Source organism: Amycolatopsis panacis, from assembly GCF_003600245.1.
Classification (GTDB): domain Bacteria; phylum Actinomycetota; class Actinomycetes; order Mycobacteriales; family Pseudonocardiaceae; genus Amycolatopsis; species Amycolatopsis sulphurea.
Genome location: NZ_QZFV01000082.1, coordinates 1 through 57,671, shown reverse-complemented (window position 1 = coordinate 57,671; position 57,671 = coordinate 1). Strand labels below are relative to the sequence as shown.

Here is a 57,671-nt window from a genome sequence, read left to right as displayed (position 1 = left end):
GCTACTTCTTCGCGGAGGGCTACGTCGGCTCCGACCCGGAGGAGCTGCGCAAGCGCAGCCCCCTCACGTATGCCGCGGAGGTGCGGATCCCGTTCGCCGTCGTGCATTCCGAACACGACTGGCGCTGCCCGCTGGAACAGGCGCAGCGGCAGTTCGTCGCGCTGCGGCAGGCGGGAGTCGACACGGAGTTCCTGCTCTTCCCCGGCGAGAGTCACGAACTGAGCCGCTCCGGCCGCCCGCGCCACCGGGTCCAGCGGTTCGCGGCCGTGCTGGACTGGTGGTCCCGGCGGCTCAGCTGAGCAGCGTGTAGTTCAGCTCCTCGCACACCCGGCCGAGCGGTACGTCGAGCCCCGGATGGTCCAGCGGCAGCAGGACGTCCGGGGCGGTCGGCAGCGCCGCGCCGGCCGGCGGGTCCCACAGGCACAGCGAGGGGCCGCCGGAGTCCATCGAGGAGCGGTACCAGAGCCCGTCCAGCTCGGGCATCGCGGTGCGGATCGCGCGCGCCCAGGCCTGGGTGAGTCTCTTCGGGCCGCTGGAGATCTCCTGCGAGGCGCCGACCCGGGTCGGCCACAGGCCGCTCAGGTCGAGCAGCCGCAGCGTCCGGGTCGGGCGCACCACGACCAGCCGCGGCCCGCGGGTCGTGCGGTCCACGGTGGAGGTGGTCTGGAAGACCTCGGCGATGCTGGTGCGCACGGTCAGCGCGAAGTACAGCACGCCGTTGGCCGGGTCGGTGACCGGACGGCCGCCTCGTCCGGTCGGCTGCTGGTCGAACCGCCCGTGCGGGAGCGGGCCGGTGTAGCGGAACGAATTCCACTGTTGCGGGTGGTTGCCGTGGGCGGTGAAGATGCGGACCAGTCTGGTCTCGGGCTGGACGGCCACCACATCGTGGGCGCGATCCAGTTCCTTGACCAGTACGGACCGCGCCGGGGGCAGGGGGAGCCGGGCCATGCGTCGGGGGTCGTCCGTCCTGTGTCGGTGATCTTGCCGGCTCAGCCTAGAACGGCGAGCCGAGCATGGCGACCAGGCGCGCGACCTGGCCGGGCTCGCCGCCCGCGAGCAGCCACTGCCGCGGGGTGGCCGGCCGGTCGCTGATCACCAAGTCGGCCTGCGGCGTGTTCATGAACGCGGCCACCACGAGCGCGGGCTGGTCCGCGGGCACCGAGCGCAGCACGACCTCCAGGCCGGGCAGCACCCCGGAGCCGCTGAACTGCCAGGCGGGCAGCCGCCACACCTGGTCCTTCCAGCCGGTCAGCCTGCCCTCGTTGAGCCGGTGCCGGATGCGGCTGTCGTCGACGTTGAGCAGCTCGGCGGCCTGCCCGACCGACAGCGCGGAATCGGCCAGCACCGCGTGCACGGCGACGGTGCGCGCGCGGAAGTCGGGCTCGTCCTCGGCCCGCGGGCTCAGATCGAGCCCCGCCTCGGTCAGCGCGGCCACCTGGTCGGGGGAGAAGTAGTGCGCGGGATCGGGGTTCGGCGGCGACAACCGCCGCGCCGCGTCCTCGACAAGCGTGAGGAAGGCGTTCGCATCGGCCTTGAGGCCGGCTCTGGCGAGGACGTTCTCCAGCGCGACTGACATGCGCTCAGCCTAGCGCGCATGTGCGGGTTCGTGCGGTTTCTCACCGAACTGTGCGGCAATTCACCAAAGATCGACACTTATCGCACATGAAACAACACGATGAGTAGGCGATTTCCGGCCAGTTTGCCCTCGGCGAACGGCCTTGTCCAGGCTTTCGTGTCCTTGACACTGTCTGGTGGCGCCCTTACGTTCGATGTGGTAATCGATTTCCCCGCCTGGGCGCATGAGGGCTTCCGGCGACAGCCGGACCCGAGTCCTGGGGGGACAGGGGGTGGGACGTGCCTGGGGGCCGGTCGGGGTGCCGGCCCCCAGGCACGTCGTCCGGACGGCGGTGGGGCTGTCCGGAGGTGGGTGGCGGCGTGGGGGCTGTGGCGGGTGCGGTGCGGCGGTGAGCTTGGGGTGAGGCGGGTGTCGCGGTGCGTATCGCCGGGTTCGGCAAGGCCGGGTGTGGTTGGAGCCGGGTGCGTCAGGTATCGGCATCGCCGCCGGCGCGGCCGAGGCCGGGTCCGGCAGAGGTAGGGCACGGTTCTGCTCGGCCGGGTTGCCTGGCCTCCGTCTCGCGGACCGGCATGGCCGATGGCGCCTGCCTCCGCGCCCGGTTCGAGTGGGCCGTGCCGCGGCCCAGTAGGCCTGGCACCGGCGCGCCCGATGCGGCGCGGCAACCAATGCGTGCACGACCCGGCCGCCTGCGCACTGGGCCATCTCAGCCGTCGTGTCCGGGCATGAACGCGCATGCCTCCCGGCGAGAGACCCGGAGACGCCGCCCGCAGGGACGCTCCGGCGTGCGATCCCTTGACCAGCGGCCGCACCGGTCCTCAGCGGTGGGAACTCTCCCGGACGATCAGCCGGGCGTCCATGGTCGTGGTGACGACGGGGCGGGTGTGGTCGGCGATGCGGGCGAGCAGCAGCTGCGCGGCGGCCCGGCCGAGTTCGTAGGCGGGCTGGGCCACCACGGTCAGCGGCGGGTCGATCAGCGTGGCCCACGGGGCGTCGTCGAAGGAGACCAGGCCGACGTCGCGGCCCGGGCGCAGGGCGCGGGTGGCCAGCGCCTCCAGGACGCCGATGGCCATCGTGCTGTTCGCGATGAGCAGGGCGTCCGGCGGGGTGGCAAGGTCCAGCAGTTCGCCCGCGGCCAGCCGGGCGCCTTCAGCCCGGTACGACGCGCGCCGGTAGAGCGCGTTCTCCTCGCCGACCGCGTCCAGGTAGCCGGTGAGCCGGTCGTCCGCGGTGCGCACGCCCGCGGGGCCGCTGAGGCAGCCGATCCGGCGGTAGCCGCCGGCCATCAGGTGCCGGGTCGCGTCCCGGGCCGCGCGGTGGGTGTTCACCAGCACCTGGTCACCGTCGGTGCCCGCGAGTGGTCGGTCCACTGCCACCACCGGGGTGCCCAGCCGGCGCAGCAGGGCCACGTTCGTGGCCGGGCCGGTGGGGGACAGCACCACGCCGGCGACCCGCTCCTGCAGGGCGACGTCGAGGTACCGGCGCTCCTTGTCCACGTTCTCGTCCGCATTGCACAGCACCACCGAATACCCGGAGGTCTGCGCCAGATCCTCCACTCCGCGGGCGAGTGCGGTGAAGAACGGGTTCTCCACGTCCGAGATGATCAGCGCGAGCACCGCGGTCTCCTGGCGGCGCAGGTTCCGGGCCAGCCCGTTGGGCTGGTAGCCGAGCTCCTCGGCGGCGGTGACCACCCGGGCGGCCAGCTCCGGGTCCACAGTGGACTTCCCGTTCAGGGTGCGGGACACCGTCGCCGTGGACACCCCCGCACGGGCGGCGACATCGCTGATGGTGGCCACCGTGCCCTCCTCGTCCTGTCGTGCTTGACACCCCGGTGACCGAAAGAATAGCGTCCTCGGTAATCGTTTACCTTCCGCTCACCGGAGGTGCCGCGTGCAACCGGGCCCGCTGCTCGGCATCGACATCGGCACGGCCAGCGCCAAGGGCGTCCTGGTGGGCGTGGACGGCACTGTACTGGCGCGCGCGAGCCGCCCGCACCCGACCTCCCGTCCCCGTCCCGGCTGGTTCGAGCACGACGCCGAGACGGTCTGGTGGGCCGGGTTCACCACGCTGGTGCGCGAGCTGCTGAAGGCCGCCGGGGACCGCCGCCCGGCCGGGCTCGCGGTGAGCGGGATCGGCCCGGTGCTGCTGCCCGCGGACGAGGACGGCCGGCCGCTGCGCCCGGCGATCCTCTACGGCGTGGACACCCGGGCGGGTGCGGAAATCGCCGAGCTGACCGCGGAGCTGGGCGAGCAGTCCATTGTGGAGCGTTGTGGCAGTGCGCTGTCGAGCCAGGCGGTCGGCCCGAAGTGGCGGTGGCTGCACCGGCACGAGCCGGCCGTGGCCGCGCGTGCCCGCCGGTTCCTGATGGCGAGTTCCTACCTGGTGCGGCGGCTCACCGGCGAGTACGTGCTGGACCACCATTCGGCCAGCCAGTGCGATCCGATGTACGACCTGCGGGCCGGTGACTGGGCGGCGGACTGGGCCGCGCTGGTCGCGCCGGGGGTCACGTTGCCCCGGCTGGCCTGGCCGAGCGAGGTGGCCGGCACTGTCACCGCGGAGGCCGCCGCGCAGACCGGCCTTCCCGTGGGACTCCCGGTCACCTGCGGCACGGTGGACGCCTGGGCCGAGGCCGCCAGCGCCGGCGTGCGCGAGCCGGGCGACACGATGCTCATGTACGGCAGCACCATGTTCCTCATCCGGCAGACCGCGGGGCCGCGCCCGGTGCCCGGGCTGTGGGCGACGCGCGGGGTGTTCCCCGGCAGTCATTCCCTCGCCGCCGGGATGGCCACGTCGGGCGCGATCACGGACTGGTTGCGGGATCTGTTCGGCGGCGACTTCGCCCAGCTGGTCGCTGAGGCGGGCAAGGTGCCGGCCGGTAGCCGGGGGCTGCTGATGCTGCCTTACTTCGCAGGCGAGCGAACACCTGTGCCGGATCCCGCCGCGCGGGGGGTGCTCGCCGGGCTGACCATCGGGCACGGCCGCGCCGAGCTGTACCGCGCGGCCCTGGAGGGGACCGCGTACGGCGTGCGGCACAATCTCGCGGCCATGGGCGGCCCGGCCGGGCGGCTGGTCGCGGTCGGCGGCGGCACCCAGGGCAGGGTGTGGACGGGCATCGTGAGCGACGTGACCCGCACCGACCAGCAGGTGCCTACCGAAACGATCGGCGCGGCCTTCGGCGACGCGCTGCTGGCGGCCTTCGCGATCGGCCTGGATCCGGACATCGAGGCGTGGAACCCGGTCGCCGAGGTGGTACGTCCGGATCCGGCTCGCGCGGACACCTACGACGAGTTCTATACGCGGTACCGCGCGCTCTACCCGGCTACTGTGGATATCGCGCATTTCCTTGCCGCGCAACAGGAATTGGCGGCGGATCAGGAGAAGTAGGCGCGCGGCGGCAGCCCGGTGAGCGCCCGGCATTCCCGCGAAAAGTGCTGCTGGTCGGCGTACCCCGCGGCGACGGCGAGCGTGGCGAGATCCGCGACGCCTGGGGCCAGCGCGATCGCCCGCTGGAGCCGGAGCACCCGCAGGTGAGTGGCCGGGCCGTAGCCAACCGCGAGGGTGAATCTGCGGCGCAGCTGCCGTTCCCCGAGCCCGGACGCCGGCACACCGACCCGTGACGGCGCGCGGGACAGCCGGGACAGCAGCTCGTCGACGGCCGGGTCGGTCGCCGTGGCAGCTGCGCAAACCGCGTCGGCCTGCTCCCGACCGTCGAGGATTTCCTCGGCGCGCGAAGCGTTCCACAGCCGTGCCAACGGCACCCGCTGATCGCGCAGCTCGTCCGCTGCGACGCCGTGAAGGGTCCCTTCACGGACCAAGAGTCCGTAAAGGGACCCTTCACTACCGTGGTTGGTGGACTGCGCACGGTCCCGGGTCCGGCATGTGCGCGTGTATCAGCGGTGGACAACCGGACCTGAAGCTACCCATTAGGGTGAATTACCGTCTGATTCGGCGATCTGGCTAACGCCGAGTGACGGTTCGGCGAGATACCGGATGTCCTGCTCAGTCGTGCTCACCGAGTGCGCTCGAGGAAGCGAAGCCTCGCCATGGGTGTTCTTCGCACGGCCCGGCCCACGGCGGTCCGGGGGAGGTCCTGGCCGCTCGGCGGCCTCGCCGTCGTGCTCGCCGCGGCGGTGGCCGCTGCGGCCGTGGCCTGGTACACGATCCCGTCGACCGGTCGGGCCGCGCCCGCGATTTCCGGGGTGGCGGCCCAGTCCGAACCCGGCGCCACCGCGTACACCGGCCACCAGGACGATCGGACCACCCCGGACGGCCGGAACGCGCAGCAGGCGGTCTCGCAGAGCGCCTTGGTCGTCGTGTACGAGCTGACCGGCGCGGGTGGCGCGCGCAATCTCACCTACGTCGGCGAAGGCGGCAGTCTCCAGCAGCAGGACCAGATCGCCACGCCGTGGGCCGTGTCCGTGCAGCACACCGCCGCCGCGAACGCCCCTTCGTTCTCCGGCCTGGTCGCACAGAACGCCGGCGACGGGGAGCTGGGTTGCCGCATCCGGGTGAACGGAGCGGTCGTGGCACAGCAGTCCGTGACCGGCGCGGGGGCTCGGCTCAGCTGCGTGTCCTGACGGCGGGTGGGGCAGGATCCCGTTCGTGAACGCAGCGATCGGGTTCGGGCCCGTCCTGATAGCGGTGCTGGTCGTGCTCGCGCTCGCCGGGTCCCTGGTGGTCCGCTACGGCGAACTCGGGCAGGGCCGCGCGGTGCTGGTGGCCGCCGTGCGGGCGGTCGCGCAACTGGCGCTGGTCTCCCTGGTGATCACCGTGATCCTGCGTTCGGACTGGCTGACCGCGCTGTTCGTGCTCGTCATGTTCTCGATCGCGACCGGCACCTCCGCGGCGCGGATCGGGGTGCCGCGCCAGGCGGGCTGGATCGCGCTCGCCCTGGCCGCGGGCGTGCTCCCGGTGCTGGGGCTGGTCCTCGGCTCGGGGGTGGTGCCCCTGCGGCCGATCGCGCTCGTGCCGGTCGCCGGGATCGTCATCGGCGGCACGATGACCGCCACTTCGCAGGCCGCCCGCCGGGCACTCGACGAGCTGAAGACCCGGTACGGCGAGTACGAGGCGGCGCTTGCCCTGGGTTTCCTGCCCCGGCACGCGGCGCTGGAGATCTGCCGTCCCTCGGCCGGCCAGGCGCTGATCCCCGCACTCGACCAGACCCGCACGGTCGGGCTGGTCACACTGCCCGGCGCGTACGTCGGGATGCTGCTCGGCGGGGCGAGCCCGCTGCAGGCCGGGACCACGCAGGTGCTGGTGCTGCTCGGCCTGCTGGCCGCCGAATCGATCGCGGTGCTGGTGACCGTGCAGCTCGTCGCGGACGGCCGGATCCGCCGCCCGGCGGCTCAGCCCAGCGGCGCGGCGAGGTGAGCGGTGTCGTTGAACCGGCGCACCAGCCAGTTTTCCCCGTGCAGCACCAGATGTGACACCGAGCCGTTGTCCGCGCCGAGGAAGGCGAACCGGTCGAGCGCGCGGGTGGCCTGGGCGAACGCCTCGCCGATCACGCCGCCGTGGGTGAACACCGCGACCCGCCGGTCCGGGTTGGCCGCGGCGATCCGGGTCAGCGCGGCCCGGATCCGGCAGCCGAACGCCTCGTCCGACTCCGCGCCGGGGATCACGTCCCAGCGTTGCTCGGTCCACAGCCGTTGCACGATCGGGTGCCCTTCGGTGGTGTGCTTGCGGAAGAGCCCGTTCTTCTCCCAGTCGCCGAGGTAGATCTCCCTCAGGTCAGGCTCGACGGCCGGGGTGAGGCCCAGCTTCTCCGCCAGCGGCGCTGCGGTCTGCACGGTGCGCCGCAACGTGGTCACGTACAGCGCGTCGAGCCGTTCGCCGGCCAGGCGCCGCGCCACGCGTGCGGCGTGTTCGCGGCCCTCGGGGGCGAGATCGGGATCGGCCTGCCCGTCGAGCAGCTCGAACGGCGCACTCGCCTTCGCGGGCATCGATTCCCCGTGGCGCACCAGGAAGATCTCCGTCGAACCGGGCGGTGGCGTGAAGCGGTGCTGGCGGTATTCGATCTCCTGCTCCGGGGTGGTCATGCCTCCGACCCTAGCCACGCGCGGCGATTCAGCCCAGCTGCTTGTCCACGAAACACCACCGCCAGGACTCGCCCGGTTCGAAGCTGCGCATCACCGGGTGCCGTGACTCGTGGAAGTGCTGCGACGCGTGTCTGGCCGGCGACGAATCGCAGCAGGCGACGTTGCCGCACTTCAGGCAGATCCGCAGGTGCACCCAGGTGGTGCCCTCCGCGATGCAGGCCGCGCAGCTGTCCGGCGAGCTGGGTGGCTTGTCGGCCCACTCGTGCGCGAGGTGCTTGCACGAACCGGCGGTCGCCGCGGGAGTGCTGAGTTCTCGGCCTTCCTGCGGGGGTTCTTCGTCGTCGCGGTCGAGCATCGACTCCTCGATGTCGAGGCGGGCCAGGATGCGGCGCAGCACGGTGTCGTCGGCGGTGCCCTGGTCGCGGGCTTCCAGGAACTGCTCGCGTTCGGCCTCCAGCAGCTGCACGCGCAGGCGACGGTACGCGTCGCTCGGCGTCTCCGCCAGGGCGCTCTGCCTGCCGAGCTGCTCCCACGCGGAGTCCGAACGGGACTGGAGCCGTTCGCGCAGCCGCTGAATCACCTCGGGCGGGTCTTCAGGCCGTTGTAGCTCGTCCAGCTTGCGCAGCGCGACGCGGGTCATGTCGTGCAGTACGGCCGCTTCCTGCAGCGCATCCTCCGCCGGGTCGGGCCGGGGCAGCCGCAGCCGCCGGATCAGCGGGGGCAACGTCATGCCCTGCACCACGAGCGTCCCGGCCACCACGACGAAGGCGGCCAGCACGAGCACCGCGCGCTGTGGGGTGTCCGCGGGCAGTACGAACGCGGCGGCGAGGGTGACCACGCCACGCATCCCGGCCCACGAGATCACCGCCGAGTACCGCCACGGCCAGATCTTGCCGCGGTTGACGCCCAGCCTGTGCAGCAGCCGTGTCACCGTGCCGATCCCGATCATCCACAGCACCCGCGTGAGGATTGTCGCGGCGAGCACGGCCGCGCAGATGCCGATCAGCGCCCACAGCGACAGCCCGCTCTTGCCGACCTCGGTGAGGATCCGCCGCAACTGCAGGCCGATCAGCAGGAAGACCATGTTCTCCAACAGGAACTGCACGGTCTGCCAGTTGAGCCTGGTGGCCAGCCGGGACGGGCCGGACTGGATCTGCGGGGCCTTGTGCCCCTGGATGAGCCCGGCGACGACCACGGCCAGCACGCCGGACCCGTGCGCCACTTCGGCAACCAGGTACGCGGCGAACGGCAGCGCGAAGGACAGCGCAGTGTCCGTGATCGGTTCTTCCAGCCGGGCACGCAGGAACGCCACTGCGATGCCGACGACGAAGCCGATCACCAGCCCGCCGACCGCCGCGAGCACGAAATCGAGGCCGACCTGCCACAGGCTGACCGCTCCGGCGATCGCCGCGATCGCGGTGCGCAGCGCGACCAGCGCGGCCGCGTCGTTGAACAGGCTCTCGCCCTCCAGCAGCCGGACGAGCTTGCGCGGCATCCCGGCCCGGCGCGCGACCACGCTCGCGGCCACCGCGTCCGGCGGGGCGACCACCGCGCCCAGGGCGATCCCGGCGGCGAGCGGCAGGCCGGGCACCACCGCCCAGGCGACCAGGCCGACGCCGAAGGCGGTGAACACCACCAGCCCGACGGACAGCAGCGCGATCGGCCCGCGCAGGCGGCGGAACGCGACCAGCGAGGTCTGGATCGACGCCGAGTACAGCAACGGGGGCAGCAGTCCGATCAGGACGACCTCGGGATCGAGGTCGTACTCCGGCACCCCTGGCACGAACGAGGCCGCGACGCCCACCGTCACCAGGCACAACGGTGCCGACCAGTCCCATCGACGCGCCCCGACCGTGACGATGAGGACCGTGAGGACCAAGCCGACCAATTCCGCCGCTACGTGCACGCGACAATCATCACCCGGGGAACCCGGATCGCGCGCGTGGGCCGCACTACGCTTGCGTCGTGACGACTGTGGACACGCTGGCCGGGGCCGTGCGGGGTGTGGCGCAGGACGGCGTACGAGTGTTCCTCGGCGTGCCGTTCGCGGAGCCGCCCGTGGGGGAGTTGCGGTTTCGCCCACCGGTGTCGGTCTCGCCGTGGGCTGGGGTGCGCGACGCGACTGGCTTCGCTGAGAAGGCTCCGCAGCCCGCTCTCACCGGTAAGGGGTTTGTCGGTGACGAGGACTGTCTGTACGTGAACGTCTACGCCCCTGAGGAGCCCGGCCCGCACCCTGTGTTCGTGTGGATCCACGGCGGTGGTGGAGTGCTGGGGTCACCGCATCAATTCGACGGCTCCGCGTACGCGCGTCGTGGGGTGGTCGTGGTGACTGTCGCGTATCGACTCGGCGTGCTCGGGCTGCTTCGCGTCCCTGGCGTCTCCGAGGGGAACCTCTCGCTGCAGGACCAAGTACTCGCGCTGGAATGGGTACGCGACAACGTGGCTGCGTTCGGCGGTGACCCGCGCCGGGTCACGCTCGCCGGGCAGTCGAACGGTGGACGCACCGTGGGCACGTTGCTCGCGGTCCCCGCGGCGCGTGGGCTGTTTCAGCAAGCCATCGTGCAGAGCGGGACCGGCGTCGGGTCCGTGGTGTACACCGCGGCCGAGGCCGAGACGGTGGGCAAGGCCGTGCTGGAAGACCTCGCTGTGCCCGCCGAAGCGCTCATGACGATGCCTGCGACGCACATCCTCGCCGCGCAGCAACGCGTCACAGCCGCGCTCGACACGCTTGTGCCGTACAGGGTCGTCGTCGGCAGTGAACAGTTGCCGCGCAATCCGGGCGACGCGGTCGCAGACGGCGCGGCACGCGATGTACGGCTGCTCATCGGAACCACCGCCGACGAACAGGACCTGTTCTCCTGGCTGCAGAGCGGCGGCGCGAAGCTGCTCGGCACCGGCTCGACCATGCTGGACTCCGGCGCCATCGAGCGTGCCACCGTCGCGTACCGAAAGCTGTTCCCGGACTGGCCCGAAGACCAGTTGGCGAACCGCGTACGCACGGCGGGCGACTGGTGGCTGCCCGCGATCCGCTGTGCCGAAGCCCAGTACGCGGCGGGCGGCGCGACCTGGATGTACCGGCTGGACTGGCGGATCGCCCCACGCGGCCGTGGTCTGGGCGCGGCGCATGGCGTGGACCTGCTGTTCATGTTCGACGACATCGGCAACCCGAATTGGCGCTTCATGCTCGCCGCCACCCGCCCCGATCCCGCGCGGCTCCGGGCGATGGCGAGCGAGATGTTCGGCGCGTGGCACCGCTTCGTCGTCACAGGCGAACCGGGATGGCCGCAGTACTCGCCGGAGGATCGGGTGACCCGGCTGTTCGACGATGTGAGCCGTACGGTGTCGGACCCGGACGCCGCGGAGCGTCACGTGTGGGATCAGAGCGCGGCGACGTAGTACCAGCGGCCCGCTTCGCGGACGAAGCGGCTGTTCTCGTGCAGCACATCGTCCTGTCCACGGTGGCGGTAGTACGCGCGGAACTCGACGGTGCCCTCGTTCGCGAGCAGTGAGCCGCCGGTGTGTCCCACTACCTCCAGCCGGAGCCACTCCTGTCCCGGATCGAGCCGCAGCCGTCGCGGCCGGGTGTCCGGATGCCAGGTGGCCAGAAGGTAATCCCGGTCGCCGACATCGAACGCGCTGTAGCGCGAGCGCATCAGGCGCTCGGCCGTCGGCGCGTGCTGTTCGCCACGGTGGAACGGGCCGCAGCACGCGCCGTACGCCTCGGGCAGACCGCAGGGACAGCTAGCCACGGGCGCGCTTCACCCCGGCTTCGGCCGCTTCCTTCGCACCCTTCACCGCGAGACGGTCCGCGCGCTCGTTCTCCGGCAGCCCCGCGTGCCCCTTGACCCAGAGCCACTCGACTTCGTGCCGCTCTCCCGCGGTGTCCAGGCGCTGCCAGAGGTCGGCGTTCTTGACCGGCTGCTTCGCCTGCGTCTGCCAGCCGTTCTTCTTCCAGCGCGGCATCCACTGCGTGACCCCGTTGCGGACGTACGTGCTGTCGGTGTAGATCTTCACCACCGACGCCCGGGTGAGGCTCTCCAGCGCGCGGATCGGCGCCATCAGCTCCATCCGGTTGTTGGTCGTGACGGTGTCCTCGCCGCCGTACAGCTCGCGCTCGTGCCGCCCGTACCGCAGCAGCGCGCCCCACCCGCCGGGACCGGGATTGCCACTGCATGCGCCGTCGGTGTAGATCTCCACCACCTGGTCCGTCTCCGCCACGCGGGGGACCCTACCGTTCCCGTATCCTGGAACCGGGAATGCCGCCGCGGTCGCCGCGTTCCCCTTGGTGACTTCGAGCGGAAGGAACCGGGATGAATTTCACTCAGGCCTGGCAGGAATGGAAAGCCGGACGCGAGAAGACACTCGCGGACCCGTACGGCTGGCTTGCGCTGGTGTCGCTGGATTGGCTGGAGACCCACCCGCGCAGCTACCCAGGGCTGCCCGGCCTCTGGTGGCAGGACGACGACGCTGCCTACGTCGACCCGGACGGCGCCGACCTGCGTTACGAGGGCACCCCGCTGTCCGGCGTACGCCGCTTCGAGCTGGTCAACAGCGGCCCCGGCACCCGCGTGACCGCCGGCGACCGGGAGATCGAGATCGCCCGCCGTTCCGGCTACCTGATCCGCGTACACGACCCGAAGTCGTTGGTACTGCGCAACTTCCACGGCGTCCCCACGTACGACCCCGACGCGGCGTGGGTGTTCGAAGGCACGTACGAGCCCTTCGCCGAGCCTCGCCCCACCACCGTGGGTGCCGTCGTCGAAGGCTTGTCCCACGTGTACACGGTCCCCGGCCGCGTCCACTTCACCCACGACGGCACCGAGCACACCCTGGCCGCGTTCAACGGCCGTGACGGCGGCCTGAACATCCTGTTCACCGACAAGACCAGCGGCGTGACGACGTACGCCGCGAACCGCTCCCTGCCGGTCGCTGCACCTGCCCCGGACGGGACGGTAACCCTGGACTTCACCCGCGCGGTGAACCTGCCGTGCGCGTTCACCGACTTCGCGACCTGCCCGTTGCCTCCGGAGGGGAACCACTTGCCGTTCGCGGTGGAGGCGGGGGAGAAGCTGCCGTTCGAACGGCAGGGGTGACTCAGTCCGGGAACTCGATCCGTCTTTGCGATGCTGACTGTGGTGGAGACGCCGAGGCCTGACGGCGCGATCTGCATGCTGCGCACAGCGCGTTTTGTCGGTTGGAACCTCAGCGTTTTGTCGGCTGGATCGGCCTGACCACGTCGTGGACGGCTCTTCCCCGCCTCGCCCGGAACAGCGACTCCACGGTGCGCGAACCGGCAGATGTAGCTCATCGAGCTACGCAGGGCTACACTGGCATCGTGAAGGTGATCACTCAACGGGAGTTCCGCAACAACTCCGCTGCCGTCATGGACGCCGTCGAGGCGGGCGAGACCTACTACGTCACTCGCAACGGTGTCGAAGTGGCTGAGGTGCGGCCGACACCGCGCAGGCGTCGCCTTACCGGTGAGGAGTTGGTACAGCGACATCGAAGGTTGCCCACGGTTGAGGCTGCGCAGATGCGGCGGGAAGCCGATGAATTCTTCGGCACCGAAGATCGTGTGGATTCCGACGACAAGGGGGAGCTGCCTGATGACTGATTGTCACAAGGCAGGTGTGCTCGACACCTGCACTTATATCGACCTCGGTCTGCTCGATCCCGCGGCATTGCCCGAGATCCCGGAACTCACCGCCGTCACCATGGCTGAGTTGCATCAGGGAGTCGCGATGGCGAAGGACCACGCCGTCCGTGCAGCGCGCACAGAGAAGCTCGGTGCCGCCATCGTCGACTTCGTGCCGTTGCCCTTCGACGGCGAGGCGGCAGCCCGGTACGGAACCTTGGTCGCACTCGTCCTCGCGGCGAAACGGGATCCGCGACCTCGGCGCATGGATCTGATGATCGCCGCCATCGCGTCCTCGCGCGAACTGCCGCTCTACACCCGAAACGCTGACGACTTCAAAGGTTTGGAGAGTATGATCGAGGTCATCGCCACCTGAGCGATGTTTCATGCGAAAATGCGCCCGCGTCGGGGCCTGCTGAGAATGTCGAATGTCGCAATCTTCGTCTATCGGTGGAGCGTTTTGGTGGTTGGCGGCTCAGCGTTCTGTCGGACTTCGTGACGTCGCTGGTGTGCCTGAAAACGGGTGTGGCCACCGGCTGACCATGGTCGGTTGTGTGGACTGACCCTGATCGGCTGGTGGCCGAAGCTTCACCATCGTCGCGGCGACGACGGATGGCGTTGGAAGTCGTCTTGAGGTGTACCGGATCGCCTGGGCCAGGATTATCTCGCAGGGCAGCCGCTCGCCATCGGGGGATTGTCCGAAGATGAGTTCGCTGCGAGGCCGGGATATCCGTGATCTAGACGTTCGGATGCGCAAGACTGTCCAGGTGGTACGTGACATGGACAGGTGGCGGCAGCTGATCAGCGAGTATGACCAGCTGCGGCAGCTACGCGCGTGCACACCTCAGTCTCGTGGTCAGCGCTTCAACAACTTGATCGCTGAACTGCTTCAGTGTTGGGGTGTCCAGGCTACTGCCAACGTCCGGGCCGCCGGTGAGATTGACGTCGCCTTCGCCATTGACGGAGTCCGCTTCGTCCTGGAGGCCAAGTGGGAGAAGGCAAGGACGGATACCGGACGTATCGCCAAACTGGAGAAGCGGGTCCGGCAACGGCTGTCCGGCACCTACGGCGTATTCCTGTCGATGTCCGGCTACAGCCAAGAAGCCCTCGCCGATATTGCCCACGGTGACCGGCTCGAGGTACTTCTCCTGGACGCCGGACACTGGGAAGCCATGCTCGGTGGATTGGTGCCGCCCCAGGAACTGGTCAACCTGGTTCGCGATCGAGCCTCGTTCCAAGGCGCGCCGTACACACCTTTGGCGCAGCTGTTCGCGTCCTCCGAGGTGCCCGACCTCAGCTTCGAACCACCGAGCGAGATGCCTGACGGACCCCTGCTCGCGGCCGTCGACGGTGTGGAGGCGCAGGTCGTTCTGTCCGGCATCGAATCCAGTCAACTCGGGATTGCCTGCTACGGGCAGAGCAGGCTTCTGGTAACGACCACACGCGGTGTTCTGGACGTCGACATCGAGGCGCAAACGGCGGAAATGGCCGTGCCGGTGCCTGACTGTCGGCGGAACGTGTTGGTCATCGGGGATGGGTCGATCGTGTTCCTCCGGCGATCCGGCGTGGGGCGCTTCCATGACGGTCAGATCACGACAATTGGTGGAGGTCTTTCAGGGAACTGCTGTCTCTGTCAACATCCAGATGGCAGTGTCTGGGTCTTCGACAACGGTGGGTCACATGACCTCAGTGCGTCAGTCACCAGGCTGGAGGGCGGGCTCGGTCGCCAGCAGCGGCATAAAATCGATTACCATTCTGCCAATGCATTCACCTCGGTTTGGCTATCCGCTGATGCTCTACTGACGTCCGGTAACGCCGGCTATCTCATCTCGTCCCCGACCACGGGTTCGAAATCGCGACATTCTGACTCGCAGTCCAACCCCATGGGGCTGATCGCACTCGATGAAACTGCCTTCCTGACCGTTGGAGGTAACGTCTCCCTTCGCCGAACCGAGATAGCAACCTGGACCGGTCGGGAGTTGGCGCGACTCGTGCTCAAGCCTTCGGTCACCGAACTCGCGTTGGCGGCCAATGGTGACCTCTACCTGGCTGCCTATCACGATACGCCTGACGATCGCCTGTCGTTCGCTGTTATTCGCGTGCGGTTGCCATCTGAGGTAGGCGGCCTTGAACTGGGAGCGGACGCCACGACGCCGGTCGTTGCTGCACGATCCACGTGCGACACTCAGGCCGGGGAAGACCACGGTCTTCCGGCTTCCGGCGACAGGTTGCGTGTGCAGAAGGAGACGGCGCACCGGGTGGGCGACGATGTCGACATTCGGTGGTCGGGTCCGCTGGCACCGTTACCGAAGCGAATGAATGCGGTGCTGAGGCTGTTCGATGCGCCGCTATATCGGGATTGGTTGCTCTGGTTCATGCTCGCGTGGGCCGCGATCGACTTCGTGTCGGTGCTGACGTACGGTCCGCCCGGCGGCCTGCCCAGATGGTTGACTGCGGTGATCGGTGCCGTATTCTTTGCCATGGTGTGTGGAATTGTCCCAGCCTGGATTCGACTCCTGGTTCGGCGTCGGCGCCACAATCACCGCCAGCGGGCGACGAAGGCGAAGTAGGAGGACACCTCGGTTCTTGGGCAGGCGCGTGCGATATCACGAATGCGACTACCAATGCAGAGTCGGTTGTGGCTTCTGGGCCGGCTGTGTCCCTCAATGATGTCCTGACCAGCCTCGCCGCGCACGGAGCCCGCACATGAATCGGCGGAGAAACAACAACGGCATGCGCCACGTGGCGCTGGACCCGGGCGGGACAGCCTGTCACTCGCCGAGCAGATCGCAGGAACGAGGGCATGGGTTCCCCGAACTGTGGACAGGCGGCTACACAGCTTCATGCAACTGTTCGCGGCGACTTTCTCGGCCACGTTGGGGCTGAACCCATCGAGACCCGGTTTCGCTGCGTCGGCCCCAAGCGGGGCTGCCCGCGGATAGGCAGCCCCGTTCGGGAACGTTGTCAGCTCACCAGCCGCGTTCGCGCCACTCCGGCACCTTCGGACGCTCCACGCCCAGCGTGGAGTCGTCCCCGTGACCGGGATAGAACCACGTCTCATCCGGGAGCTCGTCGAAGATGCGTGCTTCCAGGTCGTCCATCAGGCTGGTGAAGTCCGTCGGATTTGTTGTCCGCCCAGGACCACCCGGAAACAGCGAATCCCCGGTGAACAAATGCGGCGACCCCGCCGGATCGCGGTACAGCAGGGCGATCGACCCGGGTGTGTGTCCCCGCAGGTGGATCACCTCCAGAGTCACCTCGCCGAACCGGAGCGTGTCGCCGTGTTCGACCAGGAAGTCCGGGGGGATCGGCAGGGGGCCGGCGTCCAGCGGGTGGGCCGCGGTGTTCGCGCCGTTCGCACCGGCCACCGCGCCCAGGGCCTGCCAGTGGTCGTGGTGCTGGTGGGTGGTGACCACGGTGCGCAACGCGGGACGGTCCGGGCCGTGGCCGACGAGGTCGGAGATGCGGTCGGGATCGTTCGCCGCGTCGATCAGGAGTGCCTCGTTCTCGGCGCGGCACACGAGCAGGTACGTGTTGTTGTCCATCGGGCCCACGGAGAGCTTCGTGATGGTGAGGCCGTCCAGCGTGCGGCGGGCAGCGTCGCCGCCCGGTTCGACGTGCCCGGTATAGGTCTCGGCGATGTTCACGAGGTCCCACGGTAGCCGGGGGCGCCACACCGGTTCCACCCGTGCACGTACCGGTCCGGTCCCGGCGCGCCGCCTGTATCGTGGAGCGGGTCCCGCCCGCGTCCGGCGCACCGCCGGATTCCGGTCGCGGCACGCGCCCGGCCGGCCCCGGAAAGCCCGCAGAAAACCAGGTCAACGACGTGCGTCGCGGTTTTGTCGGTGGTCCCCCCTACCCTGGGCGGCGTCCGCCGGCGGCGGACGGACGAAGCTGAGAATGACTGAAGGGACGTGGGCGTGGCTGATCGCCTCGTTGTTCGCGGTGCGCGCGAGCACAACCTCCGCGGCGTTGATCTCGACCTGCCCCGCGACAGCCTGATCGTGTTCACCGGCCTGTCCGGCTCGGGCAAGTCGAGCCTCGCCTTCGACACGATCTTCGCCGAGGGGCAGCGGCGCTACGTCGAATCGCTCTCGGCCTACGCGCGGCAGTTCCTCGGCCAGATGGACAAGCCCGACGTGGACTTCATCGAGGGCCTCTCGCCCGCGGTGTCGATCGACCAGAAGTCCACCTCGCGCAACCCGCGTTCCACCGTGGGCACCATCACCGAGGTCTACGACTACCTGCGGCTGCTCTACGCCCGCGCCGGCAAGGCGCACTGCCCCCAGTGCGGCGAGGCGATCAGCAAGCAGACGCCGCAGCAGATCGTGGACCAGGTGCTGGAGATGGAGGACGGAATCCGGTTCCAGGTGCTCGCGCCGGTGGTGCGCGGGCGCAAGGGCGAGTACCTCGACCTGTTCCAGAACCTGCAGCAGCAGGGCTATGCGCGCGTGGTCGTCGACGGCACGGTGCACCCGCTCACCGACCCGCCGAAGCTCAAGAAGCAGGAGAAGCACCAGATCGGCGTGGTGATCGACCGGCTGACGGTCAAATCCGGCTCGCGGCAGCGGCTCACCGACTCGGTGGAGACCGCGCTGCGGCTCGCGGACGGGCTGGTCGAGCTGGAGTTCGTCGATCTGGACGCGGCCGATCCGCACCGGATCCGCGGCTTCTCCGAGAACCTCGCCTGCCCCAACGGGCATCCACTGGCGATCGAGGACCTCGAACCGCGGTCGTTCTCCTTCAACTCGCCCTACGGCGCCTGCCCGGAGTGCACCGGGATCGGCATCCGCAAGGAGGTCGATCCGGAGCTGGTGGTCCCGGACGACGAGCTGTCGCTGGCCGAGGGCGCCATCGCGCCGTGGGCCGGCGGGCAGAGCGCGGACTACTTCCTGCGGCTGCTGGAATCGCTGTCCGAGGCGGTCGGGTTCCGGATGGACACGCCGTGGCGGCGGCTGCCCGCACGGGTGCAGAAGGCCGTACTCCACGGCGTCGACGAGCAGGTGCACGTCCGCTACCGCAACCGGTACGGGCGGCAGCGCTCCTACTACGCGGCGTTCGAGGGCGTCATTCCGTTCCTGGAACGGCGCATGGAGCAGACCGAGTCCGAGTACATGCGCGAGCGGTACGAGGGTTACATGCGCGAGGTGCCGTGCCCGGCCTGCCAGGGCAGCCGGCTCAAGCCGGAGATCCTCGCGGTCACCCTGGAGCACGCCACCCAGGGCGAGCGGTCCATCGCCGAGGTGTGCGCGCTGTCCATCGCGGAGTCCTCGCAATTCCTCGACGAGCTGGTGCTCGGCCCGCGCGAGGAGATGATCGCCGGAGCCGTGCTCAAGGAGATCCAGGCCCGGCTGCGGTTCCTGCTCGACGTCGGGCTCACCTACCTCTCGCTCGACCGCGCCTCGGCCACGCTGTCCGGCGGCGAGGCACAGCGGATCCGGCTGGCCACCCAGATCGGCTCCGGGCTGGTGGGCGTGCTGTACGTGCTGGACGAGCCGTCCATCGGCCTGCACCAGCGCGACAACCACCGGCTGATCGAGACGCTCACCCGGCTGCGCGACCTCGGCAACACGCTGATCGTGGTGGAGCACGACGAGGACACCATCCGCTCCAGCGACTGGGTGGTCGACATCGGCCCCGGTGCCGGCGAACACGGCGGGCACATCGTGCACAGCGGGCCGTACAAGAAGCTCCTCAAGAACAAGGAGTCGCTCACCGGCGCCTACCTGTCCGGCCGCCGCGAGATCGAGGTGCCCGGGATCCGCCGCGCGGTGGACCGCAAGCGGCAGCTGACCGTGGTCGGCGCGCGCGAGCACAACCTGCGCGGGATCGACGTGTCCTTCCCACTCGGCTGCCTGGTGTCGGTCACCGGGGTGTCCGGCTCGGGCAAGTCCACCCTGGTCAACGACATCCTGGCGCAGGTGCTGGCGAACAAGCTCAACGGCGCGCGGCAGGTGCCCGGGCGGCACACCCGGGTCAACGGGCTGGGCCAGGTGGACAAGCTGGTGCGGGTGGACCAGTCGCCGATCGGGCGCACCCCGCGGTCCAATCCGGCCACCTACACCGGCGTGTGGGACCACGTGCGCAAGCTGTTCGCGGCGACCACCGAGGCCAAGGTCCGCGGCTACCAGCAGGGCCGGTTCTCGTTCAACGTCAAGGGTGGCCGCTGCGAGGCCTGCGCCGGCGACGGCACGATCAAGATCGAGATGAACTTCCTGCCGGACGTCTACGTGCCCTGCGAGGTGTGCAAGGGCGCCCGGTACAACCGGGAGACGCTCGAAGTGCACTACAAGGGCAAGACCGTGTCCGATGTGCTGGACATGCCGATCGAGGAGGCCGCGGAGTTCTTCGAGCCGATCAAGGCGATCCACCGGCACCTGCAGACCCTGGTCGACGTCGGGCTCGGCTACGTGCGTCTCGGCCAGTCCGCGCCGACGCTGTCCGGCGGTGAGGCGCAGCGCGTGAAGCTCGCCAGCGAGCTGCAGAAGCGCTCGACCGGCAAGACGGTCTACATCCTCGACGAGCCCACCACCGGTTTGCACTTCGAGGACATCAGCAAGCTGATCGGCGTGATCAACGGCCTGGTGGACAAGGGCAACACGGTGATCGTCATCGAGCACAACCTGGACGTGATCAAGACGTCCGACTGGATCGTGGACATGGGCCCGGAGGGCGGGTCCGGCGGTGGCACCGTCATCGCCGAGGGCACCCCGGAGGAGGTGGCGGCGACCGGGGGTAGTTACACCGGTGAGTACCTGCAGCACGTGCTGAACCCGGCCTGATCGCGGCGGTGTGCGCGCCGGTTCTCCCGGGCGGTGGCACGGGGACGTCCGACGAGCGGGCGGTGCAGGCCTCGGGCGGCCGGGGCGGCGCAGACGCCGGGTCGGGGATGCCGGGCGGCGAGCACGTTGGGCGACGAGGACGTTGGGCGGCCGTGGCGGCGCGCAGACGCCGGGCGGCGGGATATCGGGCGGCGAGGATATCGGGCGGATTTCGGTGTCGCTTCGCGGGCTCGTGAGACTTCGGTAGGCGTTTCGGCAGCAGGCCATACGCGGGGACAAATCCTGTTGTGGTGACCGGAATCTTGGTGAGCCCTGAGGACGCCACGTCCTTTTCGGCGCTGCGGCCCTTTCCTACGGCCGACGACCGGCCGAATTCCGGGCGTGGTGCGGTCATCCGGGCGACCGCGGCGCGGTGATCGGGGGAGCCCGCGTTCCGGCGACCGGTACCGAGGTTCGCGCCGGAATGTCTGATCGGTACCGAGGTTCGCGCCGGAATGTCTGATCGGTACCGCCGTTCGGGCCGGAATGCCCGGCCGGGGCCGCGGCTCGCGCCCGGATGTCGCGTGCGGTCTCCGCCGGTCGGCACGGAAGCCGTGCGGCCGGGGAGATCTACCATGCGAAGGGGACGAGGGGAGGTGGGTGCGGGTGGACCACGACGGCCCGGCGAGCGCCGAGTACCGGTTCCGGAGCAGCTGGTGGCTGCCCGGTGTGCCGGTCACCCGGGTCTTCGACGCGGTCGTCGACCTGGAGTCCTACCCCCGCTGGTGGCCCGATGTGCGCTCGGTGCGGCGGGTCGACGACGACACCGCGGAGGTCGTCTGCCGGTCGAGCCTGCCGTATCGGCTGGTGATCTCGATGCACCGGGAACAGCAGGATCCGGTGGCGGGCCGGGTCCGTGTCCGGCTCGGCGGTGATCTGGAGGGGGTTCTCGCCGGTGTCCTGCGCGCCGCCGGCGGGGGTACCCGGCTGGAGATCCTGCAACAGGTTCGTGCGCGCAAACCGTTGCTGCGCCGTCTGGACGTCGTGGCTCGGCCGTTCTTCCGGGCGAACCACACGTGGATGATGCGCCGGGGGCACCGCGGCCTCGCCGCCTACCTCCGCCCACCGGGCTGATCTTGCGGCGACCTCCGTTCCGCTTGCGAGCACAAAAAAGTGCCGTGTTCGTGAGCACGGGGGACGCTCACGAACACGGCACCGGGGGAGTCGCTGCCCGGCAGGGGGGACCGGGCAGCGGACCAGGTCAGCTGCCGGTGGCCACCGGCACCTGTTCCTTCGGTTGCTCCGCGGGTGCGGCAGGCGCGTCGTCGAGCAGGGTGGCCTCGTCGAACGGTGCCTGGCCGGAGAACACCTGCTGTGAACGGCCGCGGTCGAATTCCTTCATCCACGATCCGATGAGGACGGTCGCGACCGCGTTGCCGGCGAAGTTGGTCAGCGCGCGGGCCTCGGACATGAACCGGTCGATGCCGAGGATGAACCCGACGCCGTCGACCAGTTCCGGCCGGTGCGACTGCAGCCCGCTGGCCAGGGTCGCGATGCCCGCGCCGCTGACGCCCGCCGCGCCCTTCGAGGCGATGATCATGAACAGCAGCAAGGTGATCTGCTCGCCCAGGGCCAGCGGCTGGTCCTGCGCGGTGGCGATGAACAGCGTCGCCATCGTCAGGTAGATCGCGGTGCCGTCCAGGTTGAACGAGTACCCGGTGGGCACGGTGATGCCGACGACCGGCTTGCTCACCCCGAGGTGCTCCATCTTCGCGATCAGCCGCGGCAGCGCCGATTCCGAGGAGGAGGTGGACAGGATCAGCAGGAACTCGCGGCCGAGGTAGCGCAGCAGCTGGAAGATGTTCACCCGGGCGCCGAGCCAGAGTATCGCGCCGAGCACACCGAACACGAAGATCAGGCAGGTCAGATAGAAGCCGAGCATGATCACCAGCAGACTTCGCAGTGCACCCCAGCCGGTCGCGCCGACCACTGCGGCGATCGCGCCGAAGGCACCGACCGGGGCCGCCCACATGATCATCGACAGAATCCGGAACACCAGGCGCTGCACGTGCTCGATCCCGCGCAGGACCGGCGCGCCGCGCTTGCCCAGCTTCTGCAGCGCGAACCCGGCCAGCAGGGCGACCAGCAGCGTCTGCAGCACCTGGCCCTCGGTGAAGGCCGAGACGAACGAGGTCGGGATGATGCCGAGCAGGAAGTCGACACCGCCCTCGGCGCCCTTGGCCTGGGCGTGCACCTTCGACACGTCGGCCGGGTTCAGGTGCAGCCCGGTGCCCGGGTGGATCAGGTTGCCCACGATCAGGCCGATGGCGAGAGCGAAGGTCGACATCACGATGAAGTAGACCAGCGCGGTGATGCCCACCTTGCCGACCTTCGCCGCCTTCGCGACCGAGCCGATGCCGAGCACGATGGTGCAGAAGATGATCGGCGAGATCATCATCTTGATGAGGTTGACGAAACCGGTGCCCAGCGGGGCGAGGCCCTTGCCGAACGACGGCCACAGGAGCCCGACCGCGACGCCGAGTACGACGGCGGCGATCACGGCCAGGTACAGATAGCGGGTCCGGTCGCGCTTGGGCGCGGCCGCTACGGGGGTCGGTGTCGGCACCGTTGCCTCCAGCTCGGGATCAAGTGGAACGCTGGTCACTATGCGGGCCGGATATGACCAGCGTCACTGTTGTGTTCATTGAGTTCGCACGGTCGTGTCCGGTGTGGACTCCCGCGCCGCGTGCCGCGCTGTCCCCACCGGGTCGGATGTGCTGGTATGGACGGGTGCCCTCGACGCCGCGGATTCGCACGAGCCGCTGGAGCCTGGCCCGTCAGCTGCTGGCCCTGCAGCTGACGGTCCTGCTCGTGATCGTCGCGGGCGGGATCACTATTGCGTATCTGGACGCGAAGCGCAGCACGACCGACCGGGCACGCGAGCAGTCGCTGGCCGTCGCCCGGACGACCGCCGACGCGCCGGACGTGGTGCGCGCAGTGTCCACACCGGACCCGACCAAGACGCTTCAGCCCTACGCGCTGCGGGTGATCGCGGATACCACCGTGGACTTCGTGACGATCATGTCGCCGCAGGGGATCCGCTACACCCACCCGAATCCGGCGCTGATCGGTGGTCAGTTCCTCGGGCACATCCGCGCCGCGCAGGAGGGCGGGGTCCTCACCGAGACCTACACCGGTTCGCTGGGGCCGTCGGTGCGCGCGGTGGTGCCGGTGTTCGGCCCGGGGCACCGGGTGGTCGCGCTCGTGGCGGTGGGCATCACGATCGCCGCGATCAGCGCGGAACTGCAGGACCGGGTGTTGCCGCTGCTCGGGGTCGCCGCGGCGGTGCTGCTGGTCGGCGCCTGTGGTGGCTGGCTGATCAGCGTCCGGCTCAAACGCCAGACCCGCGGGATCGCCCCGGACGAGCTGAGCAACCTGTTCGAATACCACGAGGCTGTGCTGCACTCGGTCCGCGAGGGCGTGCTGCTCGTCGGCCGGGACGGCGTGATCGGGCTCTGCAACGACGGTGCGCGCACGCTGCTGGGGCTGACCGGCGACCCGGTCGGGCGGCCGGTGTCCGAACTCGGGCTGCCGCCGGAACTGGCCGCCTCGTTCACCGCGCCGGAGACCCGGACCGAACAGCTGCACCTCACCGATTCCCGGGTCCTGCTCGTCGGGACCACGCTGGTGAGTTCCGGCGGCCGGGCGCAGGGCACCGTGGTGATCCTGCGCGACCACACCGAACTGCAGGCCCTGACCGGCGAGCTGACCACGGCGCGCAGCCTGTCCGAGGCGCTGCGTTCGCAGGCGCACGAGGCGGCGAATCGGCTGCACACCGTGGTTTCGCTGGTCGAGCTGGGCCGTCCGGAGGACGCGGTGGAGTTCGCGACCGCGGAACTCGCGCTGGCCCAGGAATTGACCGATCGGGTGATGAGCGCGGTCGCCGAACCGGTGCTCGCCGCGTTGCTGCTCGGCAAGGCCGCGGAGGCCAGTGAGCGCGGGGTCGAGTTCACCATCACGCCGGACACCGTGATCGACGATCAGGGCCTCGGCGTGGCCGGCCGGGATCTGGTGACGATACTGGGAAACCTGGTGGACAACGGCATCGACGCGGCGGCCCGCGGCACGGGCGGGCGGCCCGCGGTCGTGGTCACCGCGCGCTCCGGGGACGACGGGCTGCTGCTGCGGGTCGCCGACAACGGGCCGGGAGTGCCGGAGGACGCGATGGAAGACCTGTTCCGCCGGGGCTGGTCGACGAAGGCGGACAAGGGACACGGCCTGGGGCTGGCGCTGGTGGCGCAGGCCGTCCGGCGGTATGGCGGCAGTATCGACGTGGGCTCCGACGGTGGCGCGGTGTTCACGGTCCGGTTGCCGAGGCAGGAGAGGTGACGCGGTGATCCGGGTTCTGGTGGTGGAGGACGAGCCGGTGGCGGCCGATGCGCATCGGCTCTACGTCGAGCGGTTGCCCGGCTTCGAGGTGGCCGGGGTGGTGCATTCCGGCGGCGACGCACTGCGGTTCTGCGAACGCGAGCAGGTGGACCTGGTGCTGCTCGATTTCTACCTGCCCGACACGCACGGGCTGGCGGTGTGCCGCTCGCTGCGTGCGGCCGGTCTGCCGATCGACGTGATCGCAGTGACCTCCGCGCGGGATCTGGCGCTGGTCAAGACCGCGGTGTCCGTCGGCGTGGTGCAGTACCTGCTGAAGCCGTTCACTTTCGCGTCGCTGCGGGAGAAGCTGGAACGCTACGCGGCATTCCACCAGGCCTCTGGTGAGGTGACCGGCCAGGCCGAGATCGACCGGGCGCTGGCCACCTTGCGCACCACCGAACACACGTCCCTGCCCAAAGGCATGAGCGCCCACACCCTCGAAGCGATCACCGAAGCACTCGCGGGCGCTGCCGAGGGGCTGTCGGCCGGCGGCGCGGGCAGCGCGATCGGGGCCTCCCGCGTCACCGCCCGCCGTTACCTGGAGTACCTCGCCGACAACGGTCTGGCCCGCCGTGAACCTCGATACGGCCAGGTCGGGCGCCCCGAGGTCTGGTACCGCCTGCGTTCCGGATAGCAACCCGGGTGTATAACGACCTATACAGAACCTCGTGCGGCGATTCCTTCGATGGGGGACCGGTCCTGCGCTGATCGCGCTAGCGTTCCCGCGAACGCGAAGGAGAACCCTACGGTCTCTTGGCGGCCGGCGTCGACACGGCCTGTGAACGCGTGGAATCCGTTGGCGCGCCGGTGGTTCAGCATCTGCGGCCTACGCCGTAACTCAGCGAGGCCGTCCGGGAACTCCGGGCCGGGTCTGCCACGGGTGCGGTCCGTCGAGCGGGCGGTATTCCACCCCGAGTGCGTCCAGTCGGGGCAGGTGGTGTTCTCGCAGCCGGGGGAGGAACTCGGCGAAGTCTCGTGGTCCGCTGCTCCACGCGACCTCCGCGAAGGCGCACAGCCGGGGGAACGCCGCATAGTCCACCCGTCGCACGCTGTCCATGTGCTCGCTCCAGAGCTGTGCCTGCACTCCGCGCAGCCGCGGGCCGGCCAGATCGGGTTCGTACCGGTAGACGTCTTCCAGCGTACGGCGGTAGCCGACCGGAATCGGCTCGTCGGGATGGTCGCTCTGCCGGTGGTCCAGGTAGAGCCGGTCCTCGGGGCAGAGTATGACGTCGTGGCCGAGTTCCGCGGCGCGGACGCCGTGTGCGCCGTCGCGCCAGACGCCGATCACCATCGGTGGCAGCGGGCCGGTGTCGAGCACCTCGTCCCAGCCGAGTGGGGTTCGGCCGCGGTCGGTCAGGTGTTCGGCGATCGTGCGTAGGAGCCTGCCGTGCGCCTCGGTCGCGCCGGGCACTTCGTCGCCGCCGAGGCCGATCACGGGGGAGGGGAAGACGTCCAGCACGTGATCGAAGACCGCGCGAAAGAAGTCCACTGTGGACTCTGAAGGGTCGAGCAGTGCGGTGCTGATTCCCCATGCGGTCCAGACTTCCCAGCCGGCGGCCGGGTCCGGGCCGAGTTCCGGGTAGGCCGCGATGGCTGCCCTCGCGTGCCCGGGGAGGTCGATTTCCGGCACGACGGTGACCGCGCGCTCGGTCGCGTAGGCGACGATCTCCCGCAGGTCGGCGGTGGTGTAGAAGCCGCCGTGCGGACGGCCGTCGCGTTCCGGGCCGTCGTGCCTGCCCACCATCGACGAGCGCCGCCAGCCGCCCACCGACGTCAGCTTCGGGAACTGTGGCACCTCGATGCGCCAGACCTGATCGTCGGTGAGATGCAGGTTGAGCACGTTCAGCTTGTGCGCGGCCAGCAGGTCGACGAAACGCAGTACCTCGGCCTTCGTGCGAAAGTGCCGGGCGACGTCCAGCAGGCAGCCGCGCCAGCGCAGTTTCGGGTGGTCTTCGACCACGCCGCACGGCAGGACGAGTCCACCGTGGAGGGAAGCGGCGCGGAATGCGTCCGGCCCGGCGAGCTGGCGCAGCGTCTGGCGGCCATGGTGTTCCCCGGCCGGATCGGCGGCGGACAGCGTGATCCTGCCGGGCGTGATCGCCAGCCGGTAGCCCTCCGCGGGCAGATCCGGGCCGGCTCGCACCGCGACCGGCGCGGGCCATGCGCAGCTGCCCGGCGCCTCGGTGACCGAGACCGGACGGGGGAGCAAGGTTGCGAAACCGGGCATCGGCTTTCCTGATCAGGCGAAGAAGACCGAGTTGACGCTGGGCACCGCGAGCGAACCGGCGGCTTTGCCGGGCAGCCCGGTCGAAGCGTCTCGGGGCAGCCAGGTGATCGTGCCGGAACGCTGGTTGGATACGTAGAACCACTGCTCGTCGGCGTCGAGCGTGAGGTGCCGCGGCCAGGTACCGCCGGTGTCCACACTGGACACCAGTGTCAGCTTGGAACCGTCGACGGTGAAGGTGGCGATGGTGTTCGGCCCGCGCACGGTGGCGTGGACGAACTTCCCGTCCCCGGAAACGGCGATCTCGCCCGGGAAGAGGTCGCCGCTGCTGCCCGGCGGCACTGCCGGAACGACCGTGTGCGGGATGAATTCGCCGTTACAGGAATCCCAGCTCGCCACGGTGATCTCGGGCCGGAGTTCCTGCGCGAGGTAGGCGTGTTTGCCGTCCGGGTGGAAGGCCAGGTGTCGTGGCCCGGCTCCGGTGGGCAGCGTGACGTGCTTGTGCAGCGCCAGTTTCCCGGTGCCGACGTCGAGGGTGTAGACGTAGACCGAGTCCGCGCCGAGGTCCACCGACAGCACCCACTTGCCGGACGGATCGTTCACCACCTGGTGCGCATGCGCCTGACGGTCCTTGCCGGTGTGCTGCTGGAGATCGGTGGCCGCGCCGAGCTGCCCGCCGTCCTCGATCGGCAACACGACCACGCTGCCGGAGCCGTAGTTGGCCGCCAGCACGAACTTCTGACTGGCGTGCACCGACAGATGCGTTGGCGCAGCGCCCTGCGACGGGCTGGACCCGAGCAGCTTCGGGTTCGCCACGTCGCCGATGTCCAGTGCGGATACTGCGCCGTCAGGGTCGCCTTCGTTGGTCATGTACAGCGTGCGGCCGTCGCGGCTGCGGTCGAACCAGGACGCGTCCGGTATTCCGGTCACGGTCCGGACCGCCGACAGCGCCGGGTCGTCGCCGGTCCGGCCGACCACGTCGAGCCCGTGCCCGGCGACCGAACTGCTGGTGTAGCTGCCGACATACGCCGTGGTGCCTGGCGACCACGGCGTGGCCCCGGCGAGCTGCGAGCCGAGCACGGTGGCTGCTCCGGCCGCGCCTGCCGCGCCGAGGAACGTGCGACGGGATACTGCGGTCATCGGGTTCTCCCTGCTGTCGCGCCCATGTGGTTCAGACCACGGTCATGGCCAATGCTGCCACGGCGAAACCGCTCAGGGAAAGGACCGTTTCCAGCGCGGTCCAGGTCTTCAGCGTCTGCGGCACAGTCAGCCCGAAGTACCGGGACACGATCCAGAACCCGCCGTCGTTCACGTGGGAGGCGATGATCGAGCCCGCCGAGATCGCGACCACGATCAGCGCCAGCTGTGGTTGCGAATAGTGCAGGTCGAGCACGGTGGGTGCGACGATGCCACCGGTGGTAACGATCGCCACGGTGGCCGAGCCCTGTGCGATGCGCAGGCCGCAGCTGATCACGTACGCGGCGAGGATGATCGGCAGCCCGGCGTCGCCGAGCGAACCGGCGACCGCCTTGCCGATGCCGGTCGCGGAAAGCACGGCGCCGAAGAACGAGCCCGCGCCCACCACCAGCAGGATCATCGCGACCGGGCGCAGGGCGTTGCCCGACAGCTGGGCGAGATCGGCGCCGGTCATGCCCCGGCGGCGGCCGAGCAGCCACGAGGCGAGCAGGGTGGCGATGGTCAGCGCGATCGCCGGGGTGCCGAGGAACGCGGCCACGCCCGCCCCTGTGGAGTTCTTCGGCAGCAGGATACTGCCGAAGGTGCCCACCAGGATCAGCACCAGCGGCACCGCGATGATGCCGCCGACCAGCGCCAGCGACGGCGGGGTACGGCCGTCGTCCTCGTCGTCCCCGGCCAGCGTCGCGAATTCCTCGGCCAGCCCCACGTTCACCCGGTTGCCGATCCAGGTGGAGTAGAGGATGCCGCCGACGAACCAGGCCGGGATCCCGCAGATGGCGCCCATCAGGATCAGCCAGCCGAGGTCCACGTGCAGCAGCCCGGCCGCGGCGACCGGCCCCGGGTGCGGCGGAATGAACGCGTGCGTGATGGAAAGCCCGGCCAGCAACGGCATCGCGTACAGCACGATCGACCGGCCGCCCTGCTTCGCCGCCGCGTAGACCAGTGGGGCGAGCACGAAGATGCCGATGTCGAAGAACACCGGGATGCCGAAGATCAGGCCGGACAGGCCCATCGCCAGCGGTGCCCGTTTCTCGCCGAACGCCCGCAGCAGCGCCGCGGTCAGCACCCGGGCGCCCCCGGATCGCTCCAGGATCGAACCGAGCAGGGTGCCCAGCCCGATGATCGCGGCGATGTGCCCGAGAATGCTGCCGAAACCCTTTTCCAGCAAGGAATCCGAGGTCTTCTGCGCGGTGCCGACCAGGCTGCCCACCGGCACCCCCGCGGCCAGCGCGGTGAGCAGGCCCACCACGATCAGCGCGATGAACGGTTCGACCTTCACCTTGATGATGAGCACGAGCAGCACCGCGATGGACAGCGCGGCGAGGGTGAGCAGACCGCCGGTGCTGGTCTGCAGCCAGTGGATCATCGACCCATGCCCGGGTGACGAAGGGCGTGCCCGGCGAGCGCGCCGGTGGGCCGGGTGTCTTCTAACGCGGCGACGCCGTTGACGAAGACGTGGGAGATGCCCGTGGCGGCCTGTCGCGGGTCCTCGAAGGTCGCGGTGTCGGAGATCGTGTCAGGATCGAACAGCACCAGGTCGGCGGCGTACCCGGGGCGGATCAGGCCACGGTCGGCCAAACCGAGCCGCCGTGCGGCGCGTCCGGTGAGGTGCGCGATACAGCCGGCCAGATCGAGCACGCCCAGTTCGCGCACGTACCGGGCGAGGTAGCGCGGGAACGTGCCCCAGGCGCGGGGATGCGGCCGGTCGCCGACCAACAGCCCGTCCGAACCACCGGTGTGCGTGCGGTGGCGCATGATCGCCCGCACGTTCTCCTCGTGCCCGACGTGCAGCAGGCAGGAGGTGCCGAGCCGCTCGTCGAGCAGAGTGTCGAAGTACATTTCGGACGGTGATTTTCCGGCCGCTCGCGCGGAATCGGCGACGCTGCGGCCGACGAGTGCGGAGTTCTCGATCCGGCGGACGCCGTTGATCTCGATGGTGTGCCAGTCGACCGGCACGCCGTGCGCACCGTCCGAACCGGACTCTTCCAGTGCCAGGCGGATCCGCTCGCGAGTGTCCTGATCGGACAGACGGGCCAGCGTCGCCGCGGTCCCGCCCTCGGCGGCCCAGCTGGGCAGCAGTGCGGACAGGTAGGTAGCGCCCGGCAGGTAGGGGTAGCTGTCCAGCGTGATGTCGCAACCCTCGTCGAGCGCGTCGTCGAGCAGGCGCAGCAGTTCCGGCGCTTTTCCTTTGTTGACGGAGAAATTCATCGTGGCGTGCGCGAGGTGCAGCGGACAGCCCGAACGGCGGGAGATCCCGATCATCTCCGCGAACGCCTCCAGCGCACCGGCCCCGTAGCTGCGGTGGTGCGGGCTGTAGTAGCCGCCGCGCTCGCCGACCACCCGGCACAGCTCGATCAGCTCGTCGTTGCTCGCGTACATCCCCGGCGTGTACGTGAGCCCGGACGACAGGCCGAACGCGCCCTCGGCCATGCTGGTCGCGACCAGCTCCTTCATCCGCGCCAACTCGGCCTCGGTGGCCGGCCGGTCGTCCCAGCCGAGTGCGAGCATCCGCACCGTCCCCTGGGGAACCAGGTAGGCGGCGTTCACTGCGATGCCCCGGTCGAGCCGGTCGAGGTACTCGCCGACCGACCGCCAGTTCCAGTCGAACCCGGGCGGATCGTCGTTCCAGCCGGCCAGCTGTCCGCGCAGCGCGGCGAGCACCTCGTCGTCCACCGGTGCGTAGGAGAGCCCGTCCTGGCCCAGCACTTCGGTGGTCACGCCCTGGCTCACCTTGGCGAGATGGTCCGGCGCGCAGAGCAGTTGCAGGTCCGAATGCGAGTGCATGTCGATGAACCCGGGGGAGAGCACCTGCCCGGTGGCGTCCAGGACGCGGGCCGCGGTGAGCGTGCCCGGCGCGTCGACCTCGGCGATCCGGCTGCCGACCAGCCCGACGTCTTGCCGGACCAGGGGTGCCCCGGTGCCGTCGGCGACCTGCGCGCCGCGGATCACGGTAGTACTACTCATCAGAACCACGTCCGTACGAAGTCGATCACGGTCTCGCCGTCGGTGTCCACCACCGGCAGCAGCGGCCATTTGTCGAAGGTCGTGCAGGGATGGGACACGCCGAGCCGCACCCAGTCGCCGACCTCGACCGGCGAATCCGCGGGCAGGGTGAGGAAAGTGTGCTGGTCGTTCATCTTGGGCACGGTGTGCCCGGTCAGCGCGTTGACCATGCCGTCCTTGCGCAGCAGCTGGGGTTCGGGCATGCCTTCGTCGTAGGGCAGGTCGCGCTTGCCCGCGGTCAGCAGGGCCAGTTCCGCTGACGGCTTTGAAGTCACCTGAGCCCAGGCGTGGAGCGCGGGGCGAAACCTCTCGACGCCGTTGATGCGGGGATGTGCTCCGAGCGGCGAGATTTCGCGGTAGAAGCCGTCGTCGTGCGTCAGGTAGGCGCCGCTGCGGAGAATCGGGAGCACATCCAGTCCGTCTGGCCACGGCTTGGTCAGCTCGTCCACGACGCGGTCGAAGTAGGCGCTGCCGCCCGCTGTCACGTACACAGGGCCGTCTGCGAGCAGGCCCTTTTCGGCGAACGAGACGGCGAGGTCGCGCACGCCGTCGATATAGGAGCTGATCTTCGCCAACGCCGTGGTGTCGCTGTGGTGCGAAAGCGCTCCTTCGTAACCACCGGTGCCCCTCAACCGCAGCGCAGGGCTCTTCGCGACGGCTTCGGCGACCGCGTACGCCGTCGCCGAATCGCGTACGCCGGTACGCCCGCCTTCGCCGCCCAGTTCGACGAGGACGTCCACCGGCCGTGGTGCTTCCGAGAGCGCGTCGGTCATCAGCTCGACACCACGGACCGAATCGACCCAGCAGGCGAACTCGAAGTCCGGATCCGCCGCCAGCTCACCGGCCAGCCAGCGCAGCCCCGAGGGGTCCACGAGCTGGTTCGCCAGCAGGATCCGGGAAACTCCGAAGGTGCGGTAGATCCGTACGTGCCCGGCGTTCGCCGCGGTGATGCCCCACGCGCCGTACGCGAGCTGCCGGGCGAACAGCTCGGGCGCCATCGTGGTCTTGCCGTGCGGTGCGAGGACGACCCCGCGTTCGGCGCACCAGCGCGCCATGGTGCGCAGGTTGTGCGCCAGCTCCGCCGCACCGAGCACCACGAACGGGCCGAAGAACCCGTCGCCGAACAGGTTCGCGCGGCGGGCCGCGGCCTCGTCGAGGGTGAGCCCGGCGAGCGCCGGCGCGATCGAACGGAACCGCCAGTCGATGCGTTCCCCGCGCCCGGCGCGGACGGCGGCGTCCAAGGCGGTCTTACCGGAGCTGGTCATCTCGGCACCTCGGTTGCGTATATTGCAACGGACGTTGCGCAGAATGCGCTGATCAGGTGTAGCATCCCAGTCGCTACCGGTCAACGGAAAGAGAGTGGGGAGTACCGCTGTGACGACCAGGGCGAGCGGTCCGGCCGGCCCGCCGGAGGTGCTCTGCGTGGGCGAGTCGATGGCCTTGTTCGTCCCGGCCGAACCCGGCCCGCCGGACGAGGTCCGCGCCTGGCTGCGCACCGTCGGCGGAGCGGAATCGAACGTCGCCTCGCACCTGCCCGCTCTTGGCGTGTCCAGCGCTTGGGTGAGCGCGGTCGGTGACGATCCGTTCGGCCGCGCCATCGTTCGCGAGATCGCCGCCGCCGGTGTCGGGGTCGGCGGCGTGGTCGTGGACCCGGCGCGGCCGACCGGCCTGTACCTCAAGGAGTCCGGGGTCGGTGGCAGCCCGGTGCGGTACTACCGGACCGGGTCGGCGGCATCCGCGATGGGGCCGGATCTGCTTGCACGGCTGGATTTCTCCGGGGTGCGGGTGCTGCACCTCTCCGGCATCACCCCGGCGTTGTCCGGCAGCTGCGAGGCGCTCGTACGGGCGCTGCTGGACCTGCCGCGCGACGAGCTGATCGTGTCCTTCGACGTCAACCACCGCCCGGCGTTGTGGGCCGGCCGCGACCTGTCCGTGCTCCGTGAACTGACCGCCCGCGCGGACCTCGTGCTGACCGGCGACGACGAGGCGGAGCGCGTGTGGGGGACCGGCGATCCGGTGCGGTTGCGGGAATTGCTGCCCGATCCCCGCACGCTGGTGGTCAAGCACGGCGAACGCGGAGCGACCCTGATGGAGGGCAGTGCGGACCCGCTGTTCGCGCCCGCACTGCGTGTCGACGTGGTCGAGCCGGTCGGCGCCGGGGACGCCTTCGCCGCCGGATTCCTGGCCGCCACCCTGCGGGACGCGGACCCCCTCACACGCCTGCGTCGCGGCCATCTTCAGGCCGCGGCGACGTTGCTGACCCACGACGACGTCGGCGCGCCGCTACCGGAACAGGTCGTGACCGAGTTGCTGAAGGCAGACGCCGAAGGCTGGGGCGCCGCGCGGCTGACGGTCGGGGGTGTGCTGGCCTCGTGAGTCAAAGCCTGGACCGCGCCCTGACGGTGCTCGACGGTCTCGCGCGCGGCGCGCGGACACTTGACGAGCTGGCCGAAGAGATCGGCGTGCACAAGACGACCGTGCTGCGTCTGCTGCGCACGCTGGAGTCACATCACTTCGTACGGCGCGAAGGAACCCGGCATTACCGGCTCGGCAGCGCGCTGTTCGATCTCGCGAACCAGGCGTTGGAAGAGCACGACGTACGCCGTAGTTCACATGAAGCTCTCGCGGCTCTCAACGCGCGTACGGGCCACACCGTGCACCTCGCGTCCTACGAAGACGGTGAGGTCGTGTACATCGACAAGTACGAAGGCCGTCATTCCGTTCGGATGTACTCGCGCATCGGGAAACGCGCGCCACTGCATTGCACAGCAGTCGGCAAGGTTCTCGTCGCAGCGATGCCACCGGCAGAGCGTCGCGAGCTGGCGTACGCCCTGGACTACCTGGTCATGACGCCCCACACGATCACGACGCCCGAGGCGTATCTGGCTGAGCTGGATCGCGTCCAGAAGCTCGGGTACGCAGTGGACAACGCGGAGCACGAAGACTTCATCCACTGCATCGCGGCTCCGATCCGCGGCGCCGGAGGGGAAGTGCTGGCCGCGGCGTCGATTTCGGTGCCCAGGATTCTGCTCGACTACGACGGCCTGCTGGCACTCGTCCCCGAACTGCGGGCGGCGACCGGGGAAGCTTCCGTCCACAGTGGATGGACGGGGAACGGAAAGGGGCACTGATGGGCAAGACGGCGTTCACCACGAAGGACGCGCCGCAGCCGCCGGCGAAGTTCTCGCAGGCCGTCCGCAAAGGGAACATCCTCCAGGTGGCCGGGCAGGTCGCCTTCGACGCGGCCACCGGCGCCGTGGTCGGCGACGACGTGGCCGGTCAGACCCGCCAGGTGTTCAAGAACCTCGAAACGGTCCTCGCCGAAGCCGGATCGAGCCTGGCCGACGCGGTGATGGTGCGCGTGTACCTGACCGACACCAGCCACTTCGCCGCGTTCAACGAGGTCTACGACGAGCTGATCGGCGAAGCCCCGTACCCCGGCCGTACGACCGTGTACGTGGGCCTGCCCGCCGGGCTCCTCGTGGAGATCGACGTCCTCGCCGTCGTGGACTGAACGACTCTGTTGCCCGGCCGCGGAAACCGTGACCGGGCAACAGCCGATCAGCCGAGCACGCTCGTGTACGCGTTGATCGCGGGCTGCCCGCCCAGATGCGCGTACAACACGTTCGCCCCGGCCGGAATCTCCCCGCGCCGCACCAGATCGATCAGCCCGGCCATCGACTTCCCCTCGTACACCGGGTCGGTGATCATCCCCTCCAGACGGGCGGCGGTGCGGATCGCGTCCAGCGTCGATTCGTCCGGGATGCCGTAGATCCCCGCGTGGTAGCGCTCGTCGAGCAGCACCTCGGGGGGCTGCCCGGCGCCGAGCAGATCCGCGGTGCGCCCCGCGATCCGTCCGATCTGCGCCCGCGTCTCGGCCGGTTTCGCCGAGGCGTCGATGCCGAGGATCCGCCGCGGCTTTCCGCTCACCGCGACCCCGGCGAGCATCCCCGCCTGCGTGCTGCCGGTGACCGAACAGACCACGATCGTGTCGAAGAAGACGCCGAGTTCCCGTTCCTGCGCTTCGAGTTCCAGCACCCAGTTCGCGAAGCCGAGCCCGCCGAGCCGGTGGTCCGACGCGCCGGCCGGGATCGCGTACGGCCGTCCGCCCGCGGCTTCCACCTCGGCCAGCGCCTGCTCCCAGCTCTCCTTGAACCCGATGCCGAACCCGGCCTCGACCAGCCGCACATCTGCGCCGAGGAGCCGGGAGAGCTGGATGTTGCCGACCCGGTCGTGCAGCGGATCGTGCCAGTCCACCCAGCTTTCCTGGATCAGCACGGCCCGCATCCCGGCCCGCGCCGCGGCCGCCGCGACCTGCCGGGTGTGGTTGGACTGCACCCCGCCGATGGAGACCAGCGTGTCCGCACCCTGCGCGAGCGCGTCCGCGACCAGGTACTCCAGCTTGCGGGTCTTGTTGCCGCCGAACGCGAGCCCCGAGTTGAGGTCCTCGCGCTTGGCCCACACCGAGGCACCGCCGAGGTGCTCGGTCAGCCGGTCCAGCCTGTGCACCGGCGACGGCCCGATCAGGAGGGGGAAACGGGGGAAATCGGCCAGGCTCATTGGTCCTCCAAGAGCGCTTCGAGGTCGGTCCAGATGGTCGCGGTGACCCGGGCGGCAGTGGCCCCATCACCGGCTTCGAGCGCCGCGATGAGTTCGTCGTGCCGCTTCACCGAACGCTGCGCGGGCAACGAACTGAAGCGCGCGTACTCCACCCTTCGCAGCAGCGGTGTGTACCGCCCGAGCGTCACGGCGACAGCACGGTTGTCACACACACGCACCGGTACGTCGTGCAACTCATCGTCTGCTTCGATCGCTGCGCCCACGTCGCCCTTCGCGACCGCTGCGGCGAACCGCTCATTCGCCGTACGCATCTCGGCGATGTGCGCGCGCCCGAGCCGGGGGAGCGCTTCGCGTACGGCGAGTTCGTGCAACGCGCGCACCAGCCGCACCGCATCCCGCACGTCGTCCGCGACGAACTCCGCAACCCGCGTGTAACTCTGCGGTTTGGACGCGACGAGTCCGTCCTCGGCCAGCCGGAGCAACGCCTGCCGCACCGGCGCCCGGGAAAGCCCGAGCTGCTCGGCGAGGTCGGCGTCGCGCAGCGGCGTGCCCGGCACGAGGCTGCCGTCGATGATCGCGTGCCGGATCCGCTCGTACGCCTCGTCACGCAGCAACGGCCGGGAAACACGGGGGAGTGCACTCACATCTAACATGTTAGATGTCGCCGAGAGGTTAGGCAATACCGAATGGTCCGGCTGTCGCTGGGGCGCCTGGTCACGAGGTTGTGGACCTGTATCCCTGCCTCGGCGGAGTTGCCCGCTCGGCGGGCGAACAGCGATCCGTTCCGTCCGCCCGCCCGTGCGATCGCGGCCGGGCTCAGTACACCGGTCCGGTGTACTTCTCGCCCGGTCCCTGCCCCGGCGGATCCGGGACGACGGACGCTTCGCGGAACGCTTTCTGCAGGGACTGGAGCCCGTCCCGCAGCGGTGCGGCGTGCAGCCCGAGGTACTCTGCCGATGCGGTGACCAGCCCGGCCAGTGCGGTGATGAGCCGGCGCGCCTCGTCGAGGTCGCGGTGCGGCGAGTGCTCCGGATCGGCGTCGGCCAGCCCGAGCCGTTCGGCACCCGCGGACAGCAGCATCACGGCCGCGCGGCTGATCACCTCGACGCTCGGGATGTCCGCCAGTGCGCGGTCGTCCGGGGAATACGGGGGCGGTGGCGAAGGTTGTTCTGACACGTCTGGTACCCTTCCACGAGCGACCAGCCCCTGAGCGATCGGGGGCGGCAAGTGGAGCCCCGCTCCCACCCGCGTCACCGACCGAGGTGTCCGGGTCCGGTCTCGCCGAGATACTGAGTGCCGTTGCCGGCATGGCGGTATTCCGGCGATCGGAGACAGAGCGGGCCCCGTGCACCGGCAGCAGCCGGCGGCGGGGCCTCAGTCTTGTGGGCACCAGGTCGAAACGAGAAACTGATACTCGGACCAAGGAGGCCCCATCAGCTCCGAGACACGCATCAACGAACGCATCCGGGTGCCGGAGGTCCGGCTCGTCGGCCCGAACGGCGAGCAGGTCGGCATCGTCCGGATCGAGGATGCGCTCCGGCTTGCCCAGGAGGCGGATCTCGACCTCGTCGAGGTCGCCCCGCAGGCGCGACCGCCGGTGGCCAAGCTCATGGACTTCGGCAAGTTCAAGTACGAGAGCGCGCAGAAAGCCCGCGAGTCCCGCCGGAACCAGCAGCTGACCGTCATCAAGGAACAGAAGCTGCGTCCCAAGATCGACCAGCACGACTACGAGACCAAGAAGGGTCACGTGTCGCGATTCCTGGCTGCCGGCAACAAGGTCAAGGTCACGATCATGTTCCGCGGGCGCGAGCAGTCGCGGCCGGAGCTCGGCTACCGGCTGCTGCAGAAGCTCGCCGACGACGTCACCGAGCTCGGTTTCGTCGAATCCTCGCCGAAGCAGGACGGCCGCAACATGATCATGGTGCTGGCCCCGCACAAGAACGTGAAGCCGAAGGCGGCCAAGGCCGAAACGGCACCCGAGGCGTAACCAGCACAGTTCAGCGGCACACCGGGGCACCGGTGTGCCGCCGCACGGAAGAGGAACAACCATGCCGAAGATGAAGACGCACAGCGGGACGTCGAAGCGGGTGCGCGTGACCGGCTCGGGCAAGCTGCGCCGCCAGAAGGCCGGCCGCCGCCACCTGATGGAGAAGAAGTCGAACCGCCTCACCCGCCGGCTCGAGGGCACCACCGAGGTCGCCAAGAGCGACGTGGGCCGCGTCAAGCGCCTGCTCGGCCGCTGACTCCGCCCCCCACACTTTCCCGACCACTCCGGGGTCTGTGAACCCCCCGAACCCGACAGGATGGACCAGTGGCACGCGTCAAGCGGGCGGTCAACGCCCAGAAGAAGCGTCGCGCGACTCTCGAACTGGCCAGCGGCTACCGCGGCCAGCGCTCGCGGCTGTACCGCAAGGCCAAGGAGCAGACGCTCCACTCGCTCAACTACGCCTACCGCGACCGCCGTGCGCGCAAGGGTGACTTCCGCCAGCTGTGGATCACCCGGATCAACGCGGCCGCCCGTGCCAACGGTGTGACCTACAACCGGTTCATCCAGGGCCTCAAGGCCGCGGGTGTCGAGGTGGACCGCAAGATCCTCGCGGACCTGGCCGTCACCGACGCCGCCGCGTTCACCGCGCTCGCCGAGCTGGCCAAGGCGAACGTGAACACCGGCGAAGCGAAGTCGGCCTGACCGGCAGCCTCTTCCGGCCCGGGGCGGTCCCCTTCACCGAACGGACCCCCCGGGTCGTTGCCGCGCGCAAGCTGACCCGCCGCGCGGAACGCGAGAAGACCGGCCGTTTCCTGGCCGAGGGCACGAACGCCGTCGAAGCCGCGGTGAAGTACGGGACGGTGCACGAACTGTTCGTCACCGAACGCGCCGCCGCCGCATACCCGGCCCTGATGACCGCGGCCGCCGACCGTTCCGTGCCGGTCTCGCCGATCACCGACCGTGCTGCTGCGGGGTTGTCGGAAACCGTGACGCCCCAAGGAATCGTGGCCGTCTGCACGGTCGTCGACCGTCCTCTGGAGACGGTCCTGGCCGCGGCCCGCCTGGTGGTCGTCCTCGTCGACGTCGCAGAGCCGGGCAACGCCGGCACCGTGATCCGCGTCGCCGACGCCGCCGGCGCCGACGCAGTGATCCTGGCCGGGGACACCGTGGACCCGCACAACGGCAAGAGCGTCCGATCCGCCGCAGGCAGCACGTTCCACATCCCGCTGGCCCGCACCCGCGACGTCCCCGCCGCACTCACGGCCTTGCGTGCGGCCGGTCTGCGCACCCTCGCCGCTTCCGGCTACGCCACGACGTCCCTCGAAACGCTCAGTTTCGACACCCCCGTGGCCTGGCTCTTCGGCAACGAGGCCCACGGCCTCCCCGGCGAGATCCTCACCGCAGCCGACGAAACGGTACGCATCCCGTTGTACGGCAAGGCGGAAAGCCTCAACCTGGCCACCGCGGCCGCCGTCTGCGTCTACACCACGGCGATGGCCGCACACCGCTGATCTTCTCGTCGGCCCTGGTGTCTCGGCCCTTGCCTCGGCGCCCTCAGTGTCTTCGGTCCTTGCTCTCTTCGGCTCCGTCTCTTCGCGTGGGTTGTCGCTTCGGCGCGGTCTCCGCGCAGGCTGTCCCTTCGGCGCGGTCTCCGCGTGGCTTGTTGTCCGGCTCGTGCTTCTCCGGCCCGCTTGGTTCGTCGCCTGTGCGGGGTTTCTCCGCTCTTTCGCCAGGCTGACTTCCGACCCCGCCGGACCTTCGGGCTGTCCGAGACGAGCCCCTGTCTTCCCTCCTGGCTGATCCTTCGCCCGTTCGATCTCTCGCCTGCCGGATCCCGCCTGGCCCAGTCCACCCGTTCTGCTACTCGGCTGATCCCTTTATTCGGTCGGTCTTCGGCCGACGGGGATCCTTTCGGCCTTCGCCGATCCCTGTCCTCCACCGGCATTCCCGAACGGCTTGCCGCTGTGCGTCAACTCGATGAGTCGCCGTTGCCCAACCCGCTCGCCTGCTCATCAGTGGCCATCCTTCCCTCCATCGCCGAACCTCTGCGACCCCCGAACCTTTGCCACCCCCGAGCCCCTGCCACCTTCGAACCCCTGCCACCTTCGAACCCCTCCCACCACCGAACCTCTCCGACCGCCGCACCTCTCCCGCCACCGAATCTCTGCCACACCCCTCCCACCACGAACCCCTGCCACCGCCGCACCTCTCCCGCCACCGAAAGATTTCCGTCACCCACCGCTCACACCACCAAGCGATTCTGCCCGCCTGGCCAGCCCTTCTCCGTCACTGCGCGTACCGAAAACGTCGGCAGGCGCACCCCCATCCCCACTCGTCCCGTCGATCACCACACGGCCGTGGCCGGACACCACTTCCGCTCCCGGCATCCGCGAGCCGAAGCCGAGTCCCGAGACCGGCCGCGACACCACCCCCCGCGCGCCCCGCCCCTCACCCGATGCGTTGATCATGGCCGAGGTCACCGGCGTGTTTGACCGGCGCCGGCACCGGCCGATACCGGAGCCGATCCGGCGCGGCCACTCCGGAAGCGGAGGGTGACCGGCCGGGGCCGACGCCCGATCCCCTAGACTGAGCTGCCCGATGAGCACGTGCGGCAGCCTGCCCGCGTGCCGCCGACCAGACCAGTCCGAGCGGACGCCGAGGAGTCATGTCCGGAGCCACAGAACAGCCGGTCGACGTGCTCGCACCGGAGACCCTGCGCGCGGCGATCAAGGCGGCCGAAGAGGCCTTCGCCGGCGCGGCCGACCTGGATGCCCTGGCCGCCGTCAAACCGGCCCATCTCGGGGACCAGTCGCCGCTGCTGCTCGCCCGCCGGAAGATCGGCGGCCTGCCCAAACAGGAGAAGGCCGACGCCGGCAAGCGGGTCAACGAGGCGCACCAGGCCACGCAGGCCGCATTCGACCAGCGCCGCGCGGCCCTGCAGGCGGAGCGTGACGAGCGGGTGCTCCGCGAGGAGGCCGTCGACGTCACGTTGCCGTGGGATCGCATACCGCGCGGCGCCCGGCACCCGATCAGCACGCTGTCCGAGCGGATCGCCGACGTGTTCGTGGGCATGGGCTACGAAGTCGCCGAAGGCCCGGAGCTCGAGGCCGAATGGTTCAACTTCGACGCGCTGAACTTCGGCAAGGACCACCCGGCGCGCCAGCTGCAGGACACCTTCTACGTCGGCGAGGAGGACTCCGGCCTGGTGCTGCGCACGCACACCTCGCCGGTGCAGGCCCGCAGCCTCCTGCACCGCGACCTGCCGGTGTACGTGGTGTGCCCGGGCCGCACGTACCGCACCGACGAGCTGGACGCCACGCACACCCCGGTGTTCACCCAGGTCGAGGGCCTCGCGGTGGACAAGGGCCTCACCATGGCGAACCTCAAGGGCACCCTGGATGCGTTCGCCCGCGCCATGTTCGGCGACCGGTCGAAGACCCGGCTGCGTCCGCACTTCTTCCCGTTCACCGAGCCGTCCGCCGAAGTGGACGTGTGGTTCGAGGAGAAGAAGGGCGGTGCCGGCTGGGTCGAGTGGGGCGGCTGCGGCATGGTCAACCCGAACGTGCTGCGGGCCTGTGGCGTCGACCCCGAGGTGTACTCGGGCTTCGCGTTCGGCATGGGCATCGAGCGGACCCTGCAGTTCCGCAACGGCATCCCGGACATGCGCGACATGGTCGAAGGCGACGTCCGGTTCACTCTTCCCTTCGGAACGGAGGCGTAGTGCGAGTCCCGGTGAGCTGGCTGACCGAGCACCTCGATGTGGGTGCCGAGGTCACGCCCCAGGACCTGGCGGACGCCTTCGTGCGGATCGGGATCGAGGTCGACGAGCTGAGCGGGCTCGGCCCGGTCACCGGTCCGCTGGTGGTCGGGCGGGTGGCCGAGATCGAGGAGCTGACCGGCTTCAAGAAGCCGGTCCGATTCTGCCGGGTCGAGGTCGGCGAACAGCCCGATCCCGAATCCGAGGAGTCCGAAGAGGACGATGACGAGGACGGCCCGATCGAGAACGAGGGCCCGCACGGCATCAAGACCCGCGGCATCGTCTGCGGGGCGAGCAATTTCGCCGAGGGTGACCTGGTCGTGGTCGCGCTGCCCGGTGCGGTGCTGCCCGGCGATTTCGCGATCGCCGCGCGCTCGACCTACGGCAAGGTCAGCGACGGGATGATCTGCTCGGCCAAGGAGCTGGGCCTGGGCGAGGACCACACCGGCATCCTCGTGCTGCCCCCGGGCGCGGCGATCCCCGGCGACGAGGCCCGCGAACTGCTGGGCCTCGACGACCACGTCATCGAGGTCACCCCGACGCCGGACCGCGGCTACGCGCTGTCCGTGCGCGGGCTCGCCCGCGAGCTGTCCACCGCGCTCGACGTGCCCTTCGGCGATCCGGCGTCGGTGGAGGTGCCGGCCGCCGAGAGCGAGGCGTGGCCGGTGCGGGTGGACGACCCGCAGGGCTGCCCCCGGTTCGTGCTGCGCCGGGTCACCGGGCTCGACGCGACCGCGCCGACGCCGTGGTGGATGCGCCGTCGCCTGCTGCTGGCCGGGATCCGGTCCATCTCGCTCGCCGTCGACGTGACCAACTACGTGATGCTGGAGCTCGGGCATCCGCTGCACGCGTTCGCGACCGGCGCCGTCCAGGGCGGGCTGGTGGTGCGCCGGGCCGAGGCGGGGGAGAAGCTCACCACGCTCGACGACGCCGAGCGCACGCTGGACGCCGACGACATCGTGATCGCCGACGACAGCGGTGTGATCTCGCTCGCCGGCACGATGGGCGGTGCGAGCACGGAGATCACGCCGGAGAGCACCGACGTGTTGCTCGAAGCGGCGCACTGGAATCCGGCGTCGATCAGCCGGACCGCGCGTCGGCACAAGCTGTTCTCCGAAGCGGCGAAACGGTTCGAGCGGTTCACCGACCCGGCGCTCTGCGCGGCCGCGGTCGAGCTGGCCGCACGGCTGCTGCGCCAGTACGGCGAGGGCTCGATCCAGCCCGGCCGCACCGACGTAGGCGGCGTGGCCCCGAACCCGCCGGTGACCATGCCGATCAACCTGCCCGACCAGGTCGCCGGGGTGCGTTACCAGCGGGGCGTCACGGTGCGCTGGCTCGGCCAGATCGGCTGCAAAGTCCAGGTGAGCACCACCGACGAAGGGGTTTCGGTGGTCACCGCGGTGCCGCCGAGCTGGCGCGCCGACCTCGTGCAGCCGGCCGACCTCGTCGAAGAGGTGCTGCGGCTCGAGGGCTACGACAGCATCCCCTCGGTGCTGCCCGCCGCCCCGGCCGGCCGCGGGCTCACCGATGCGCAGCGCCGACGCCGGGCGATCTCGCGTGCGCTCGCGGAGGCCGGCTATGTCGAGGTGCTGCCGTTCCCGTTCGTGAGCGACACGGTGTGGGACGCCTTCGGCCTGCCCGCCGACGACGTGCGCCGCACGACGATGCGCGTGCGCAACCCGCTCGAGGCAGATCAGGACCGGATGGCCACCACCCTGCTGCCGGGCTTGCTGGACACCTTGCAGCGCAACGTTTCCCGCGGGATCAAGGACCTGTCGCTGTTCCACATCGGACAGGTCGTGCTGCCGAAGCCGCATCAGCTCGCCGTGCCCGACCCGGGGGTGGCGCACCGGCCGAGCGACGAGGAGCTGGCTCTGCTCGAAGCGGCGGTGCCGGCGCAGCCGGTCCACGTCGCCGCGGTGCTCGCCGGGCAGCACAGCCGGGCCGGCTGGTGGGGCAAGGGCGAACCGGCCGGCTGGGCCGATGCGGTGCAGGCCGCCCGGCTCGTCGCCGAGGCCGCCGGGGTGACCCTGACCGTGCAGGCGGCGGATCTTCTGCCGTGGCATCCGGGCCGCTGCGCGCAGTTGCGCGTCGGGGACTGGCCGGTCGGGCACGCGGGCGAGCTGCACCCGAAGGTCGTCGAAGCGCTGGGGCTGCCGCCGCGCACGGTCGCGATGGAGCTCGATCTCGACGCGGTCCCGCTGCCCGATTCCCGCCCGGCGCCGAGCATTTCGGCCTATCCGCCGGTGTTGCTCGACGTCGCGCTCGTCGCGGACGCCGAGGTGTCGTCGGCCGAGCTCGCCGACGTGCTCCGGACCGGCGCCGGTGATCTGCTCGAGGAGATCACTCTCTTCGACGTGTACACCGGGAAGCAGCTGGAGGACGGCCGGCGTTCGCTCGCCTACAAGCTCCGCTTCCGGGCGCCGGATCGCACCCTCACCGTGGACGAGGCCACCAAGGCCCGCGACGAAGCCGTCAAGGCCGCGGGCGAGCGCTTCGGAGCCACGCTGCGCGCCTGACCACCGCCGCCCCCGTCTGCCGACGCCTTCTCCGGAGGCGGGGGCGAGCGGATGGTTCAGCCGAGGTGCTTCAACGCCTCCCGGGTGGACAGCGGTGAGAGTGCGGGATGGTCGTGGATGAACGCCCGCACCCAGTCCGGCGCCAGCCGGGCATGATCGCGCAGCGCCCAGCCGATTCCCTTGCGCAGGAAGAAATCCGGGTCTTCGGCGGTGGCCTCGACAGCGGCCGTGAGCAGCTTGCGATCGACCTCGTGCTTCGCCCCGATCTGGCAGATCACCGCCGTGCGCCGGCGCCAGCGGTCGGCGTCGGTGGCCCAGGCCAGCAGGAGCGGGGTGACCTCCGCCCGGTGCGCCCGCAGGATCGGCCCGACCCGCCGGATCGCCAGCTCGTCGACGTAGTCCCACCAGGCCCCGGTGACGATCAGCTCCTCGTACATCGGCAGCAGCCCCGGGTCTTGCCAGCGCCGGTAGGCGCGGTATCCGGAAAGTGCGATCGCGGCATAGCGTTCCTCGCGGTATTCCGCGTCCCGCCACAGTGCGAGCACGGTTTTGGTGAACGTCACCCGATCCGGCAGAGGATGCTCGGCGAAGACCGCCTTCGTGAGCCCGGCGCGCGCCGGGCTCGGCACGCCGCGGAACGGCATCTCCGACTTCATGTAGGCCCGCATCGCCGGTGCCCGGTCCGCATCCGCGAGCTGGGAAAGTCCATTTCGGACTGCGGCGATCAGCTTCCCGTCCCCACCCATTCATGATCACCTCGATCAGGTCGGTTCCCCGCACCGGGAGAACGGCGCCTTCCGGCCCCGAACTGGTGCCGGTGCCTGGCCTTCGATAGCTTCGTCGAATTCTGCTGATCTTCGGAAGAAAAGGATCACCGTGAGGAGCATTGCCGCCGTACTGGCCGCCACGGCTTTCGGGGCCACGGCACTGACCGCTGTGCCCGCTGCCGCGGAGCCGGCCGCCGCGCCGGGATACACCCCGCCTCCGATCACCTGGGGGCCGTGTCACACGAGCGGCCTCGGCTCCGCCGAATGCGGATTCCTGGTGGTGCCGATGGACTACGCCCGGCCCGGCGCCGAGAAGGTGCGGATCGCGGTGTCGCGGGTCAAGCACACCGCCGCCGAGTACCAGGGCGTGATGGTGGTCAACCCCGGCGGTCCCGGTGCTTCCGGGCTCGGGCTTGCGCGGCTCGGCCGCTCGGTTCCGCACAAGGCCGGGGACGGCTACGACTGGGTGGGCTTCGACCCGCGCGGGGTCGGCGACAGCGAGCCGAAGATCACCTGCGACGGGAACTACACCTCCTACGCCCGTCCGCCGTACGTGCCTTCGGCCCCGGGCGTGGAGAGTGCGTGGCTGGCCAGGACGAAGGGGTACGCCGACGCGTGCGCGAAGAACGGCGCGATCCTTGAGCACGTGAAGACCGTCGACGTCGCGCAGGACATGGAAAGCCTGCGCAAGGCGCTCGGTGAAAAACAGCTCAACTACTACGGCTTCTCCTACGGCACCTACCTCGGCCAGGTCTACAGCACGCTCTACCCGGAGCACGTGCGGCGCATGGTGCTGGACGGCAACGTGGATCCGCAGCGGATCTGGTACCGGAGCAACTTCGACCAGGACGCCGCCTTCGACCGCACGATCAAGGTCTACTTCGACTGGCTCGCCAAGTACGACGGGATCTACCACCTCGGCAAGACCGGTGCCGAGGTCCAGCAGCTTTGGTACGACCAGCGTGCGCGGCTCGACAACGCCCCGGCCGGCGGCAAGATCGGCGGCTCCGAGTGGACCGACATCTTCCTCAAGGCCGGTTACTACGTGTTCGGCTGGCAGGGCATGGCCGACGCCTTCGCCGGCTGGGTGCACCGCGGCGACTGGCAGCCGCTCAAGAAGCTCTACGACGAGGCGAACCCACAGGGCGACGACAACGGCTACGCGGTCTACGCCTCGGTGCAGTGCACGGACGCGCCGTGGCCGAAGAACTGGCACCGGTGGCGTTCCGATTCCTGGCGGACGCATTTCCGCGCGCCGTTCGAAACCTGGGGCAACACCTGGTTCAACGCGCCCTGCGCGAACTGGCCCGCCACATCCGGGCACCCGGTGCGCGTTGACGGCAGCAAGGTTTCCGCGGCGCTGTTGATCAGCGAGGAACTGGATGCCGCGACGCCGTATGAGGGCAGTCTCGAGGTGCGCACATTGTTCCCCCGATCGAGTCTGATCAGCGCCCCCGGCGGGACCACGCACGCCGGGTCGCTTTCCGGCGTCGCGTGCGTGGACGACAAGGTCGCCGCCTACCTCGCGACCGGTGCTCTGCCGGAGCGCACCGCGGGCCACGGATCGGACGTCCAGTGCGAGCCCGTGCCGCCGCCGGTGCCCACCGCGGGCAAGGCGAAGCCGAAGGCTGATTCCCCAGCGCAGCAGCCGGTTCAGCGGGTGCTCGCCGACCTGCCGCGGTTTTGATCCGCAGGTGGTGCCCCGGCCCGGTCCGCCCGGCCGGGGCACTGCCCGTCTTTGCTCTCGCATCGATCCCCCTCGGTCGTCTTTCGTGGTCGCCGGAGACGCTACGACGAGGGTCCGACAATTTCGGAGCGGGGTCACCCGATCGCGCTAAGTGAGTGAAATGTGTCGGGGGTCGCGGCTACCTTCGCCGCCATGACGATCATCCATGAGCACCGGACCGAGATCCGGGCAGGAGACATTCAGTACCAGGTCGCCGTGATCACCCGGACCGAAGGTGGTGAACCGGACCGGGTCACCGTCACGATCGGGGCCGAGCGGCCTGATGGCGAACCGGTCGCCGAGGGCCGGCTCGACCTCGATGTGGCGTCGGTCCCCACGGTCGCCGAGCTGCTCGGCACGAGCCTGCGCTCGTTCACCGGCGGCGTCCGGAGAAGATCCGGCAACCGGCCCGCCCGGCAGGGGCAGCCGTGGACCGACGAGATGGAAGCCGAACTCGAAGCCCGCTGGCTCGCCGGGGAGTCGGTGGTGGACATCGCCCGGCATTTCGACCGGACGCCAGGCGGGATCCGGGCCCGGCTGCCTCGCGTCGGCTGCGATCCGGAGCGGCCGGGCAATCATCTGCCGACGCCGCCCAGCCTGCGGGACGGGGACGAGGCGGAGGAAGGGGCGGCCTGAGGCATGCCGGCCGGGCCGCTGGTTCCGCGGTTCGGTGCAGGTGGTGGCGGGTCCGGGGGAAAGACGCCAGGGGAGGGGCGATCGAGGTGGGCAAACCCTGTTTGTTTGAGATTGCACGCTCGTGCATAATCATTCGTATGACGGTGAAGATCGCGGTGGCCGGCGCGAGCGGGTACGCCGGTGGCGAACTGCTGCGCCTGCTGCTGACCCATCCCGAGGTCGAGATCGGCGCACTGACCGCGGCGAGCAGTGCGGGGACAACGCTGGGCACGCACCAGCCGCACCTCGTGCCGCTGGCCGGGCGAGTGCTGGCCGAGACCACCCCGGAGACCCTGTCCGGTCACGACGTGGTGTTCCTTGCTTTGCCGCACGGGCATTCCGCGGGGATCGCCGCGCAGCTCGGCCCGGAGGTGCTCGTCGTCGATCTCGGTGCCGACCATCGGCTCGCCGATCCGGGCGACTGGGCGCGCTGGTACTCCGGCGAGCACGCCGGGCAGTGGCCGTACGGGCTGCCGGAGCTGCCCGGCGCACGCGAGAAGCTGGCCGGTACCAAGCGGATCGCGGTCCCCGGGTGCTTCCCGACCGGCGGGTCGCTCGCGCTGGCGCCCGCGCTGGCCGCCGGGCTGGTCGAGCCGGCCGTCACCGTGGTCTCGGTCACCGGCACGTCCGGGGCGGGCAAGAGCCTCAAGCCGAATCTGCTCGGTTCGGAGGTGATGGGCAACGCCAGTGCCTACGGCGTGGCCGGCGCGCACCGGCACACGCCGGAGTTCGCGCAGAATCTCTCGGCTGCCGCGGGCAAGCGGGTGGCGGTGTCGTTCACTCCGGTGCTCGCCCCGATGCCGCGTGGCATCCTCACCACGGCGAGCGCGCCGCTGGCGGCGGACGTGGACGAGCCCGCGGCGCGGGCGGTCTACGAAAAGGCCTACGACGCCGAGCCGTTCGTGCAGCTGCTGCCACCGGGCACCTGGCCGGCGACGGCCGCGACGGTCGGTTCCAACAACGTCCAGCTGCAACTCGGGGTGGACGTGGACGCGGGCAGGCTGGTCGTCGTCGCCGCGATCGACAATCTCACCAAGGGCACCGCGGGCGGTGCCGTGCAATCGATGAACCTGGCGCTCGGTTTCCCCGAGGCCACCGGACTTTCCACCGTGGGAGTGGCACCGTGACCGTCACCGGCCCCCAGGGCTTCCGCGCCGCCGGCGTCGCCGCCGGGATCAAGGCATCCGGCGCGCTCGATCTCACCCTCGTCGTCAACGACGGCCCGCTCGACGTCGCGGCAGGCGTGTTCACCCGCAACGCGATCAAGGCCGCGCCGGTGCTGTGGTCGCAGGAAGTGCTCAAACAGCAGCGGCTGAAGGCGGTCGTGCTCAACTCCGGCGGCGCGAACGCGGCGACCGGCCCGGCCGGGTTCCAGGACACGCACGCCACCGCCGAGAAGGTTGCGCAGGTGCTGGGCACCGGGGCGATCGAGGTGGCGGTGTGCTCCACCGGCCTGATCGGCGAACGGCTGCCGATGCCCGCCGTACTGTCCGGTGTGGACAGTTCGGTCCGGGCGCTGGACACCACGCCCGAGGCCGGGCTGAACGCGGCCACCGGCGTGATGACCACCGACAGCAAGCCGAAGGAGGCCTTCGCACGCCACGAGAACGGGTGGAGTGCCGGTGGTTTCGCGAAGGGCGCGGGCATGCTCGCACCCAACCTGGCGACGATGTTGTCCGTGCTGACCACCGACGCCGTGGTAGACAAGGAAACCCTCGACCGCGCCCTGCGTGCGGCCACCCGCATCACGTTCGACCGGCTCGACGTCGACGGCGGCACGTCCACCAATGACACGGTGCTGGTGCTGGCCTCGGGTGCGAGCGGGGTCGAGCCGTCCGAAGCCGAGCTGACCGAACTCCTCACCGCGGTCAGCCTCGACCTCGTACAGCAGCTGCGTGCGGACTCCGAGGGCGCGACCAAGGACGTCGACATCACCGTGCGGGGTGCGGCCTCCGAGGCGGACGCCATCGTGGTGGCGCGCACGATCGCGGAGGACAACCTCGTCAAGACCGCGTTTTTCGGTTCCGACCCGAACTGGGGCCGGATCGCCATGGCGCTCGGCCGAGCACCGGCGCAGCTGGCCCCCGAAACGCTGTCGATCACGATCAACGGGGCCACGCTGTTCGCCGCCGGTACCACGGCCGAGGACCGCTCGGCCGCGGATCTCTCCGGGCGGGCCATCGAGGTCGTCGTGGACCTGGGCGTCGGCAGTTCGGCCGCCACGATCTACACCACGGACCTCTCGCACGGGTACGTCGAAGAGAACAGCGCGTACTCGTCATGATGAGCACAGACGGGCTGGTCCCCGCAGACGAACGGCTCGCGACCGCGGCGGAGAAGGCCGGGGTGCTGATCGAAGCCCTGCCCTGGCTGCAGCAGTTCCGCGGCGCCACGGTGGTCGTCAAGTACGGCGGCAACGCGATGATCGACGACGAGCTGAAGGCGGCCTTCGCCGAGGACATGGTGTTCCTGCGGCTCGTGGGGCTGCACCCGGTCGTCGTGCACGGCGGCGGTCCGCAGATCACCGCGATGCTCGCCCGGCTCGGTGTGCCGGGGGAGTTCAAGGGCGGCCTGCGGGTGACCACCCCGGAGACCATGGACATCGTGCGCATGGTGCTGGTCGGGCAGGTCAGCCGGGAGCTGGTCGGCCTGATCAACGCACACGGCCCGTACGCGGTGGGCATCTCCGGTGAGGACGCGCGGCTGTTCACGGCCGAGCGCAAACACGCCACTGTGGACGGTGAGCCGGTGGACATCGGCCTGGTCGGCGAGGTGGCCGCGGTCAACCCGGACGCGGTCCTCGACATCGTCAACGCCGGGCGCATCCCGGTGGTGTCGACCGTGGCCCCGGATGTCGATGGCGTGGTGCACAACGTGAACGCCGACACCGCGGCCGGGGCGCTCGCCGCCGCGCTCGGGGCGGAGAAGCTCGTGGTGCTCACCGATGTCGAAGGCCTCTACGCCAACTGGCCGGACCGCTCCTCGCTGATCGGCCGGATCTCCGTCGACCGCCTTGAGACCATGCTGCCGGACCTGGCCAGCGGGATGATCCCGAAAATGGAGGCCTGCCTGCGCGCGGTGCGCGGCGGAGTACGCGGCGCGCACGTGATCGACGGCCGGCTCGCGCATTCGGTGCTGCTCGAAGTCTTCACCTCGCGCGGCGTCGGCACCATGGTCCTGCCCGAAACCTCCCTTCCCGGAACGGAGCACCCGTGACCCCCCTGAAGTCCAATGAGGACGGCCGGCGGCACTGGCAGTCGGCCGTGATGGACAACTACGGCACCCCCGGCCTGACCCTGGTCCGCGGCGAAGGAGCGCGGGTCTGGGACGCCGACGGCGCGGAGTACGTCGATCTCGTCGGCGGTATCGCGGTCAACGCGCTCGGCCATGCCCACCCGGACGTGGTGCGTGCGGTGACCGAGCAGATCGGCACGCTCGGGCACACGTCGAACCTCTACGTCAACCCGGTCACGGTCGAGCTGGCCGAGGCGCTGCTGGACGTCGCGGGGCTGGCCGGGCAGGGCAAGGTCCTGTTCGTCAACTCCGGTGCGGAGGCCAACGAGGCCGCGCTGAAGATCAGCCGGCTCACCGGGCGCAGCAAGATCGTGGCCGCCGAAGGTGCGTTCCACGGCCGCACCATGGGCGCGCTCTCTCTCACCGGGCAGCCCGGCAAACGGGACCCGTTCGCGCCGCTGCTGCCCGGGGTCACGCATGTGCCGTTCGGCGACATCGAGGCGCTGCGTGCCGCGGTCGACGGCGAGACCGCCGCGGTGTTCCTGGAACCGGTGCTCGGCGAGGCCGGGGTGATCCCCGCGCCGGACGGGTACCTCCAGGCCGCCCGCGAGTTCACCAAAGCCGCCGGCGCGCTGCTCGTGCTCGACGAGGTGCAGACCGGCATAGGCCGGCTCGGCACCTGGTTCGCCTTCCAGCAGACCGGGATCGTGCCGGACGTGATCACCCTCGCCAAGGGCGTCGGCGGCGGGCTGCCGCTCGGCGCCGTGATCGGCGTCGGCGCCGCGGGCGATCTGCTCAAACCCGGGCAGCACGGCACCACCTTCGGCGGCAACCCGGTGTGCTGCGCGGCCGGGCTCGCTGTGCTCCGCGCGATCAGCAGGGACAATCTGCTCGACCACGTCTCCGCGCTCGGCAAGGACGTCGTCGCCGGGGTGGAGGCACTCGGCCACCCGCTCGTCACCGAGGTGCGCGGCAGCGGGCTGTTGCTGGGTATCGGCCTGCGTGAGCCGGTCTCCGCGGCGGTGGCCCGGTCCGCGCAGCAGGCCGGATACCTGGTCAACCCGGTCGCACCCAACGCCATCCGGCTCGCCCCGCCGCTCGTGCTCGACGAGCGGCAAGCCCGCGGATTCCTCGCCGCCCTGCCGGGCGCGCTCGACTCCGCCACGACGAAGGACACCGACTGATGCCCCGCCATTTCCTCCGCGATGACGACGTCACCCCCGCCGAACAGACCGCCCTGCTCGATCTGGCCGACCGGTTGAAGGCCGATCCGCTCGGCACGAAGGCGCTGGCCGGGCGCACGGTGGCGGCGATCTTCGAGAAGAACTCCACCCGCACCCGGTTCTCCTTCGAGGTCGGCATCAGCCAGCTCGGCGGGCACCCGGTGATCGTCGACGGCCGCTCCATGCAGCTGGGCCGCGAGGAGACCATCGAGGACACCTCGCGGGTGCTCTCGCGCTACGTCGACGCCGTCGTCTGGCGGACGTTCGCGCAGAAACGGATCGACTCGATGGCCACGGTCGCCTCGATCCCGATCGTCAACGCGCTCACCGACGAGTTCCACCCTTGCCAGGCTCTCACCGATCTGATGACCATCCGCGAGCGGAAGGGCAAGCTCGCCGGTCTGACCCTGAGCTACCTCGGCGACGGGGCGAACAACATGGCGCACTCGCTGCTGCTGGCCGGCTGCACCGCCGGCATGAACGTGCGGGTCGTGTCGCCCGAGGGATTCCGGCCCGATCCGCAGGTGGTGCTGGACGCCGAGCGGCGGGCCGCCGAAACCGGCGGCAGCGCGGTCCTCTGCACCGATCCGCACGAGGCGGTCGAGGGCGCGGACGTGCTCGTCACCGACACCTGGACCTCGATGGGGCAGGAGAACGACGGGCTCGACCGGGTCGGCCCGTTCCGCGCCCTGCAGATCAACGCCGCGCTGCTCGAGCGGGCCGCGGACGAGGCGATCGTGCTGCACTGCCTGCCCGCGCACCGGGGCTGGGAGATCACCGACGAGGTGCTCGACGGCCCGGCCAGCGCGGTGTGGGACGAGGCGGAGAACCGGCTGCACGCGCAGAAGGCGCTGCTGGTCTGGTTGTTCGGGCAGTCCGGCCGATGACCGGCAGCCGGGTCGGCCGCCAGGCGCGGATCACCGAGTTGGTGTCCACGATGGCCATCCGCAGCCAGACCGAGCTGGCGAGGCTGCTCGCCGCCGAGGGCATCGAGGTCACTCAGGCGACCCTGTCGCGCGATCTCGACGAACTGGGCGCGGTCAAGCTGCGCGGCGCCGATTCCGGAGCACCGGTCTACGTCATCCCCGAGGACGGCAGCCCGGTGCGCGGGGTCCAGGGCGGGACCTCGCGGCTGGCCCGGCTGCTTGCCGAGCTGATGGTGTCCGCCGACTCGTCGGGCAACCTGACCGTGCTGCGCACCCCGCCGGGGGCCGCGCAGTTCCTGGCCAGCGCCATCGACCGTGCCGCGCTGGAGGAGGTCGTCGGATCCATCGCCGGGGACGACACCGTCGCGGTGATCGCTCGGGAGCCGCTCAGCGGGCGGGATCTCGCCGAGCGATTCACTGCGCTCGCGCAGCGGTCCGCCGAAACACTCGAAGGAGGAACGCCGTGACCAGCCGGGTCGTGCTCGCCTACTCGGGCGGGCTCGGCTCTTCGGTCGCCCTCGGCCTGCTTGCCCGGCAGGCCGAGGTCATCGCCGTCATTGTCGATTTCGGCACCGGCGACGTCGACCTCGATGCGGTCCGCCGGCGGGCTGTTGTGGCGGGAGCCGCGGAGGTCGCGGTGATAGCGGCCCGGGACGAGTTCGTGGACCGCTACTGTCTCGCGGCGCTGCAGGCCAACGCGGTCCTTTTCGGACGATATCCACTGGTCGCCTCGCTGGCCCGGCCCGTGCTGGCCGGCCATGTCGTCGCGGTGGCGGAAAGCCTTGGCGCGTCGGCGATCGCGCACGGTGGGGACTGCCTGCTCGGCAAGATAGCCGGGGACCTCGCGCCCCGGCTGCACGTGCTCGAACCACTGGCGGAATGCGCTGTCGCGGCGGACTACGCGCGTGCGCACGGTTTGCCCACCGGCGGTCCCCAAGTGTCGATCAAGCGCACGGTGTGGGGCCGCGGCGGGGCGGCCCAGGCACCGCTGTTCTCCTACACCGAAAACGCGGCGGTGAACGCCGATGCTCCGGACGAGGTCGTGGTGAGCTTCGAACGCGGCGTGCCGATCGCGGTCGACGGCGAGACGGTGTGCGTGACCGAGGCCGTCCAGCGGCTCGGGTATCGCGCCGGGATGCACGGAGTCGGCCGCTTCGATCCGGCCGGGGACGGCCGGGAAGGCTACGAGGCACCCGGAGCGGCCGCGCTCATCATCGCGCACCGGGAGCTGGAAGCCCGCACCCTTGACCGGGACCTGGCCCGGTTCAAACAGGGGATCGATCGCCGCTGGACCGATCTCGTGCACGACGGCTCGTGGTTCTCGCCGTTGCGGGAGCCACTCGACGCGTTCATCCGGCAGGCGCAGGAACGCGTCACCGGTGATGTGCGGCTGCTCCTGCACGCAGGCACCGCCGCCGTCCCCGGCACACCCGAAACCCCCGGCGCCGCCGGGAGGCGCCGCCGCACAGCGGGGGCGCGGTACCGTCCGGTGACCGGACGGACCCCGCTGGGCCAGGCCTGGCATCCGACCACCCAGGCGTCCTGAGACGCCGGATCGAGAAAGGCAGAACGTGAGCGGGAAAGACCAGCCGGTGCAGCTGTGGGGCGGCCGGTTCGCCAGTGGCCCGGCCGAGGCGATGGCGGCGCTGAGCGCCTCCACCCATTTCGACTGGCGCCTGGCGACCTACGACATCGCGGGCTCGCGCGCGCACGCCCGCGTGCTGCGCAAGGCGGGCCTGCTGACCGACACCGAGCTGGCCGGCATGCTCGACGCGCTCGATACACTGGCCCAGGATGTGCAGTCCGGCGCGTTCACCCCGACCGTCGCCGACGAGGACGTGCACACGGCCCTGGAGCGCGGCCTGCTCGAACGGGCCGGCACCGAGCTGGGCGGCAAGCTGCGCGCGGGCAGGTCGCGCAATGACCAGGTGGCCACGCTGTTCCGGATGTGGCTGCGCGACGCCGCCCGCCGGGTCGTGGCGGGCACGCTCGACGTGATCGACGCGATCGTGGCGCAGGCGAGCCGGCATCCGGAGGCGATCCTGCCCGGCCGCACGCATCTGCAGCACGCGCAACCTGTTCTGCTCGCGCACCACCTGATGGCCCACGGCCAGGCACTGCTGCGCGACGTCTCCCGGCTGCGCGACTGGGACGCGCGCACCGCGGAATCGCCGTACGGGTCCGGGGCGCTCGCCGGATCGTCGCTCGGGCTGGACCCGGAGGCCGTGGCCACCGAGCTGGGCTTCGACACGAGTGTGGAGAACTCGATCGACGGCACCGCCTCGCGGGATTTCGTGGCCGAGTTCGGCTTCGCCGTGGCGATGCTCGCGGTGCACCTGTCCCGGATCGCCGAAGAGGTGATCATCTGGAACACCGCCGAGTTCGGCTATGTCACGCTGGACGACGCGTGGGCTACCGGCAGTTCGATCATGCCGCAGAAGAAGAATCCGGATGTCGCCGAGCTGACCAGGGGCAAGGCGGGCCGGCTGATCGGCAACCTCACCGGGCTGCTCGCGACGCTGAAGGCGCAGCCGCTGGCCTACAACCGCGATCTGCAGGAGGACAAGGAGCCGGTCTTCGATTCGGTGGAACAGCTGGAGCTGCTGTTCCCGGCGATCGCGGGCATGCTCGCCACCCTCACCTTCCACACCGACCGGCTGGCCGAACTCGCCCCCGCCGGGTTCACCCTCGCCACCGACATCGCCGAGTGGCTGGTGCGGCAGGGGGTGCCGTTCCGGGTGGCGCACGAGGCCGCGGGGGAAAGCGTGCGCGTGGCGGAGTCCCGCGGAGTCGGCCTCGACGAGCTGACCGACGAGGAGTTCCGGGCGATCAACCCGGCGCTGACCCCGGCGGTACGCGAGGTGCTGACCGTCGAGGGTTCGGTGCGCTCCCGAAACGCCCGCGGCGGTACCGCGCCGGAGCGGGTCGCGGAACAACGCGAGCGGCTGGCTGAGCGGATCGCCGGGCACCGGCACTGGCTGAAGTGAGGCCGCCGGGCGTGCCTGGCTAGGCTGCGCGGTGGACGAGGGGAGTGCGCGTGGACCGGTTGTTCCGGCGCGAGGAGCTGGCACTGGACCCGGTCGAGCTGGCCCGGCTGCTGCTCGGCGCGGTCCTGGAGGCCGAGACGGCCGAGGGCACGGTCGGGGTCCGGCTGGTCGAGGTGGAGGCCTATCGGGGTCTCGACGATCCGGCGTCGCACTGCTATCGGGGCAAGACCCCGCGCAACGCCGTGATGTGGGGGCCGGCCGGGCACCTCTACGTCTATTTCGTCTACGGCATGCACTTCTGCGCGAACGTGGTCGGCACCGAGGACGGCCTGCCCGGAGCGGTGCTGCTGCGTGCGGGTGAGGTGGTCGAGGGTGCCGGCCTCGTGCGTGCGCGGCGGCCGAATGCCCGCGGCAACGGCGAGCTGGCCAAGGGCCCGGCCATCCTCACCTCGGTCCTCGGGCTGGACCGGCACTGGAACGGGGCCGACCTCACCGATCCCGCGTCGCCGGTACGGCTGCGGATCGGGGAGCGGGTGCCCGCGGACCGGATCCGGGTCGGGCCGCGGGTTGGCGTGGCCATGGCGATGGACACGCCGTGGCGGTTCTGGGTGGACGGCTCGCCCGCGGTGTCCACCTACCGACGCGGTGGGAAACGGCGCCCGGTACGCCCCGCCGGATAGTCGCTTGACCTGGTGCGGGAGGATCTATGACCGTGAGCGAGCACATCCTTGACGAGTTGTCCTGGCGCGGTCTGATCGCGCAGTCCACCGACCTCGGCGCGCTGCGCCGGGAACTCGACCAGGGCCCGCTCACGCTGTATTGCGGCTTCGATCCGACAGCGCCCAGCCTGCACGCGGGCAACCTGGTCCCGCTGCTGATGCTCAAGCGCTTCCAGCGCGCCGGGCACCGGCCGATCGTGCTGGCCGGCGGCGCGACCGGGATGATCGGCGACCCCCGGGACACCGGCGAGCGCACGCTCAACACGCTCGAGGTCGTGTCCGAATGGGCCGGCCGGATCCGCGGCCAGCTCGAACGGTTCGTCGATTTCGACGATTCGCCGACCGGGGCGATCGTGACGAACAACCTGAACTGGACCGGGCAGCAGAACGTGCTCGAATTCCTCCGGGACATCGGAAAGCACTTCCCGGTGAACACGATGCTCAACCGGGAAACGGTGAAGCGCCGGCTCGAATCCGACGGCATGTCCTACACCGAATTCAGCTACCTGCTGCTGCAGTCGCAGGACTACCTGCAGCTGTACCGGCAATACGGCTGCAAGCTGCAGGTCGGCGGCTCGGACCAGTGGGGAAACCTGGTCGGCGGGGTCGACCTGATCCGCCGGGTGGACAGCGGTACCGCGCACGCGCTGACCGCGCCGCTGGTCACCGACGCCGAGGGCCGCAAGTTCGGCAAGTCCACCGGTGGCGGGAACCTGTGGCTCGATCCGGACATGACCTCGCCCTACGCCTGGTACCAGTACTTCGTGAACGTCGGCGACGCCGACGTGCTCCGGTACCTGCGCATGTTCAGCTTCCTCGAACGCGAGGAGATCGACGCGCTGGCCGAGGACACCGAACAGCGCCCGCACCTGCGGGCCGCGCAGAAGAAGCTCGCCGAGGAATTCACCAACCTGGTGCACGGCGAGGACCAGACGCGGCAGGTCATCGCGGCCAGCCAGGCCCTGTTCGGCCGCGGTGAGCTGAGCGGGCTCGACGAGCGCACGCTGGACGCGGCGATGGCCGAGGTCCCGAGCGGCAAGATCGGCACGGACGGCGCCGCGACGATCGTCGACCTCCTGCTCGCCGCGGGACTGGTGGACAGCAAGGGCGCCGCGCGCCGCACCGTCAAGGAGGGTGGCGCGTACGTGAACAACGTGAAGATCGGCGACGAGGAGTGGCGGCCCGCGGCGTCGGACGCTCTGCACGGGCGCTGGCTCGTCGTGCGCAAGGGCAAGCGGAACGTGGCCGGCGTGCGCCTCGGCGGCTGACTTCGGGTCCACCCCCTGGAACAGGCCCCTGACCTGCGGTGATGCGGTTAGGGGACCCCCCTGTTTTGGGGGGTTGGGGGGCGTGTAATGTTCTCCAGGTCGCCAGGGAGACCGGGTGGCTGCGGGACACGAACCAAGCTCTCACCTTGAAGGTGATTGAGTGGGTGTCCTGCTTTAAGACTGCTAGGAATGACTGCTTCGGTGTGGTCTGGGCCCTGTGGGGTTCGGGTTGTGCTGTGGGTGTGTTGCTTGAGAACTCAACAGTGTGCTAGTGAACTAAGCCAGTAGAGCTTTTATGTTTTGAAACCCCTCGTCGGGGTTTCCTTTGAGGTTACATTATTGTAGTCTGGATTGACTCATTCATTGTTGGAGAGTTTGATCCTGGCTCAGGACGAACGCTGGCGGCGTGCTTAACACATGCAAGTCGAACGCTGAAGCATCTTCGGGTGTGGATGAGTGGCGAACGG

At 70.1% G+C, this 57,671-nt stretch carries 53 protein-coding genes and 1 rRNA gene (1 of these 54 running past the window's edge); 35 read left to right on the top strand and 19 right to left on the bottom strand.

Annotated features, from left to right (window positions below; genetic code table 11):
* Positions 1-299 carry the end of a S9 family peptidase gene (locus D5S19_RS15455; protein WP_120024035.1) on the top strand. The gene continues 1,621 nt to the left of window position 1, outside the view, so the window shows 299 of its 1,920 coding nt (coding positions 1,622-1,920); its start codon lies beyond the left edge, outside the window; its stop codon occupies positions 297-299.
* Here the strand turns inward: D5S19_RS15455 and D5S19_RS15450 are convergent.
* The 3 genes from D5S19_RS15450 to D5S19_RS15440 form a co-directional block, all read right to left on the bottom strand.
* A complete protein-coding gene (locus D5S19_RS15450) occupies positions 292-948 on the bottom strand; it encodes an RES family NAD+ phosphorylase (protein ID WP_120024034.1) in 657 nt (218 codons plus the stop codon). The two genes, D5S19_RS15455 and D5S19_RS15450, sit on opposite strands and share 8 nt — an antisense overlap.
* Before the next feature lie 46 nt (positions 949-994).
* Positions 995-1,576 carry a DNA-binding protein gene (locus D5S19_RS15445; protein ID WP_120024033.1) on the bottom strand — a complete coding sequence of 194 codons (582 nt, stop codon included), beginning with the start codon at positions 1,574-1,576 and terminating at the stop codon, positions 995-997.
* 815 nt (positions 1,577-2,391) lie between these two features.
* Positions 2,392-3,369: a LacI family DNA-binding transcriptional regulator gene (locus D5S19_RS15440; RefSeq protein ID WP_120024032.1), complete on the bottom strand. Its 978-nt coding sequence runs from the start codon at positions 3,367-3,369 to the stop codon at positions 2,392-2,394.
* A 94-nt stretch (positions 3,370-3,463) separates the two neighbouring features.
* Here D5S19_RS15440 and D5S19_RS15435 point away from each other — a divergent pair, with 94 nt between their 5' ends.
* A complete protein-coding gene (locus tag D5S19_RS15435; protein ID WP_120024031.1) occupies positions 3,464-4,957 on the top strand; it encodes an FGGY-family carbohydrate kinase in 1,494 nt (497 codons plus the stop codon).
* Here D5S19_RS15435 and D5S19_RS15430 read toward each other — a convergent pair.
* Positions 4,945-5,388, bottom strand: a complete 444-nt coding sequence (locus tag D5S19_RS15430) for a helix-turn-helix domain-containing protein (RefSeq protein ID WP_120024030.1) — start codon at positions 5,386-5,388, stop codon at positions 4,945-4,947. The two genes, D5S19_RS15435 and D5S19_RS15430, sit on opposite strands and share 13 nt — an antisense overlap.
* A 228-nt stretch (positions 5,389-5,616) precedes the next feature.
* Here D5S19_RS15430 and D5S19_RS15425 point away from each other — a divergent pair, with 228 nt between their 5' ends.
* Both D5S19_RS15425 and D5S19_RS15420 read left to right on the top strand, forming a co-directional pair.
* Entirely contained in the window at positions 5,617-6,150 is a 534-nt protein-coding gene (locus tag D5S19_RS15425) for an MmpS family transport accessory protein (protein WP_199730516.1), read from the top strand.
* 25 nt (positions 6,151-6,175) lie between these two features.
* A complete protein-coding gene (locus tag D5S19_RS15420) occupies positions 6,176-6,943 on the top strand; it encodes an ABC transporter permease (protein ID WP_120024028.1) in 768 nt (255 codons plus the stop codon).
* On the opposite strand, the gene D5S19_RS15415 is transcribed toward D5S19_RS15420, so the two are convergent.
* Together D5S19_RS15415 and D5S19_RS15410 are read right to left on the bottom strand one after the other, a co-directional pair.
* Complete coding sequence (locus tag D5S19_RS15415) at positions 6,919-7,608, bottom strand: histidine phosphatase family protein (RefSeq protein ID WP_120024027.1); 690 nt, start codon at positions 7,606-7,608, stop codon at positions 6,919-6,921. The two genes, D5S19_RS15420 and D5S19_RS15415, sit on opposite strands and share 25 nt — an antisense overlap.
* Positions 7,609-7,636: 28 nt before the next feature.
* Entirely contained in the window at positions 7,637-9,514 is a 1,878-nt protein-coding gene (locus D5S19_RS15410) for a Na+/H+ antiporter (protein ID WP_120024026.1), read from the bottom strand.
* A gap of 59 nt (positions 9,515-9,573) precedes the next feature.
* Here D5S19_RS15410 and D5S19_RS15405 point away from each other — a divergent pair, with 59 nt between their 5' ends.
* Entirely contained in the window at positions 9,574-11,004 is a 1,431-nt protein-coding gene (locus D5S19_RS15405; RefSeq protein WP_120024025.1) for a carboxylesterase/lipase family protein, read from the top strand.
* Here the strand turns inward: D5S19_RS15405 and D5S19_RS15400 are convergent.
* Entirely contained in the window at positions 10,986-11,357 is a 372-nt protein-coding gene (locus D5S19_RS15400) for a YchJ family protein (RefSeq protein WP_120024024.1), read from the bottom strand. The genes D5S19_RS15405 and D5S19_RS15400 overlap by 19 nt on opposite strands.
* Positions 11,350-11,826: a ribonuclease HI gene (gene rnhA, locus D5S19_RS15395; protein ID WP_098514453.1), complete on the bottom strand. Its 477-nt coding sequence runs from the start codon at positions 11,824-11,826 to the stop codon at positions 11,350-11,352. Before rnhA ends, D5S19_RS15400 begins: the two co-directional genes overlap by 8 nt.
* Positions 11,827-11,918: 92 nt before the next feature.
* Between rnhA and D5S19_RS15390 the strand changes: the two genes are divergently transcribed.
* The 4 genes from D5S19_RS15390 to D5S19_RS33155 all read left to right on the top strand — a co-directional run bounded on the left by D5S19_RS15390 (position 11,919) and on the right by D5S19_RS33155 (position 15,813).
* Complete coding sequence (locus D5S19_RS15390; protein ID WP_120024023.1) at positions 11,919-12,701, top strand: DUF1684 domain-containing protein; 783 nt, start codon at positions 11,919-11,921, stop codon at positions 12,699-12,701.
* A 242-nt stretch (positions 12,702-12,943) separates the two neighbouring features.
* Positions 12,944-13,222: a type II toxin-antitoxin system Phd/YefM family antitoxin gene (locus D5S19_RS15385; protein ID WP_120024022.1), complete on the top strand. Its 279-nt coding sequence runs from the start codon at positions 12,944-12,946 to the stop codon at positions 13,220-13,222.
* A 16-nt stretch (positions 13,223-13,238) separates the two neighbouring features.
* Positions 13,239-13,619, top strand: a complete 381-nt coding sequence (locus D5S19_RS15380; protein ID WP_199730515.1) for a type II toxin-antitoxin system VapC family toxin — start codon at positions 13,239-13,241, stop codon at positions 13,617-13,619.
* A 373-nt stretch (positions 13,620-13,992) separates the two neighbouring features.
* The gene (locus D5S19_RS33155; protein WP_233573937.1) at positions 13,993-15,813 is read left to right on the top strand and encodes a restriction endonuclease; all 1,821 of its coding nucleotides are present in this window, start codon (positions 13,993-13,995) and stop codon (positions 15,811-15,813) included.
* A gap of 399 nt (positions 15,814-16,212) precedes the next feature.
* Here D5S19_RS33155 and D5S19_RS15365 read toward each other — a convergent pair whose 3' ends face one another.
* Entirely contained in the window at positions 16,213-16,890 is a 678-nt protein-coding gene (locus tag D5S19_RS15365) for an MBL fold metallo-hydrolase (protein WP_120024051.1), read from the bottom strand.
* 273 nt (positions 16,891-17,163) lie between these two features.
* Here D5S19_RS15365 and uvrA point away from each other — a divergent pair, with 273 nt between their 5' ends.
* On the top strand, positions 17,164-20,025 hold the full coding sequence (uvrA, locus tag D5S19_RS15360; RefSeq protein WP_120024050.1) for an excinuclease ABC subunit UvrA: 2,862 nt from the start codon (positions 17,164-17,166) through the stop codon (positions 20,023-20,025).
* A gap of 645 nt (positions 20,026-20,670) precedes the next feature.
* The gene (locus tag D5S19_RS15355; protein WP_233573935.1) at positions 20,671-21,138 is read left to right on the top strand and encodes an SRPBCC family protein; all 468 of its coding nucleotides are present in this window, start codon (positions 20,671-20,673) and stop codon (positions 21,136-21,138) included.
* Between the two features lie 127 nt (positions 21,139-21,265).
* On the opposite strand, the gene D5S19_RS15350 is transcribed toward D5S19_RS15355, so the two are convergent.
* Entirely contained in the window at positions 21,266-22,630 is a 1,365-nt protein-coding gene (locus D5S19_RS15350) for a cation:dicarboxylate symporter family transporter (protein WP_120024019.1), read from the bottom strand.
* A gap of 146 nt (positions 22,631-22,776) precedes the next feature.
* Between D5S19_RS15350 and D5S19_RS15345 the strand changes: the two genes are divergently transcribed.
* Together D5S19_RS15345 and D5S19_RS15340 are read left to right on the top strand one after the other, a co-directional pair.
* The gene (locus tag D5S19_RS15345) at positions 22,777-24,393 is read left to right on the top strand and encodes a sensor histidine kinase (protein WP_120024049.1); all 1,617 of its coding nucleotides are present in this window, start codon (positions 22,777-22,779) and stop codon (positions 24,391-24,393) included.
* Between the two features lie 4 nt (positions 24,394-24,397).
* Positions 24,398-25,066, top strand: coding sequence for a response regulator (locus D5S19_RS15340; protein ID WP_120024018.1), 669 nt, complete (start codon positions 24,398-24,400; stop codon positions 25,064-25,066).
* Between the two features lie 204 nt (positions 25,067-25,270).
* On the opposite strand, the gene D5S19_RS15335 is transcribed toward D5S19_RS15340, so the two are convergent.
* The 5 genes from D5S19_RS15335 to D5S19_RS15315 are packed head-to-tail and all read right to left on the bottom strand — an operon-like array spanning position 25,271 to position 32,121.
* Positions 25,271-26,659 carry a beta-N-acetylhexosaminidase gene (locus D5S19_RS15335; RefSeq protein ID WP_120024017.1) on the bottom strand — a complete coding sequence of 463 codons (1,389 nt, stop codon included), beginning with the start codon at positions 26,657-26,659 and terminating at the stop codon, positions 25,271-25,273.
* Between the two features lie 12 nt (positions 26,660-26,671).
* Positions 26,672-27,796, bottom strand: a complete 1,125-nt coding sequence (locus D5S19_RS15330; protein ID WP_120024016.1) for a lactonase family protein — start codon at positions 27,794-27,796, stop codon at positions 26,672-26,674.
* A 31-nt stretch (positions 27,797-27,827) separates the two neighbouring features.
* Positions 27,828-29,219: a GntP family permease gene (locus D5S19_RS15325; protein WP_120024015.1), complete on the bottom strand. Its 1,392-nt coding sequence runs from the start codon at positions 29,217-29,219 to the stop codon at positions 27,828-27,830.
* Positions 29,216-30,817 (bottom strand): N-acyl-D-amino-acid deacylase family protein, encoded by a 1,602-nt coding sequence (locus tag D5S19_RS15320; protein ID WP_120024014.1) that lies wholly within the window; start codon positions 30,815-30,817, stop codon positions 29,216-29,218. The genes D5S19_RS15325 and D5S19_RS15320 overlap by 4 nt, the downstream gene beginning before the upstream one ends.
* Positions 30,817-32,121: an amino acid deaminase gene (locus D5S19_RS15315; RefSeq protein WP_120024013.1), complete on the bottom strand. Its 1,305-nt coding sequence runs from the start codon at positions 32,119-32,121 to the stop codon at positions 30,817-30,819. The genes D5S19_RS15320 and D5S19_RS15315 overlap by 1 nt, the downstream gene beginning before the upstream one ends.
* A gap of 169 nt (positions 32,122-32,290) precedes the next feature.
* Here D5S19_RS15315 and D5S19_RS15310 point away from each other — a divergent pair, with 169 nt between their 5' ends.
* The 3 genes from D5S19_RS15310 to D5S19_RS15300 are packed head-to-tail and all read left to right on the top strand — an operon-like array spanning position 32,291 to position 34,370.
* On the top strand, positions 32,291-33,232 hold the full coding sequence (locus tag D5S19_RS15310) for a sugar kinase (protein ID WP_233573944.1): 942 nt from the start codon (positions 32,291-32,293) through the stop codon (positions 33,230-33,232).
* Positions 33,229-33,987, top strand: a complete 759-nt coding sequence (locus D5S19_RS15305) for an IclR family transcriptional regulator (protein ID WP_120024012.1) — start codon at positions 33,229-33,231, stop codon at positions 33,985-33,987. Before D5S19_RS15310 ends, D5S19_RS15305 begins: the two co-directional genes overlap by 4 nt.
* Positions 33,987-34,370: a RidA family protein gene (locus D5S19_RS15300; RefSeq protein ID WP_120024011.1), complete on the top strand. Its 384-nt coding sequence runs from the start codon at positions 33,987-33,989 to the stop codon at positions 34,368-34,370. The genes D5S19_RS15305 and D5S19_RS15300 overlap by 1 nt, the downstream gene beginning before the upstream one ends.
* A 47-nt stretch (positions 34,371-34,417) precedes the next feature.
* On the opposite strand, the gene D5S19_RS15295 is transcribed toward D5S19_RS15300, so the two are convergent.
* From D5S19_RS15295 to D5S19_RS15285, 3 genes are all read right to left on the bottom strand, one after another.
* Entirely contained in the window at positions 34,418-35,416 is a 999-nt protein-coding gene (locus tag D5S19_RS15295; RefSeq protein ID WP_120024010.1) for a 1-aminocyclopropane-1-carboxylate deaminase, read from the bottom strand.
* Positions 35,413-36,060, bottom strand: coding sequence for a GntR family transcriptional regulator (locus D5S19_RS15290; protein ID WP_407641752.1), 648 nt, complete (start codon positions 36,058-36,060; stop codon positions 35,413-35,415). The genes D5S19_RS15295 and D5S19_RS15290 overlap by 4 nt, the downstream gene beginning before the upstream one ends.
* Before the next feature lie 172 nt (positions 36,061-36,232).
* Positions 36,233-36,592, bottom strand: coding sequence for a DUF1844 domain-containing protein (locus D5S19_RS15285; protein ID WP_098514479.1), 360 nt, complete (start codon positions 36,590-36,592; stop codon positions 36,233-36,235).
* A 292-nt stretch (positions 36,593-36,884) separates the two neighbouring features.
* Between D5S19_RS15285 and infC the strand changes: the two genes are divergently transcribed.
* The 6 genes from infC (at position 36,885) to pheT (ending at position 43,679) form a co-directional block, all read left to right on the top strand.
* Positions 36,885-37,403 (top strand): translation initiation factor IF-3, encoded by a 519-nt coding sequence (infC, locus tag D5S19_RS15280; protein ID WP_245915303.1) that lies wholly within the window; start codon positions 36,885-36,887, stop codon positions 37,401-37,403.
* Between the two features lie 61 nt (positions 37,404-37,464).
* Entirely contained in the window at positions 37,465-37,659 is a 195-nt protein-coding gene (gene rpmI / locus D5S19_RS15275) for a 50S ribosomal protein L35 (RefSeq protein WP_120024008.1), read from the top strand.
* A gap of 68 nt (positions 37,660-37,727) precedes the next feature.
* Positions 37,728-38,105 carry a 50S ribosomal protein L20 gene (gene rplT, locus D5S19_RS15270; protein WP_120024007.1) on the top strand — a complete coding sequence of 126 codons (378 nt, stop codon included), beginning with the start codon at positions 37,728-37,730 and terminating at the stop codon, positions 38,103-38,105.
* A complete protein-coding gene (locus D5S19_RS15265; protein WP_120024047.1) occupies positions 38,102-38,914 on the top strand; it encodes a TrmH family RNA methyltransferase in 813 nt (270 codons plus the stop codon). Before rplT ends, D5S19_RS15265 begins: the two co-directional genes overlap by 4 nt.
* Before the next feature lie 1,154 nt (positions 38,915-40,068).
* On the top strand, positions 40,069-41,124 hold the full coding sequence (gene pheS, locus D5S19_RS15260; RefSeq protein ID WP_120024006.1) for a phenylalanine--tRNA ligase subunit alpha: 1,056 nt from the start codon (positions 40,069-40,071) through the stop codon (positions 41,122-41,124).
* On the top strand, positions 41,124-43,679 hold the full coding sequence (pheT, locus tag D5S19_RS15255) for a phenylalanine--tRNA ligase subunit beta (RefSeq protein ID WP_120024005.1): 2,556 nt from the start codon (positions 41,124-41,126) through the stop codon (positions 43,677-43,679). The genes pheS and pheT overlap by 1 nt, the downstream gene beginning before the upstream one ends.
* Positions 43,680-43,735: 56 nt before the next feature.
* Here pheT and D5S19_RS15250 read toward each other — a convergent pair whose 3' ends face one another.
* Positions 43,736-44,425 (bottom strand): DNA alkylation repair protein, encoded by a 690-nt coding sequence (locus tag D5S19_RS15250; protein ID WP_120024004.1) that lies wholly within the window; start codon positions 44,423-44,425, stop codon positions 43,736-43,738.
* Between the two features lie 130 nt (positions 44,426-44,555).
* Here D5S19_RS15250 and D5S19_RS15245 point away from each other — a divergent pair, with 130 nt between their 5' ends.
* From D5S19_RS15245 to D5S19_RS15185, 13 genes are all read left to right on the top strand, one after another.
* Positions 44,556-46,133, top strand: a complete 1,578-nt coding sequence (locus D5S19_RS15245) for an alpha/beta hydrolase (RefSeq protein ID WP_199730514.1) — start codon at positions 44,556-44,558, stop codon at positions 46,131-46,133.
* A gap of 192 nt (positions 46,134-46,325) precedes the next feature.
* Positions 46,326-46,808 (top strand): helix-turn-helix domain containing protein, encoded by a 483-nt coding sequence (locus tag D5S19_RS15240; protein WP_120024045.1) that lies wholly within the window; start codon positions 46,326-46,328, stop codon positions 46,806-46,808.
* Between the two features lie 137 nt (positions 46,809-46,945).
* A complete protein-coding gene (gene argC, locus D5S19_RS15235; RefSeq protein WP_120024003.1) occupies positions 46,946-47,974 on the top strand; it encodes an N-acetyl-gamma-glutamyl-phosphate reductase in 1,029 nt (342 codons plus the stop codon).
* On the top strand, positions 47,971-49,131 hold the full coding sequence (argJ, locus tag D5S19_RS15230; protein WP_120024002.1) for a bifunctional glutamate N-acetyltransferase/amino-acid acetyltransferase ArgJ: 1,161 nt from the start codon (positions 47,971-47,973) through the stop codon (positions 49,129-49,131). The genes argC and argJ overlap by 4 nt, the downstream gene beginning before the upstream one ends.
* On the top strand, positions 49,128-50,063 hold the full coding sequence (gene argB / locus D5S19_RS15225) for an acetylglutamate kinase (protein ID WP_407641751.1): 936 nt from the start codon (positions 49,128-49,130) through the stop codon (positions 50,061-50,063). Before argJ ends, argB begins: the two co-directional genes overlap by 4 nt.
* Positions 50,060-51,265: an acetylornithine transaminase gene (locus D5S19_RS15220; protein WP_120024000.1), complete on the top strand. Its 1,206-nt coding sequence runs from the start codon at positions 50,060-50,062 to the stop codon at positions 51,263-51,265. The genes argB and D5S19_RS15220 overlap by 4 nt, the downstream gene beginning before the upstream one ends.
* Positions 51,265-52,191, top strand: a complete 927-nt coding sequence (argF, locus tag D5S19_RS15215; RefSeq protein WP_120023999.1) for an ornithine carbamoyltransferase — start codon at positions 51,265-51,267, stop codon at positions 52,189-52,191. The genes D5S19_RS15220 and argF overlap by 1 nt, the downstream gene beginning before the upstream one ends.
* Positions 52,188-52,697, top strand: coding sequence for an arginine repressor (locus D5S19_RS15210; protein WP_120023998.1), 510 nt, complete (start codon positions 52,188-52,190; stop codon positions 52,695-52,697). The genes argF and D5S19_RS15210 overlap by 4 nt, the downstream gene beginning before the upstream one ends.
* Complete coding sequence (locus tag D5S19_RS15205) at positions 52,694-53,776, top strand: argininosuccinate synthase domain-containing protein (RefSeq protein ID WP_120023997.1); 1,083 nt, start codon at positions 52,694-52,696, stop codon at positions 53,774-53,776. The genes D5S19_RS15210 and D5S19_RS15205 overlap by 4 nt, the downstream gene beginning before the upstream one ends.
* 25 nt (positions 53,777-53,801) lie before the next feature.
* A complete protein-coding gene (gene argH, locus D5S19_RS15200) occupies positions 53,802-55,217 on the top strand; it encodes an argininosuccinate lyase (protein ID WP_120023996.1) in 1,416 nt (471 codons plus the stop codon).
* 44 nt (positions 55,218-55,261) lie between these two features.
* A complete protein-coding gene (locus D5S19_RS15195) occupies positions 55,262-55,897 on the top strand; it encodes a DNA-3-methyladenine glycosylase (RefSeq protein WP_120023995.1) in 636 nt (211 codons plus the stop codon).
* A gap of 32 nt (positions 55,898-55,929) precedes the next feature.
* Complete coding sequence (tyrS, locus tag D5S19_RS15190) at positions 55,930-57,204, top strand: tyrosine--tRNA ligase (protein ID WP_120024044.1); 1,275 nt, start codon at positions 55,930-55,932, stop codon at positions 57,202-57,204.
* A 363-nt stretch (positions 57,205-57,567) separates the two neighbouring features.
* Positions 57,568-57,671, top strand: a 16S ribosomal RNA gene (locus D5S19_RS15185); the annotation flags it as partial.

What these genes read in the sequence shown, in the direction of transcription:
- D5S19_RS15450 (WP_120024034.1), bottom strand. Translation starts at nt 948, where the DNA reads ATGGCCCGGCTCCCCCTGCCCCCGGCGCGGTCCGTACTGGTCAAGGAA.
- D5S19_RS15445 (WP_120024033.1), bottom strand. Translation starts at nt 1,576, where the DNA reads ATGTCAGTCGCGCTGGAGAACGTCCTCGCCAGAGCCGGCCTCAAGGCC.
- D5S19_RS15425 (WP_199730516.1), top strand. Translation starts at nt 5,617, where the DNA reads ATGGGTGTTCTTCGCACGGCCCGGCCCACGGCGGTCCGGGGGAGGTCC.
- D5S19_RS15415 (WP_120024027.1), bottom strand. Translation starts at nt 7,608, where the DNA reads ATGACCACCCCGGAGCAGGAGATCGAATACCGCCAGCACCGCTTCACG.
- D5S19_RS15390 (WP_120024023.1), top strand. Translation starts at nt 11,919, where the DNA reads ATGAATTTCACTCAGGCCTGGCAGGAATGGAAAGCCGGACGCGAGAAG.
- D5S19_RS33155 (WP_233573937.1), top strand. Translation starts at nt 13,993, where the DNA reads ATGCGCAAGACTGTCCAGGTGGTACGTGACATGGACAGGTGGCGGCAG.
- D5S19_RS15345 (WP_120024049.1), top strand. Translation starts at nt 22,777, where the DNA reads ATGTGCTGGTATGGACGGGTGCCCTCGACGCCGCGGATTCGCACGAGC.
- D5S19_RS15335 (WP_120024017.1), bottom strand. Translation starts at nt 26,659, where the DNA reads ATGCCCGGTTTCGCAACCTTGCTCCCCCGTCCGGTCTCGGTCACCGAG.
- D5S19_RS15330 (WP_120024016.1), bottom strand. Translation starts at nt 27,796, where the DNA reads ATGACCGCAGTATCCCGTCGCACGTTCCTCGGCGCGGCAGGCGCGGCC.
- D5S19_RS15325 (WP_120024015.1), bottom strand. Translation starts at nt 29,219, where the DNA reads ATGATCCACTGGCTGCAGACCAGCACCGGCGGTCTGCTCACCCTCGCC.
- D5S19_RS15320 (WP_120024014.1), bottom strand. Translation starts at nt 30,817, where the DNA reads ATGAGTAGTACTACCGTGATCCGCGGCGCGCAGGTCGCCGACGGCACC.
- D5S19_RS15315 (WP_120024013.1), bottom strand. Translation starts at nt 32,121, where the DNA reads ATGACCAGCTCCGGTAAGACCGCCTTGGACGCCGCCGTCCGCGCCGGG.
- D5S19_RS15310 (WP_233573944.1), top strand. Translation starts at nt 32,291, where the DNA reads ATGGCCTTGTTCGTCCCGGCCGAACCCGGCCCGCCGGACGAGGTCCGC.
- D5S19_RS15300 (WP_120024011.1), top strand. Translation starts at nt 33,987, where the DNA reads ATGGGCAAGACGGCGTTCACCACGAAGGACGCGCCGCAGCCGCCGGCG.
- D5S19_RS15295 (WP_120024010.1), bottom strand. Translation starts at nt 35,416, where the DNA reads ATGAGCCTGGCCGATTTCCCCCGTTTCCCCCTCCTGATCGGGCCGTCG.
- rpmI (WP_120024008.1), top strand. Translation starts at nt 37,465, where the DNA reads ATGCCGAAGATGAAGACGCACAGCGGGACGTCGAAGCGGGTGCGCGTG.
- pheS (WP_120024006.1), top strand. Translation starts at nt 40,069, where the DNA reads ATGTCCGGAGCCACAGAACAGCCGGTCGACGTGCTCGCACCGGAGACC.
- D5S19_RS15250 (WP_120024004.1), bottom strand. Translation starts at nt 44,425, where the DNA reads ATGGGTGGGGACGGGAAGCTGATCGCCGCAGTCCGAAATGGACTTTCC.
- D5S19_RS15240 (WP_120024045.1), top strand. Translation starts at nt 46,326, where the DNA reads ATGACGATCATCCATGAGCACCGGACCGAGATCCGGGCAGGAGACATT.
- argC (WP_120024003.1), top strand. Translation starts at nt 46,946, where the DNA reads ATGACGGTGAAGATCGCGGTGGCCGGCGCGAGCGGGTACGCCGGTGGC.
- argB (WP_407641751.1), top strand. Translation starts at nt 49,128, where the DNA reads ATGATGAGCACAGACGGGCTGGTCCCCGCAGACGAACGGCTCGCGACC.
- argF (WP_120023999.1), top strand. Translation starts at nt 51,265, where the DNA reads ATGCCCCGCCATTTCCTCCGCGATGACGACGTCACCCCCGCCGAACAG.
- D5S19_RS15210 (WP_120023998.1), top strand. Translation starts at nt 52,188, where the DNA reads ATGACCGGCAGCCGGGTCGGCCGCCAGGCGCGGATCACCGAGTTGGTG.